Below are 54,394 nucleotides of genomic sequence, written 5' to 3' on the forward strand. Positions count from 1 at the left end.
CCCGGCCGAACGCGGTCACGCTGTGGTGCGACACGCCGCGGTGCCGGGGCCGGGGGTCCGCGTCGGAGATGCGGGGCGCGGCGACGGGCCGGCCGCCGAGCGCCGCGACGGCGTTGACGGCCTCACCGGCGGCGACCCCAGAGAAGCCCCACGACGTGCCGGTGCCCAGGTTGCCCGGGCCCTGCGTGACGATCGCCAGGTCGGCGCCGAGACCGTGGCGGGCGGCGAGCAGGCCGCTGTGCACGTTGGTCGACTCCAGGTCGCCGCCGAACGCCTGGCCGGTGGTGACCGTCCCGGCGAGCATGGGGCGCAACGCGTCGAGGGTGCGGGAGAACCAGGCGGGCAGCGCGCCGCCGTCGGTCATCACGTAGGCGACCCGGGCCGCCGGCCGGTCGGCGTGGACGCCGGCGAGGATGGCGGGCAGCGCCGAGTGCAGATCCGCCACCACGACCGGCATTCCCGAAATATCGGTTTCGCCGGCGAGCGCGCCCCGCAGCGGCGACGCCTCCTCGTCGGCGGCGAGGACGACCGCCTGCAACGGCGTGTACCGGGCCTTGACCACGTGGCCGGGAGCGTCGGCGTCGTCCGGCAGCCGGTCCGGGATGGCGACGACCAGCGCGTACCCACCGGTGCCCAGACCCAGCGCGAGGGCGTTGACGTTGAGCAGCACCCGGTCACCGACCCGGGGTGTGCCGACGAGCGCCGGATACGCCAGGGCCCGCACCTGCTCCGGATCGTCCGGCCGGCGCGCCTCCAGTGCGACCAGGACCTCGACGCTGCCGTGCCACGATGTACGGGGCGCGACGACCGTCCCCCAGCGCCAGCGGATCATCGGCACAACCTACAGTGCCCGCAGGCCGTGACCGCCGTGTGACCCAACGTTCCGTCACCGCGTGGGCGACGCCAATTCGCTGTTCGGGCTGGTAGGTTCGCTGGCGTGTCGCGGACCCGAACCGAGCGCCTGGTCAATCTGGTGATCTGCCTGCTCTCGACACGCCGCTTCCTGACCGCCGGTCAGATCGCCTCCATCGTGCCCGGCTATGAGCACGACCCCGAGGACGAGCGCGACCACGAGGCGTTCCAGCGCAAGTTCGAGCGGGACAAGGCCGAGCTGCGTGAGCTCGGCGTGCCCTTGGAGATCGGCACCCCGTCGGTGTGGGACAACGAGCCCGGCTACCGCATCGCCCGCCGGGACTACGCGCTGCCCGACATCCCGCTCGAGCCCGACGAGGCGGCCGCGGTCGGCATCGCCGCGCGGCTGTGGCAGCAGACCGGGCTCGCCGCCGCCGCGTCATCCGGCCTGGCGAAGCTGCGCGCCGGCGGCATCGACGTCGACCCGCACGCCACCCTCGGCGTCGAGGCGGTCGTCACCGTCGACGCGGCGTTCGAGCCGCTCACCGCCGCCGTCCGGGACCGGCAGGCGGTCACGTTCGACTACCACGTGCCCGAGCGCGACGCCGCCCGCACCCGCAAACTGCAGCCGTGGGGCGTCGTCTGCTGGCGCGGCCGGTGGTATGTCGTCGGCCACGACCTGGAGCGCGGCGCCGAGCGCTGCTTCCGGCTGTCCCGGATCGTCAGCGGCGTCCGCCGGGTGGGCCGGCGCGGGGCGTATGAGCCGCCGAAGGTCGACCTGATCGCCTATGTCGCGAAGACGAGCGGCCCGGTCGAGCGCACCAGCCGCGCGACCCTCCTCGTGCGGCCGGGACGCGCCGCGGGTGTGCGCCGCTGGGCCGAGACCTGCGTGCCCGGCCCCGACGGCGACCGGCTCACGCTGCGCTACGCCGACATCGACTTCTTCGCCGGCTGGCTCGTCGGTTATGGCGCCGACGTGGTGGTCCTGGACCCGCCGCCGCTGCGCGACGAGGTGGTGAAGCGGCTCAAGGAGATCGTCGCCGGCGCCGCGCCCGCCGAGCTTCCGGCCGACCGGGCGGAGGTGGCGGTGTGACCGGCCCGGAGCGCAGCGCAGTGGCCGGTCGCCGGTGTTGCGGTGACTGGTCGCACCGGCGCCGGAGCGAAGCGGAGGTGGCATTGTGACCGGCTCGGAGCGCAGCGCAGTGGCCGGTCGCCGGTGTTGCGGTGACTGGTCGCACCGGCGCCGGAGCGAAGCGGAGGTGGCATTGTGACCGGCTCGGAGCGCAGCGCAGTGGCCGGTCGCCGGTGTTGCGGTGACTGGTCGCACCGGCGCCGGAGCGAAGCGGAGGTGGCGGTGTGACGACGTCCGTGGACCGGCTCGGCCGGTTGCTCAACCTGGTGCCGTATCTGCAGGCCAGGCCCGGGATCACCCTCGCGGAGGCGGCGGCGGACCACGGCATCACCGAGCGCCAGCTGCGCGAGGACCTCGAGCTGCTGTGGCTGTGCGGCCTGCCGGGCTACGGCCCCGGCGACCTGATCGACATGGCGTTCGTCGGCGACGGGGTCACCGTCACGTATGACGCCGGCATCGACCGCCCGCTGCGCCTGACCCCCGACGAGGCCCTTGCCCTCATCGTCGCCCTGCGCACGCTCGCCGAGACCCCGGGCGTCGCCCAGCGCGACGGCGTCCACCGCGCCCTCGCCAAGATCGAGCACGCGGCGGGGGACCTCGCCGACGCGCCCGTCGCCGTGCGCATCCCCGGCAACGCCGACCGCCTCGAGGAGCTCCGCGGCGCCGTCGAGCGCCGCCACGCGCTGCGGATCACGTATTACACGGCGACCCGCGACGAGACCTCGGAACGCGTCGTGGACCCCATGCGGGTCCTCGTCGTCGGCCGCTGGGCCTACCTGGAGGCGTGGTGCCGCCGCGCGCAGGCGGTCCGGCTGTTCCGGGTCGACCGGATCGACGCCTCCACCGAGCTGGAGGAGCCGGCCCGCGTGCCCGTCCAGGCGGAGCCGACCGACACCCGCACCGGCACCCTCTTCCGCCCCACGCCCGACCTGCCGCTCATCACGCTGCGGGTCGGCCGGGGCGCGCGGTGGATCACCGAGCAGTATCCGTGCGAGGAGGTCGTGCGGGGGCCGGGGGAGCACTGGACGGTCTCGCTGCGCGCCTCCGACCTGGACTGGGCCCGCCGGATGGTGCTCGGCCTGGGCGCCGAGGTGTCGGTGGTCTCGCCGCCGGCCCTGGCGGAGTCGGTCGCCGCCGAGGCACGGTCCGCCCTGTCCGCCTACGACGCGCCAGTCCCCGCGCTGCCCTGACTCGCACCGTTCCCCGTTCGTCCCCGTTGCGCCGCGCTGCCGGGGCGTTCGTCGTGGACTAAGGTCGGTGCGTGCTCTGGTGGATCTCGGGCGGCATCGTCCTGCTCTCGCTCATCGTCCTGATCGCGGTCCTGATGTCGACGGCGGCCCGCGTGCGTCAGTTCGATAACACCGCGCAGTCGCTGCAGCGGCGGCTCCTCGACGGCGAGAAGCGTCTCCAGCCTCACCTGGCCCGCCTGCAGCAGACCGCGGAGGCCATGCAGCCCCGCCTGGAGGCCATGCAGGAGCAGGCACTCATCATCCAGGCGCGGCGCGGAGAGCTCGAAGACGCAGATCAGGGCCCTGCCGCCCGCTAACAGTTAAGAAACTTGCCGGATCAACCGGGCAAATAGCACTGTTGTCCGGACGGATGGTTGACGATCGGGCATCGGAGCGTCAACACTCGTCAGGACTTCAGCGGCCGGACCCCTTCCCGCAACCCGGCCTCTGCCCGTCACCCGATGTCACCAGTACGATGGGTCGGGCAATACAAGACTGTGAGGTGGCTTCACATGGGTGCACTCAAGCCGTGGCACATCATCGTGCTCGTGGTGGTGTTGATCCTGCTCTTCGGCGCCAAGCGCCTGCCTGACGCGGCGCGGTCGCTGGGCCGTTCGATGCGCATCATCAAGGCGGAGACCAAGGGTCTGGCCGAGGACGACGTCGACGCGAAGGCCGAAGCCCAGTCGGGTCGCGCGCCGCTGCAGGGCACGATCGACGACAACAAGCCGTCGCCCGCGCCGAGCGTCGACCCCGTCAACCGCGTTCCCGAGCGCTGAGGCCTTAGAGCGTCGTGAGCGTTCTTTCCAGACGGCGCCGTGACAAGGCGCCGTCGAACTTCCAACGGGCCGCAGACGGATCCATGACGCTCATGGATCACCTGCGGGAGCTCAGGTCACGACTGTTCAAGGCGTGCTTGGCGATTCTCGTTGGAATCATCATCGCGTGGTTCCTCGCTCAGCATGTGCTCACGATCATCCAAGAGCCCTACTGTGACCTGGCGCTGAAGCAGACGCTGAAGGCGAACAACAACGTGATGCCGACGGGCTATCGGTGCCCGTTCGTCAACCTCAAGGTGACCGACCCGCTGCTGCTGCAGTTGAAGATCTCGCTGTGGACCGGCTTGATCCTCGCCTGCCCGTTCTGGCTCTATCAGCTCTGGGCGTTCGTCGCGCCGGGCCTGCATCGCCACGAGCGCAAGTGGGCGTATGTGTTCGCGGGGCTTGCCGCGCCGTTGTTCGCGCTCGGTTCCGTGCTTGCGTTCTACGTCGTGAAGACCGGTCTCGAGGTGCTGCTGTCCTTCACCGGTCAGAACACGAGCAACATCCTTGAGGCGATGTCCTACGTAGACTTCGTCACCGGCATGATGCTGGTCTTCGGCGTGGCGTTCGAGTTCCCGCTGGGCGTCATGCTGGCCAACGTCGCGGGGATCGTCAGCGGCAAGCGCCTGCTGGGCTGGTGGCGGGTCGCCGTCTTCACGTTCTTCGTCTTCGCCGCGGTCGCCACGCCGACGGCCGACCCGTTCGGCATGACGTTCCTGGCGCTGTGCCTCTCCGCGCTCTACTTCGGGGCCGTCGCCTTCGCGATCGTCAACGACCGGCGCCGCAATCGCAATCGGCCGTCGTATGAAGCGCTCGACGACGACGAGGCGTCGTCGCTCGACGACTACCACGTCGAGCCGGTCGGTGCGGCGACGTCGGTGGCGGGATACGACCCGGTGGAGGCACCCACTCCGGTTGAGCGCCCGCAGGCCCTTGACCGGCGGTACGACGACATCACGTAACGGACGGCGGCGTAGTTGCCCACGGGCAACTACGCCGCCCTTTCCGATGTGGTGCGGCCGCAAATCGAGTTCTTGGTTCTACGGCCGTCGCCGATGGCGAGACGAACCGCCGGCGAATGTTATGCGCTGACGCCGAACTGCCAGCACAGGTTCAGCGTGTATGAACACGGCCGGATCCACACGACCGGCGCGTTGGACGTGGTGACCTGCGTCCATCCGCAGCCCGCGGCGGATCCATTTCCGTCCAGCACGTAGAACGTCTGGGAACTTCCCTGCAGCCGGTATTCCATCACGAAGTTGTTGCCGTCGGCCTCGGTGTCGCAGGCGTACACGGACGTGTGATTGTCGCGAGTGCCGCCGTAGCCGCACGCCTTCAGGCTGCTCCAGCCGCAGGCGAACGGTCCGGCCATGTTCTGGTTGTCATGGGCCGAGGCGGAGGAAGGAACGGCCACGAGCATGGCGGCCGCTGCCATCATCGTGCCGAGCGCGCGAATCATCCATTTTCGGTTCAATGCAAAGCCCCGTTTCTCGTTGAATCCGAAAGTTGCCCGGAAGGCTGATCAGCCAAATGTTGGCCGGCATGACGCGATCGCAAAGGAATGCTATGACGGGTGGGAATATTAAGTCAACAGCTTGAATGTTTGTAAGCGTTGCTTATGTTCTCGCGCACCATTGCTCAATAGGAATGGTGTTTCGTCGCACGCTACTGATGCTGCTGCGGCAAAGTGCGGGACTTAGCATCCGCGCGTGAACATCGCGTTACTCGCCAACCTGGCCGCGGGTAAAGAATGCAAGGCCGGACTGCGCTCTGAGGTCGTGGCGCGGCTCTGGGCGGGCGGTGTGCGGTCGACGTGGTCACCGACCGCGACAGCGCGGCGGAGGGCCGCCGGCGGGTCGCCGGCGGCCCTCCGTGTGTAAATGTGCTGGCGCGGCAACCGTCGCCGCTATGGTCCGCACGAGCCCAGAATGCGCTTCACATGGTCCGCATATCTGTCTGCCGAGGCCGCCAGCGTGTACGTCTCCGACCAGTTGTTGACCCGGAACAACTCCACGTCATGAATATGCCCGTTGTTGGGGTTGCCCTGATCGTAGTGGTTGTAGAAGATGATCTGGCTGTTCGTGTTGTTGTTGACCGAACGGGTCCTGTCGTTCCATCCGTACGATGTGAGGTCCTGCCAGCCGCAGGAGCTGAGCTTGCCCATCGAACCGGTCAGGTTCTGGCCGTCGTAGAAGCAGAACCAGCCCGACGGACAGCTCGCCGCCTGCACGGCCTGGATGGAGTTCGGCAGTGCGTAGGTCGCGATGAACTCGCCGTTGTTGTAGGACACCTCGTTCGCGCTGATCTGCTTGCCACCCGGGGCGAGCGTCAACTGGAGGTCGATCTTCCGCTGCAGCTGTGCCGCCGTGGTCGGCGGCTTGGCGAGCTCCGCGCGGATCTGGGCCTTGCTGAGTGGTGCGGCGTCGGCGGGTGTCGCGCCGACGGCGGTGGCCGCCAGCACGGCGATCGATGCGGCCGCGAGGTGTTTCAGTGCTTTCACGAGTTCCCCTCAACTCTTTCGGTGCGCTGTCGTTTCTTATCCTTACTGTGATGGCTATCGATCTACTACTCTTACGCTCTTCGATGTCTATGGGGCGGGCCGGCGGGATGGTGGCCGGGGTGGGGTGCGGGGCCCTAGCATCCGTGCGTGAACATCGCGCTGCTCGCCAACCCGACCGCCGGTAAAGGGCGGCGGGCCGCTCTGTTGCCCGAGGTGGTGGCGCGGCTGCGGGCCGGTGGGCATGACGTCGACGTGGTCACCGCGACCACCCGCGACGGCATGGTCGAGCAGGGCAGGGCGGCAGTGGCCGGCGGGAAGGCAGTGGTCGCCATGGGCGGCGACGGGACCGTGCACCTGGGGCTGCAGGCGGTGGCCGGGACCGGGGCGGCGTTCGGGATCGTGCCCGCGGGGACCGGCAACGACTTCGCGGTCCGGCTCGGGCTGCCCGGCGACACGCTCCAGGCCGCCGACGCGATCGCGCGCAGTACGGGGACACGGGACGTGGACCTGGCGCGGGTCGAGGGCGGCGACGGGACCACGGCGTGGTTCGGGGCGGTGATGGCGGCCGGGTTCGACGCGTTCGTCAACGAGCGGGCCAACCGGATGCGCTGGCCGCGCGGGCCGCAACGCTACAACCTGGCGATCGTCGGTGAGCTGCTGGCGTTGCGGGCCCGCAGGTACACGATGCGGATCGACGGGAACGGGAGCACCTTCGACTCGGTGCTGGTCGCGATCGGCAACACCGAGAGCTACGGCGGCGGGTTCCGGATCGTGCCCGGCGCCGACCCCGCCGACGGCCTGCTCGACGTGGTCGTCGCCGAGCCGCTGGGCAGGCTGACGCTGATGCGGCTGCGGCCGAAGGTGTTCAAGGGCACGCACGTGCGGGACCCGCGGGTGTCGACGTTCCGCGCGAAGAAGGTGGAGCTGGCCGCCGAGGGGGTCACCGCGTACGCCGACGGGGAGCGGATCTGCCCGCTCCCCGTGACGGTCGAATGCGTGCCCGGCGCCTTGAAGCTGCTCGGTTAGGCGGCGTTGTGGATGCGGACGGTCACGCCGTTCGCGGACGGGGTCGTGGAGACGTCCGACTCGGTGACGCCGTCGGGCAGCGAGAAGCTGCGGCTGAAGGAGCTGGAGCTCGACGAGCTCGACGAGAATGTCGCGCCGCCCTCCGAGCTGTGCGACGAGGTGCTGGTGCCGCCGCCGCCCTTGATGGTGAGGCGGCCACCGGACACCTGGACGTCGACGTTCGACGGGTCGACGCCGTCGACGGTGATGACGAGGTCGTCGCCCTCCGTCGTGGTGGACACGGAGGTCGAGTGGGTGTGCGAGGCGGCGTGGTCGACCTCGGACTCGATGCGGGCGAGGGCTTCTGACGGGTTCCAACGGCCTAACGGCATGGTGTCCTCCGGAAAATGTATCGGTATTCCCCTGCACTGTCGCTGCCTGGCGGGGAGCCGACAAGCACACAGGCGGTGTTGCGACACTGGTTTCCCAACCGCGGCGGAATTTAAAGCAGCCGCAGCACGGCGCTGAGGCCGTGGACCTTGCCCGGGTCACTCTCCGGGAGGACGAGGACGCTGCAGCCGGCCGCCGCGGCGCCCGCGTCGGCGGGGGAGTCGCCGACCATCAGGGTCCGCTCCGGGTCGGTCCGCAACGCCGCGCAGGCCTTCCAGAAGATCGCCGGGTCGGGTTTGCAGCGGCCCACCTCGTACGACAGGACGAACGCGTCGACGAGGTCGGCGAAACCCAGCTGACCAGCCAGATCGCGCAGGTCGAACCCGATGTTGGAGACCACGGCGACCGGCACGCCGCGCTCCCGCAGTGCCTGGAGGGTGGGGATGGTGTCCGCGTACAGCTGCCAGCCGTCGGCGACCAGCAGACGGTCGTAGAGGGCCTCGGCGAGGTCGGCGTCGACGGTCGCCGCCAGCCCTTCGTAGGCGGCCCGGTGCGCCTGCACGGACAGGTCACGGTCGGCCCACACCTCGGCGAGGTGCGCCGGCACCCGGTGCGGCTTCGGCCCGCCGGCCCGCCCGGCCGTCGTCAGCCGGTCGGCGAGGACCGTCGCCCGGCCCCGGTCCAGGGTGGTGCCGAGGCTCGAAGCGGCTGACGTCACCCACCTGACGGGGTCCTCCACCTGCGCGATCGTCCCGTGGAAATCCAGGAGCACGGCCTCGACGGGCCGCCATGGACTTGGTGGTTCAGCGCTTTCCGGCACGCCAGCACGATACCCATGAGCGGATCCGGGCATCTTTCGCCTAGCCTTGGGGTCATGAACACCCCCGCCGAGCGGTACGAAGCGGCGCAAAGGCGGGCTGAGCGTCCTGCCCTGACCGAGTTCGTCGAAGAGCTGGACTTCGCCCTCGACCCGTTCCAGGCCGACGCGTGCGACGCCCTCGAACGCGGCACGGGCGTCCTCGTCTGCGCGCCGACCGGTGCCGGCAAGACCGTCGTCGGGGAGTTCGCGGTCCACCTGGCGTTGCGGCAGGGACGCAAGTGCTTCTACACGACGCCGATCAAGGCCCTGTCGAACCAGAAGTACAACGACCTCGTGCAGCGCTACGGCGCCGAGCGGGTCGGCCTGCTCACCGGCGACAACGCGATCAACGGTGACGCACCCGTCGTCGTCATGACGACCGAGGTCCTGCGCAACATGCTGTATGCGGGCTCGGCGACCCTGGAGGGCCTCTCCTACGTCGTCATGGACGAGGTGCACTACCTCGCCGACCGGTTCCGCGGCGCGGTCTGGGAAGAGGTGATCATCCACCTGCCGGACTCGGTGACGCTCGTGTCGCTGTCGGCGACCGTGTCCAACGCGGAGGAGTTCGCCGACTGGCTCGTCACCGTCCGCGGCGAGACCACGGTCGTGGTCAGCGAGCACCGGCCGGTCCCGCTGTGGCAGCACATGCTCATCGACCGCCGGATGTTCGACCTGTTCCACGACGCCGAGGCCGCGCAGAAGCACGACGTGCACCCTGAGCTGCTGCGGTACCACCGCGAGATGCTCCGCCGCGCCGAGCTCGCGGGACCGCGGGGCGGCCGCCGCAAGGGCCCCTACCGGCCCGAGATCATCGAGCGGCTCGACCGCGAGGGACTGCTGCCCGCGATCGTGTTCATCTTCAGCCGGGCCGGCTGCGACGCCGCCGTCCAGCAGTGCCTCGCCGGCGGCCTGCGGCTCACCGCCCCCGACGAGCGGGTCGAGATCCGCACCATCGTCGAGTCGCGCACGAAGCACATCCCGAGCGAGGACCTGCAGGTGCTCGGGTACTGGGAATGGCTCGACGGCCTGGAGCGGGGCCTCGCCGCGCACCACGCCGGGATGCTGCCGGCGTTCAAGGAGGTCGTCGAGGAGCTGTTCGTCCGCGGCCTCGTCAAGGCCGTGTTCGCCACCGAGACCCTCGCGCTCGGCATCAACATGCCCGCCCGGTGCGTCGTCCTGGAGCGGCTCGTCAAGTACAACGGCGAGGCGCACGTCGACCTGACCCCGGGGGAGTACACGCAGCTGACCGGCCGCGCCGGGCGCCGCGGCATCGACGTGGAGGGCCACGCCGTCGTCGTCTGGGCGCCGGAGCTGGACCCGCGGCACGTGGCGGGTCTCGCCTCCACCCGCACCTACCCGCTCAAGTCGAGCTTCCGGCCGTCGTACAACATGGCGGTCAACCTCGTGGGCAGCGTCGGCGTCACCGCGGCCAGGGAGCTGCTCGAGAGCTCCTTCGCGCAGTTCCAGGCGGACCGTTCGGTGGTGGGGCTGGCGCGGCAGGTGCAGCGCAACATGGACACGATCACCACGTACGGCGCCGAGACCCGGTGCCACCTCGGCGACTTCGACGAGTACTTCGGCTTCCGGGTCGCGATCGCCGAGCGGGAGCGGGCCATCGCCCGGCAGGGCGCCCAGCAGCGCCGCGCGGCGGCCCTGGAGTCCCTCGAGCGGCTGCGCCCCGGCGACGTCATCCGGGTGCCCACCGGCCGCCGGGCCGGCATCGCGATCATCATCGACCCGGGGGTCGGCGGGCGCGGCTTCGGCGAGCCCCGGCCGCTGGTGCTCACCGAGGACCGGTGGGCCGGCCGGATCTCCGGCGCGGACTTCACCGCCGCCGTCGAGTCCCTCGGCCGGGTCAGGGTCCCGAAGCAGTTCAACTACCGCTCGGCCCAGGACCGGCGGGACCTCGCCGCGCAGCTGCGCCGCCTGTCGCTCGACCCGCCGCCGCGCGGGCGGGGCCGCAACCGGGACGTCGCGGACGACGCCGAGCTCGACCAGCTGCGCGCCGCCATGCGCCGGCACCCGTGCCACCAGTGCCCGGAGCGGGAGGAGCACGCCCGCTGGGCGGAGCGCCGCTGGCGCCTGGAGCGCGACACGGAGGCGCTGCGCGGGAAGGTCGCCAACCGCACCGGCTCCCTCGCCCGCACGTTCGACCGGGTCTGCGGGCTGCTCACCGACCGCGGCTACCTGTCCAAGGCCGGCACCGTCACCGACGCCGGCCGGATGCTCGCCCGGATCTGGTCCGAGACGGACCTGCTCGTCGCCGAATGCCTGCGCAAGGGCGTCTGGGACGGCCTGAGCGCGGCCGACCTCGCCGCCGCCGCGAGCGTCCTGGTGTACGAGGCCCGCCGCGAGTCCGACGACCGCGCCTCCATCCCGCGCGGCGACGTGTCCGAGGCGATCGACGCCACCCTCCAGCTGTGGTCCGAGCTGCGCGAGGACGAGGACTCCCGGGGCCTGCAGCTGACCAGGGAGCTCGACCTCGGTTTCGTCTGGCCGGTGTACCGGTGGGCCCGCGGCGAGTCCCTCACGAAGGTGCTCGGCAGCGTCCACGGCCTGGAGGGCGACATGCCGGCCGGTGACTTCGTGCGGTGGTCCCGCCAGGTCCTCGACCTGCTCGGGCAGCTCGCCGACGCCCCCGGCGCCTCCGACGCCGTGCGCCGCACCGCCCGTCAGGCGATGGGTGCGATGACCCGCGGCGTGCTGGCGTACAGCGTCATGACGTAGTCACACAGCGAGTTTTCATCCGTTCGGATTAGAAATATTCGTTCGGATCCGCAATGATGCTCTCGCCGGGGGGCCAGTCCCGGCGCGGAAGGAATCATCGTGGGAGAGCTGCACCATTTCACGTACGGGCCGATCACGCCGATCTTCGCGTACGCGATGTCGTTCCTGGGTTCCCTCCTCGGCCTGGTGAGCACGGCTCGGGCACGAGCGGCCACCGACACCCGGCGCCGCGCCTGGCTGCTGATCCTCGCGGCCTGGGCCATCGGCGGCACCGGCATCTGGGTCATGCACTTCATGGCGATGATCGGCTTCAGCGTCGTCGGCTCCCCGCTGCGCTACGACGTGCCCATCACCGTCGCGAGCTTCTTCATCGCCGTGGTCACGGTCGGCATCGGCCTGTTCATCGTCGGCCTCGGCAAACCGTCGCTGCTGAAGGTCCTCATCGGCGGCCCCATCACCGGCGTCTCCGTCGCCTTCATGCACTACACGGGCATGGCCGCGATGCAGATCAACGGCTCGTTCGACTACAAGAGCAACCTCTTCTACGCCTCCTACGCGATCGCCGTCGTCGCCGCGACCGTCGCCCTCTGGTTCACCGTCGTGGTCCGCGGCATCCCCGCGACGCTCGCCGCGGCGGCCGTCATGGGCGTCGCCGTCTGCGGCATGCACTACACCGGCATGGCCGCCATGCACGTCAACCTCACCACCGACAGCGTGGCCGCGGTCCCCGGCGTCGACGTCAACTGGTTCCTCGCCCCGATCGTCCTGTTCGTCCTGGTCGTGGTCATCGCCCTGGTCAGCGCCGTCATGGCCGTCCCGTCGGAGCGCGAGCAGGCCGAGGCCGCCGCCGTCATGGACAAGATCGCCGCCGGCGACGCCATCCGCACCGCCACCGCCGGCCCGGTCTTCGGCGGCGGCAGCAACGCCACCCCGTCCGCCCCCGGCACCGGCCAGGCATTCTCCGCCCGCGCCGCCAACGGCATCGCCGACGCCCGCCGCCAACGCGGCCGCTGACCGCCCAACCACTTCCCACCGCACCGCCGCCGGGCAGGGCACTCCACCCCACCCAGCGGCGGTGCTGTGTGTCTCAGGCCGGTCTCAGGACCACCTGCGCCCGTGTGGGTGACGGGTCACGGCCCGGCGGGCGGAGCCGGTGGCGACGGCCGGCACGGCGCAGTTGGGAGGCCTCGGCCGCGGCGGTGCGATGTCGGCGGCCGAGGCCGGGAAATCAGGACGGGCGGACCGGGGCGTCGATGCGTTCGACCGGCGGGCCGGGGACGTGCACAGCACAATGAACCGATGACCGAGCTGAACGTGGCGCATGCCCGGCGGGCGATCGTCGAACACACCAGGCGGCTGGCGGAGTCGGCGGCCGCGGCCGGGCCTGCGGCCGCTGTGCCGACCGCGCCGGAGTGGACCGTGGCGGACCTGGTCGAGCATGTGGGGCAGACCCAGCACTGGGTCGCGGAGATCATCGAGCGGCGCATCACCGACCCCGCGAGGCTGCCCACGGAGATGGCCGTGCTCCCTGCCGATCCGGGGGAGTGGCCGGCGTGGCTGGAGGAGGCCGCGCGGCGGGTCGTGGGTGCGGCCTCCGACGACGCGCTCGACGCGCCGGTGTTCAACCCGGCGGGGGACGAGCGGCCCGGGGCGCGGTTCTGGCTGTCCAGCGTGCTCAACGAGACGGTCGTGCACGGTTTCGACGCGGCCCGCGCGGCGGGCCGGGCGGATCAAACGGACGCGGGCGTCGCGGCCGCGCTCATCAGCAACCACTTCGCGATGCTCACCTCCCCCGCGTGGGAGACGCGGCGGACCGAATCGGCCCACGCCGTCCGGGGCACCGGGCAGACCCTGCAGTGGACGGCCACCGACGTCGAGGGCGACGCGGGTGCCTGGTTCGTCGAACGGCGGGCCGATGGAGCCACCTGGCGGCCCGGCACCGGGCAGGCCGACGTGACGGTGACCGGACCGGCCGGGTCGCTGCTGCTGACCCTGACCCGGCGGCTGCAGTTCACCGACCGCGAAGCCGCCGGCATCAGCGTCGACGGCGACGCCGGCCTCGCCCGGCACTGGCTCGACAACACCGCCCACGTGGCCGACTGACCGGCACCGAAAAAGACGAAAGACGAAACGCACGGGAGGGGGAGAGGAAGAGGAATCTGGGGAGACCGTCGCAGGGTGGTGAGCGCCTGGCGGATACTGGGCGGGTGACCGAGGCCCGGCCCCGACTCAGGCGCACTGTCGGCGACTCGCTCGAGGACTTCGAGCGGGACCTGATCTCCAACCTCTATTACCAGCGTGGCACGACGATCCAGTCGGCCAGCGGGCCCGACGGGTATCACACCCTGGCGGTGACCGTCAGGGACAGGCTGGTCGACAGGTATGCGCGGACGGCGGCGGCGCACTACGAGGCCAACCCGAGGTTCGTCTACTACCTGTCGGCGGAGTATCTGCTCGGGCGGCAGCTGCGGCAGAACCTCCTCTACACGGACACGGAGCGGTGGGTCCGGCCGATCGCCGAGGACCTGGGCGTGTCGCTGGAGGCGCTGGAGGTGTACGACGTCGAGCCCGGACTCGGCAACGGCGGGCTCGGGCGGCTGGCGGCGTGCCTGCTGGACTCGATGGCGACGCTGGACATCCCGGCGGTCGGGTATGGCATCCGCTACGAGTTCGGCATCTTCAAGCAGACGTTCCGCGACGGGCAGCAGGTCGAGCGGCCCGACGACTGGACGTTCTACGGCAACCCGTGGGAGTTCCCGGCGCCCGACGACCGGCAGCTGGTCGGCTTCTACGGCTCGACGGCACCCGACCCGACCGATGCCACCAACCTCAGGAAGGTGTGGACGCCGGGGGAGACGGTGCGGGGCGAGCCGAGCCACATGCTCGTGCCGGGGTACGGCACGGAGACGGTCAACATCGTCCGGCTGTGGCAGGCGCGGGCCAGCCGCGAGTCGTTCGACCTGGCCAGGTTCGGCGTCGGGCAGTACGTCGAGGCCGTCGACGACATCGTGAAGGCCGAGAACATCAGCAAGGTGCTCTACCCCGACGACAGCACCGAGCCGGGCCGGGAGCTGCGGCTGAAGCAGCAGTACTTCCTCGTCGCCTGCTCGCTGCGGGACATCATCCGCCGGTACCGGCTGCGCAACAGCGACTGGAACGGCTTCGCCGACAAGGTCGTCATCCAGCTCAACGACACGCACCCGGTCATGGCCGTCACCGAGCTGATGCGGCTGCTGGTCGACGAGCACGGGCTGGCCTGGGACGACGCGTGGGCGATCACCCGGCGCACGTTCAACTACACGTGCCACACGCTGCTGCCGGAGGCGTTGGAGACGTGGCCGGTCCGGCTCCTGGAGCGGCTCCTGCCCCGGCATCTGGAGATCATCTACACGATCAACCACTTCTTCCTGGAGGAGGTGCGGCGGGCGTACCCGGGCGACGACGACATCGTGCGGAGGATGTCCATCATCGGCGAGGGCGACGAGCGCCGGGTCCGGATGGCGCACCTCGCGGTCGTCGGCAGCACCGCCGTCAACGGCGTCGCCGAGCTGCACACCAAGCTGCTCGCGGAGACGACGCTGCACGACTTCGCGACGCTGTGGCCCGGGCGCTTCCACAACGTCACCAACGGGGTCACGCCGCGGCGGTTCCTGCGCATGGCCAACCCGGCGCTGTCGGAGCTGATCACCGACATGCTCGGTGACGAGGGGTGGCTGACCGACCTGGAGCGGCTGCACGGGCTCGGCCCGCACGCCGACGACCCGGCGTTCCGCGCCGCGTGGCGGGACGTGAAGCGGCACAACAAGGTCGAGCTCGGCACCGCCGTCGAACGTTCCACCGGCGTCCTCGTCGACCCCGACGCGCTGTGCGACGTGATGATCAAGCGGTTCCACGAGTACAAGCGGCAGCAGCTGAAGCTCCTGCACGTGATCACGATGGTGAACCGGATCCGTGCCGACCCCGGCGCCGCCTACGTGCCGCGCACCGTGCTCTTCGGCGGGAAGGCGGCACCCGGGTACCACGCGATGAAGCTGCTCATCCACCTCGTCAACGCGGTCGCCGAGGTCGTGAACACCGACCCGGTCCTCGCCCGGCACCTGCGGGTGGTGTTCCCGCCGGACTACAACGTGACGAAGGCGCAGTACGTCATCCCGGCCGCGGACCTGTCGGAGCAGATCTCCCTCGCCGGCAAGGAGGCGTCCGGCACGGGCAACATGAAGCTCGCCCTCAACGGCGCGCTCACCATCGGTACCCTCGACGGCGCGAACATCGAGATCCGTGACCGGGTGGGGGCGGACAACTTCTTCCTCTTCGGCATGGACACGCCGGCGGTGGCCGCGCTGCGCCGGTCCGGCTACTCGCCGCGCTCGTTCTACGAGGCGGACTTCGAGCTGCGCCTCGCCGTCGACACGATCGCCTCGGGCGCGTTCGCGAAGGGCGACCGCGGCGTGTTCGCCCCCGTCGTCGAGGCGATGCTGGGCCGCGACGAGTACATGGCCCTCGCCGACTACCGGTCCTATGTGGACTGTCAGGACGCGGTCGCGGAGGCGTGGACGGACCAGGAGCGGTGGACCCGGATGTCGATCCTGAACACGGCCCGGTGCGGCTTCTTCTCCTCCGACCGTACGGTCCGCGAGTACTGCGCCGACATCTGGAAGGTGGAGCCGGTCAGGGTCAGCCGGTAGCGTGCCGTTCCTGGGCCGCCAGGACGGCGTCGCCGTAGCGCTGCGCCCAGGCGCCCATGGCCCGCATCGGCTCGATGAGCGCCGCGCCGGCCTCGGTCAGCTCGTAGTCGACACGCGGCGGCGCCTCCGCGTACCGGTGCCGCCGCACGAGCCCGTTGGCCTCCAGCCGGCGCAGCGCGTCGTTGAGGACCTTCGGCCCGATCCCGCCGATCCGCTCGGCCAGCAGCCGCGGGCGGGCCGGTCCGAGCTCCGCGAGGGTGAAGACGACGACGCTGTCCCAGCGGTTGGCGAGCACCTCGAACGCGACCCTGGCGCGGCAGTCGGCGGTGTACGTGTCCGGCATCCCTCCATGGTGCCCGCGCCGACGCACACCGGATGGTGTCCATCGCCGTGCCTACCGTCTCCCCGCGAGGTACACCGGCGGAAGGAGACGGACGAATGCGGATCGGGATGCTCGGGACGGGGTCGATGGCCGCGGCCCTGGGCGGCGCGTGGGTGGGCGCCGGGCACGAGGTGGTGGTCGGCGGCCGGGATCCGGCGAAGGCGGCGGCCACCGCGGCCCGGATCGGCGCGGCCGGGCACGGCACCCTGGCCGGCGCGGCCCGGCACGGTGCCGCCGTGCTGCTGGCGGTGCCGGCCGGGGCGGCCGTCGCGGTGCTCGGGGCTGTGGCCGGGCACCTGGCGGGCACGACGGTCGTCGACTGCACCAATCCGGTCGAGCCGGCCGCGGGCGGGTTGGTGCTCACCGCCGCCATGGCCGGCCTGCTCGCGGATGCCGCTCCGGGCGCGCACGTGGTGAAGGCGTTCAACCTGTGCCACGAGAGCGTCTGGTCGCTGCGGCCGCCGGTGTACGAGGGTGCGCCGCTGACCGTCCCCTACTGCGCCGACGATCCGGGTGCCCGGGCGGTCGTGCGCGAACTGGTGACGTCGATCGGCTGCGCCCCGGCGGACTGCGGCGGGCTGGCCCGCGCCCCCTACCTGGAGGCGACGGCGGCCCTGGCGATCGGCATGTGGTTCGCCGGCGCCGAGCCGCGCCTGGCCTTCCCGGCCCCCGCCGGCCCCGCTGCCGGGAGCGGGCCGGCCTGACGCGGGGTCAGGCGGCGAGGGCGTCGACGATGCGTTTGGCGGCGCCCTCCAGGCCCCACCGTTCGGCGAGGGCGAGCAGCGCGTCCGGGTCGGCGGGGGAGGCCGGCAGCTTGGTGTCGACGTCGCCGAGGTCGATGGTGCGGGCGACCGCCACCACGTCGCGGGCCGCCGTCAGGTAGTCGCGGCCCGCGGCGATCTTCGCGCGCAGGCCCGGGGCGAAGCCGGACGCCGGGTCGTCGAGCGCGGCGAGGATGCCGTCGAGGTCACCATACCGGTCGACGAGACGTGCGGCCGTCTTCTCCCCGACGCCCGCGACGCCGGGCAGCCCGTCGGACGGGTCGCCGCGCAGCGCCGCGAAGTCGGCGTAGCCCGCGGCCGGGACGCCGTACTTCGCGTGCAGGGCCGTGTTGTCGAGGACCTCCAGCTTCGCCACGCCGCGTCCGCAGTACAGCACGGTGACCCCGCGGGCGTCGTCGATGAGCTGGAACAGGTCGCGGTCGCCGGTGGCCACCTCGACGGGGCCGGGCTCGCGGGTGGCGAGGGTGCCGATGACGTCGTCGGCCTCGAAGTCGTGGGCGCCGACGGCGGTGATGCCGAGCGCGGCCAGGAACTCCAGGATGATCGGCACCTGCACGGACAGCGCGTCGGGGACCTCCTCGCCGCCGGCCGGGGTCAGCCGGTGCGCCTTGTAGGACGGCAGCAGCGCGACCCGCCACGCCGGCCGCCAGCTCTCGTCGAGGCAGCAGACGAGCCGGTCGGGCTGCCGGCCGCGCACGAGGGTGGACAGCATGTCGAGGAAGCCGCGGACCGCGTTGACCGGGGTGCCGTCGGGGGCGACGGCCGCCTTCTCGGGCACGCCGAAGAACGCGCGGAAATACAGGCTGGCGGAGTCGACGAGCAGCAGAGGACGGGCCACCCGACCACCCTAGCGAAGCACGTGCACCCGCGTCGTGGTGCCGGTCTGGCTGGTGTGTCGCTGCACGAGGTCGGACAGGTAGTGCACCATGACGAGCCCGCGCCCGCCGCGCCAGCCGGCGGGCTGCAGCCGGCCGGCCATCACGTCGGTGAGGTGGCCGAAGTCGCGGACCTCGCACACCACCCGCTCCTCGTCGTGCCAGGTGCGCAGCGTCCCGGAGCCGCCGGCGTGCATGATGCTGTTGGTGGCGAGCTCGTTGACGGCGCTCTGCAGGTCGCCGATGCGGTCCGGCGGCAGGTCCGCCTCCAGCCCCTCCTCGGCGACGGCGCGCCGGACCTTGACCAGGTCGTCGACCTCGAAGCGCAGCGTGGTGGCGCCGAACGGCGGCTCGGACAGCGGCACGTTGTAGGCGTCGGTGATGCCATACGGGTCGTAGGCGTCGCTGGGCGACCGGCCGCCGGCGTCGATCATCACCGGATGGGTGGCGTAGGCGTCCTTCACCACGTGCGGCTGCAGGCGGCTGGTGTTGTACGGGCAGAGGATCGCCGCCTCGCGCTCCTGGAACGCCACGTTGATCATCGCCTCGTGCTGGACGCAGGCGGGATACTCGTCCTCGGAGCGGCTCGGCCAGATCGGCTCGCCGATGATGCGGACCCGCTGGCCGGCGTGCTCGTCCATGAACCCCGTCAGCACCCACGGGATGATCCGGCCCGGGTTGCGCCCGGCGGCGGTCATGTCGAGGAACATGACGACGTCGGCGAAGGCGCCGAGCCGCTCGCGGATCAGCTGCACGTTGGCCGGCGGGGTGGCGACGGCGATCGGCTCGCCGAGCGAGACGCCGTCATAGATGAACTTCATCGTGCCGTCGAGATAGCTCGCCTGGTCGTGATACAGCAAGGCCTCATGGACGAACGGCCCGGTGAGCCGGTCGCCGGTGATCGTGCCACCACCTGCGCTCATGAGATGCGCTGCTCATCTCGATTCGGAAACGGCCTGCCACTGGCCTTTACTCAAGCTCCGCTTGCAGACTACGCCACATGTGGCCGGTCGACACCTATCCGACGGTATCGACCTCGGCCTGTCGCCCTCGAACCCGAACGACCGTTAAGCTTGGACGCGTGTCCCAGAAGGAACAGCGACTCCGTGCCGCACAGCTCGCCGCCACCGCCGCCGGGCTCGACGCGTTGCTCATCCCGCCCAGCGCCGACCTGCAGTATCTCACGGGATACGACGCCCACGCGCTGGAGCGGCTCACCCTGCTCGTGCTGCCCGCCGACGGCGAGCCGACCCTGATCGTGCCCCGCCTGGAGCGGCCCGCCGCCGAGGCCGCCGACCCGCAGGGCGTGCGCATCGTCGACCACGTCGACGGGTCGGATCCCTATGACCTGGTGACCGCCGCGCTGGCCAAGGCGAAGCCCGACGCCGTCGGGCTCGGCAACCGGATGTGGGCCGAGCAGGTCCTCGCCCTGCGCGCCGCGCTGCCGTCGGCCGAGCAGCGCCTCGCCGGCGCCGTCCTCGCCGGACTGCGGCTGCGCAAGGCACCCGACGAGGTCGAGTCGCTGCGCCGCGCCGGGCAGGCGATCGACGCCGTCCACGCCCAGATGGGCCAGTGGCTGCGGGCCGGCCGCACCGAGAACGAGGTCGCCGCCGACATCGCCGCCGCGATCCGCGCCGCCGGGCACGCGACCGTCGAGTTCACCATCGTCGCGTCCGGGCCCAACGGCGCGAGCCCGCACCACGGCACGTCCGACCGCGTGATCGCCGAGGGCGAGCCCGTCGTCGTCGACATCGGCGGCCGCATGCCCGACGGCTACTGCTCCGACTCGACCCGCACCTACTGCGTCGGCGAGCCGCCCGCCGAGTTCGCCGCCTACTACCAGGTGCTCCTGGAGGCGCAGCGGGCCGCGGTCGCCGCCGTCCGGCCCGGGGTCACCGCCGCCTCCGTGGACGCCGCCGCCCGCGACCTCATCGCCGCCGCCGGCTTCGGCGACGCGTTCCTGCACCGCACCGGCCACGGCATCGGCCTGGACGGGCACGAGGACCCCTACATCGTCGCCGGCAACGACACCCCGCTCGAAGCGGGCATGGCGTTCTCGATCGAGCCCGGCATCTACCTCGCCGGCAGGCACGGCGCCCGCATCGAGGACATCGTCGTGTGCACCGGCACCGGCGTCGACCGGCTCAACACGCTGCCGACCGAGCTGGTGATCCTGTGACCGCCGTCGACCGGATCCTGCCGACGGAAGAAGCGGCCGACCTCCTCGGCCTCGTGCGGGAGATCGCCGACGGGGAGCTCGCCCCGCGCGTCGACGACTTCGAGGCCCGGGCCCAGTTCCCCCGCGAGCTGTTCCGCCTCCTCGGCCGGGCCGGGCTGCTCGGGCTGCCGTTCGACCCCGAGCACGGCGGCGGCGGCCAGCCCTACGAGGTGTATCTGCAGGTCCTCGAGGAGATCGCGGCCCGCTGGCTCGCCGTCGCCGAAGGCGTGTCCGTGCACAGCCTCGCCTGCTACCCGACGGCCGCCTTCGGCACCGAGACACAGCGCAAACGACACCTGCCCGACATGCTCGGCGGCGAGCTGCTCGGCGCCTACTGCCTGTCCGAGCCGCAGAGCGGGTCCGACGCGGCATCGCTCACCACCCGCGCGGAGCCCGACGGCGACGGGTATCGGATCAGCGGCACGAAGGCCTGGATCACCCACGGCGGCAAGGCGGACTTCTACAACGTCTTCTGCCGCACCCCCGAAGGCATCTCCTGCCTGCTGGTGGACGCCGGCACCGAAGGCCTGCTGCCGCAGGCACCCGAGCGGACCATGGGGCTGCGGTCCTCGACCGTCGCGCAGATCGTCCTCGACGGCGCGCACGTGCCCGCCGACCGGCTTCTCGGCGACGCCGGCGGCGGCTTCAAGATCGCACTGAGCGCCCTGGACGGCGGCCGGCTCGGCATCGCCGCCTGCGCCGTCGGGCTCGCCCAGGCCGCCCTCGACTACGCCGTCGGCTACGCCAAGGAGCGGGAGCAGTTCGGCCGGCCCGTCATGCAGTTCCAGGGCGTCGGGTTCATGCTCGCCGACATGGCCACCCAGGTCTCCGCCGCCCGGGCGCTGTATCTGTCCGCGGCCAGGCTCCGCGACGCCGGCCGCCCGCACGGCGCCGAAGCGGCCAAGGCGAAACTGTTCTGCACCGACACCGCGATGAAGGTCACCACCGACGCCGTGCAGGTCCTCGGCGGCGCCGGCTACGTGCAGGACCACCCCGTCGAGCGGTACATGCGCGAGGCCAAGGTGCTGCAGATCTTCGAAGGCACCAACCAGATCCAACGCCTGGTGATCGCCCGGTCGCTCTGAGGATCACGGCTGCGTCGAAGTTGCCGGTCAGGTTAGGGTTCGTGCCGTGGAAGAGACCGATCGCGCGATCGTCGCGGCCCTCGCGGCCGACGGCCGCCTGTCCTACACCGACCTCGCCGAGCGGGTCGGCCTGTCGGTGTCCGCCGTGCACCAGCGGGTCCGCCGCCTGGAGCAGCGCGGCGTCGTCAAGGGCTACACGGCACGGCTCGACCACGACGCGATCGGGCTGCCGCTGACGGCGTTCGTGGCGATCCGCCCCATCGACCCGTCCCAGCCCGACGACGCCCCCGACCGGCTCGCCAAGCTGCCCCAGATCGAGTCGTGCTACTCCGTCGCCGGCGAGGACTTCTATCTGCTGCTCGTCCGGGTCGAGAGCCCCCTCGCCCTGGAGCGGCTGCTGCAGGAGATCCGGACCGCGGCCAACGTCATCACCCGCACCACGGTCGTGCTGTCCACGCCGTATGAGAACCGGTCGCCGAGGATCTAGCGCCGCGCGCGGGTGATCGCGTCGCCGACGCCCGCGGTGTCGGACAGGTCCGGCAGCACCACGTGCGCGCCCGCCGCCGCCAGCTCACCGGCCGTGTAGCGGCCCGTCGCCACGGCCACCACACCCGCGCCCGTCGCCAGGGCCGCCTCGACGTCCAGGGGCGTGTCGCCGACGAGGACCGTCCGGCGGCCGGCGAAGTCGCGGTCGTACCGGTGCCGCGCCGCCGCCCTCGCGATGTCCACCAGGTTCGCCCGGACGGCGTGACTCCAGCCGTAGGCGCCCGCGTCGAGATCCAGGTGCTCGACGAGCCCGAACGGGCCGAGCTTCACCTCCGCGATCCGCCGCAGGTTGCCCGTCAGCACCGACTGCACCCCCGCGACGGACGTGACGGCCGCCAGCGCACCCGGCAACGCCCGGCCACGCACCGGCAACAGGTGCGCCAGCTCCTCGAACGCGGCCTCCGCGGCGACCCGCAACGCCTCCAGGTGCTCCTCGTCCGCCGGCGCGCCGTTGAGCCGCAGCACGTCGTGCGCGATCGCCCGGTCGGTGCGCCCCGCCATCGCCGGCTGGTGCGCGACCGGCCGCCCGTACCTCCGAAGAAACGCCAGATCGTAGGCCTCACGACCCAGTCCATCGACGTCGACGAGTGTATGGTCAACATCCCAGAGCACCAGAACCTCGTCCACGAGACGCACTGTAGCGAAGCGAGGCAGAATGAGGCGGATGGGCGACATCGTGGTGGTCCGGCACGGCCAGACCGAGTGGAGCGCCGGTGGGCGCCACACCTCCAGGACCGACATCGACCTCACCCACGAGGGTGAGCAGCGGGCCCGCGCGCTCAGCCGGGCCTTCGTGACGGCCGGCTTCGTCGCCGTCGTCAGCAGCCCCCGCCGCCGCGCGCTGCGCACCGCCGAGCTCGCCGGCCTCACCGTCACCGAGGTCGACGCCGACGTCGCCGAGTGGGACTACGGCACCTACGAGGGCCTCACCACGGCGGAGATCCGGGCCGAGCGGCCGGACTGGGACCTGTGGGCCGACGGCTGCCCGGACGGCGAGTCGCCGGAGCACGTCACGGACCGGCTCGACCGCTTCCTGGCCCGGGTCCGGCCGATGCTCGTCGTCGGCGACGTCGCCGTCGTCAGCCACGGCCACGCGTCCCGGGCCCTGGCGTCCCGGTGGATCGGCGAGCCGGTCACGTTCGGCGCGCGGCTCAGCCTCGACACCGCGACCCTGTCCGTCCTCGGCCACGAACACGACCGGCCGTCGATCCGCACCTGGAACGCGACCGTATGAATCCCGCCGATAAATAGGGTTGTCGCCGGCGCGGATGCGCCCTATTGTTTTCATCAACACCGGATGAAACGCGAATCGACAGGAGATAGGCCATGAAGCGGCACCCCTCGAATGCACCGCAGCGGCGCCTGCCGCTCGGCGGCGGGGAAGCCGTGCTCGAAGGCGGTCTCCTCGGTTATCGCGGATGTCGTCTGGAGCGACTTGAGCAGCACCTGGGCAGGTGGAGCGGCTAGCAGCCCGCTGGCAGAAGCACCCCACCGCCCTTCCCGCAGCCGGGACCGGGCGGTTTTTCTTTGCCCACTCCCCGGCCGATGAATGCCGTTCTTTGACAATTCAAAAGTGGATGGCGCACGTCTATATGCAAGTGCGAAACAAGCGCCCGTGAGGCTGAGGAAGGTAGACCACTGGACTCTCAATCCGGAAGACCGGGTTCAACCCCCGGACGGGCGACAACCCATCGTACACTTGTACGATGGGAGAGAAATCGCAGATATTCGACGATCGCGCTGCAGTGTTTGCCGCCGTCTCGCAGGCCAGGTCTCGCCGGCAGGCGCTGATCGTCTTGGGGATCACGCCTGGCCGGCGCATGCACCAGCGGCTCGCGGATGCCTGCGAACGCTACGGTCGGGAGCTGCCGGCGCCCATCGTGAGATGGGAGCCGGACTCGGCGACCAAGGTGTGCACGGGCTGCCGGGCCGAGCTGCCGGTTGAGCGCTTCGCGATGAAGTATCAGCGCACCGGCCGCCGTCAGGCGCGGTGCCGCCCCTGCATGGCGGAGCTCCGCCATGACCACTATGCCCGCAACCGGCAACGCCTGATGCCGATCCCCTCGTCCTGGAGTTCGACCATGTCTCCGACGGCAAGATGGCCAACATCTCGGAGATGGTCCACCTGGCCGACTGGTCACGGATCGCCGCCGAGATCGCCAAGTGTGTGGTGCGCGAACTGCCATCGTCGCAAGACGCTGGTGCAGGCTCGCCATCTGCGCGCGGTAGTCGTCCAACGGGTAGGACACCTGCCTTCCAAGCAGACCGTGACGGGGTTCGAGTCCCCGCTACCGCTCTCGTCCGGAGGTGTTGGCAGTTGCGGGGGAACTGTCAACATCCCGGACGCCCACCCGGCAACACCCTGACAGCACAGAGATCAGCACCATCAATGCGGTTGTAGCTCAGTGGTAGAGCGTCGCCTTGCCATGGCGAAGGTCCCGGGTTCGAGTCCCGGTTGCCGCTCCGTTCTCCGGCCCGGGCGGGCCATCACCCCGCCCGGGCACCTTGCAGGCTGGTGTAACCCGGCAACACATCCGGCTCTGAACCGGACATTGGGGGTTCGAATCCTCCGCCTGCAGCTCACGCCCTCGTGGTCCAACGGTAGAGGCACGGCGTTGAGGTCGTCGTAGGTGCGCGTTCGAATCGCGCCGAGGGCACGCAGTACAGGCAACACGGCAACACACACGTCTTCGTAGCTCAGTGGAGAGAGCACCAGGTTGCGGACCTGAAGGTCGCTGGTTCGAGTCCAGCCGAGGACACGCAGCACCGCGCGCCGCTAGCTCAATGGGTAGAGCGGCTGGCTCTTAACCAGCGTGTTCGGGGTTCGAGTCCCTGGCGGCGCACTGCGGGGTGGAGGAGTTCGGTCGTCCTCGCCGGTCTCATAAGCCGGAGCATCGTGGGTTCGAATCCCACCCCCGCATCTTTCGTGGCAAGACATGGCGCGGTGGACGAATTGGGAGAGTCGCCCGGCTTTCACCCGGGACACTGTGCGGGTTCGAGGCCCGTCCGCGCTACCGGTCCGGCGTCGCCCAATCGGCAGGGCAAACGGCTGTTAACCGTTCAGGTCCCGGTTCGAGTCCGGGCGCCGGAGCAACACCACCATCATGCGGGTGCGCCGACGTTTGGAGAGTCGGGCCTGGCTGTAAACCAGGTGCATCGCTCAGGGGGTTCGAATCCCTCCACCCGCACGCACGGCACGCCTTCGTAGCTCAGTGGAGAGAGCACCAGGTTCCGAACCTGACGGTCGCTGGTTCGAGTCCAGCCGAGGGCACGCACGACCATGACCGTATGCCCGAGGGGTGAGGGGGCCGCCTGCAAAGCGGTGTACGCCGGTTCGAGTCCGGCTTCGGTCTCGAGATTCGTCGGCAACCGGTACGTGGGACCATGTCGAAACCGCGGGTGCGGCTCCGTTTCCATGGTGACCGCTGTGCCGGACGGGCGCCGCGGCGGGGACGTGAGGGGCCTGAGATGCCGAAGTACCTGCTGATCGTGGACTACAACGGCGGCGACGTCGACACGCCGATGGAGCAGTGGGCGCCGGAGGAGATCGCGGCGCACATGGACTACTACGGTGCGCTGCGGCAGGAGCTGCTGGACAGCGGTGAACTGTTCGACCAGCACGCGCTGACCGGTCCGGAGCATGCGAAGGTCGTGACCTGGGACGGGACCGGCGCGCCGGTGGTCAGCGACGGGCCGTTCGCCGAGTCGAAGGAGATGCTCGCCGGGTTCCAGATCGTCGACGTCGTCGACGAGGCGCGGGCCGTCGAGATCGCTGCGAAGGTCTCGTGCGTGCCCGGACCGGGCGGGGTGCCGCAGCGGCAGCCGATCACGGTCCGGCGGGTGATGGACGCCGCCGACTTCGAGCTGCTGACCTCCGAGGTCTGAGCCGGTGCCCGACCGCCTCGAGGACCTGCTGCGCGAGCTGGCGCCGCAGGTCCTCGGCGCGCTCGTGCGCCGGTTCGGGGATTTCTGCGCGGCCGAGGACGCCACCCAGGAGGCGCTGCTGGCGGCCGCGACCCACTGGGACATCGTCCCGGACAACCCGCGGGGCTGGCTGATCCAGACCGGTGCGCGGAAGCTGCTCGACCAGCTGCGCGCCGACCGGGCCAGGCGGCGCCGCGAGGTGCTCTCGATCGAGCCGCCGCCGCAGGTGTACGACCGTGACGACACCCTGACCGTGCTGTTCCTGTGCTGTCATCCGCAGCTGAGCGAGGCGTCGGCGATCGCGTTGACGCTGCGTGCCGTCGGCGGGCTCACCACCGGCGAGATCGCCCGGGCGTTCCTGGTGCCGGAGGCGACGATGGGGCAGCGGATCAGCCGTGCGAAGCAGCGGATCCGTTCCCTCGGCGCGCCGTTGCGGATGCCGGAGGGGCCGGAGTGGGCGTCGCGGCTGCGGTCCGTGCTGCACGTGCTGTATCTGATCTTCAACGAGGGGTACGCCGCCGGCGGTGGCGAGCTCGTGCGCGCCGACCTGTCCGGTGAGGCGATCAGGCTGGCGCGGATGCTCCGCGAACTGCTGCCCGGCGACGGTGAGGTCGCCGGGCTACTGGCGTTGATGCTGCTCACCGACGCGCGGCGGCCGGCCCGCGTCGACGCCGCCGGTGATCTGGTGCCGCTCGCCGAGCAGGACCGCGGGCGGTGGCTGCGGCCGCTGATCGCGGAGGGCACGGCGGTGCTCGACGCGGCGTTCACCGCGGGCGCGGTCGGGCCGTTCCAGCTGCAGGCGGCGATCGCCGCCCTGCACGACCGGGCCGCGAGCACCGAGGGGACCGACTGGCCGCAGATCCTCGCGCTGTACGGGCTGCTCGAACGCATGACGGGCAGTCCCGTCGTCGCGTTGAACCGGGCGGTCGCGGCGGCGATGGTGCACGGGCCGGCCGAAGGGCTGCGGCTGCTGGAGGCGCTGGACGCGCGGCTGCCGGGCAGTCACCGGCTCGACGCGGTCCGCGGGCACCTGTGCGAGCTGGCGGGTGAGGTGGAGGCGGCGGTCGCGCACTACCGGGCGGCCGCGGCGGGCACCGCGAGCGCCCCGGAGCGGCGTTACCTGACCATGCGCGCGGCCCGGCTCGGTCACGCGGAAAGTTGTCGTACCCCCGTCGTACCGTGAGCGCATGACGGACGTGGAGGCATTTGTCGCAGGGGTGGCCGACGAGCGGCGGCGTGAGGAGGCCCGGCACCTCGTCGCGCTGATGGGTGCGGTCACCGGTCAGCCGGCGGTCATGTGGGGCAGCTCGATCATCGGTTTCGGCACCCGGCACTATCGCTACGAGTCGGGCCGGGAGGGCGACGTCGCACTGGTGGGCTTCTCGCCGCGCAAGGCCCAGACGGTGCTCTATCTGACTGGCGGTGTCGACGCCTATCAGGATCTGCTCGACCGGCTCGGTCCGTGTTCGACCGGCAAGGGCTGCCTGTATCTCAAGCGGGTGGCCGACGCCGACGACGCCGTCCTGCGCGAGATCGTGGCCCGGTCCTACAACATGATCTTGTAACGAGGGGTTCACCAGACATTCATACACTGATATATGTCGATGCGTGACGTCACCCGTCACGGATGGACCCACTCAGGGAGGGCCAGTGAGAACAAGCATCGCGGCGCTGATCGGCGCCGTGCTCGTCATCCCCGCGACGGCGACCGCCGCGTTCGCGGGACCCGCCGTCGAGGTGTCGGGCGGCTCCGCCGCCGACTCGGCCGGCGCGTCGGCCGCCACCCGCGCGCTGCGGCTGAACGCCGCCGACGCGAAGGTCGCGGGCGGGGACGCGTTCCAGGTCTACCGGACCCAGGTCGACGCCGGCGGCGCGGCCCACGTGCGCTACACCCGGACCTATCACGGCCTGCGCGTCTATGGCGGCGACGTCGTCGTGCACACCGACGCCAAGGGCGCCTACGCGGGCACGTCCAACAGCCTCGACGCGCCGCTGCGCCTGAGCGTCACCCCCGCCGTCGCCGGCGCCGCCGCGCAGGGCGCCGCGAAGACCGCGTTCGCCGGCCGGGTGACCGCGACCCGGGCGCCGCAGCTCATGATCGACGCGTCCAGCGGCACCGGGCGCCTCGCCTGGGAGAGCGTCGTGGAGGGCTGGGCACCCGACGGTCAGACCCCGTCGGTGCTGCACGTCGTCACCGACGCGACCAGCAACGAGGTCCTCGGCACCTGGGACGAGATCGAGACCGTCGCCGGCACCGGGCGGACCATCTACTCGGGCAACGTCAGCATCGACACCACGCTGAGCAGCGGCACGTATCGGATGAGCGACCCCTCGCACGGCAACAACACCGCCTGCGACATGAACAACACGACGTCCGGCACGTGCACCGTCTTCACCGACGCCGACAACACGTGGGGCACCAACGCCAACAGCAACCGGCAGTCCGCCGGCGCCGACGCCTACTTCGGCGCCGCGAAGACGTTCGACTACTTCAAGAACGTCCACGGCCGCAACGGCATCTTCGGCAACGGCGCGGGCGTGCCCTCCCGGGTGCACTACGGCAACGCGTATGTCAACGCGTTCTGGGACGGGTCGCGGATGACCTACGGTGACGGCTCCGGCAACGCGCGGCCGCTCGTCTCCCTCGACGTCGCCGGCCACGAGATGGCGCACGGCGTGACGGCCAACATCGTCTCCGGCGGCCTCACCTACTCCGGCGAGTCCGGCGGTCTCAACGAGGCCACCAGCGACATCTTCGGCTCGATGGTCGAGTTCTACGCCAACACCGCCAGCGACCCGGGCGACTACCAGATCGGCGAGAAGATCAACATCCGGGGCAACGGGACGCCGCTGCGCTACATGTACAACCCCTCGCTCGACGGCTCGTCGCACAGCTGCTGGTCGACCAGCACCAAGAACGTCGACGTGCACTACAGCTCCGGCCCGGCGAACCACTTCTTCTTCAACCTCGCCAACGGCACCGGCAGCACCGCCTACGGCACGTCCCCGGTCTGCGGCTCCGCGCCCGCCGTCACCGGCATCGGCCGGTCGAAGGCCGAGCTGATCTGGTTCCGCGCCGTGAACCTGTACTTCACGTCCAACACCTCGTACGTCAACAGCTCCAACCCGGGCAACACGGCCCGGGCGTACTCGCTGCGCGCCGCGGCGGACCTGTACGGCAACTGCTCCACCGAGTACAAGGCGGTCCGGGCCGCCTGGACCGCGGTGAACGTCGCCGGCAACGACGCCGCCTGCCCGTAGGCAACACCCCGGTGAGGCCCGGCCACCACTCTCGGCGGCCGGGCCTTGCCATGCCCCGGGTGAGGCCCTGCACCGCCCGGCGATCGGGCTCACCGCGCAGCGGACCTTGCCGCGAGGGGGACCTTGCCGCGCGGTCGAGGCCTGCCGCGGCTGGGCCTGCCGCGGTGGCGTCAGGGGATTGCTGCGGCGGGCTTGCCGCTCAACGGGGCTGTCGCGGCGGGCTTGCCACGCGGCGGGCCTGATGCAGTGGGTCGGTCGCGCTCAGGCGTGCGCGGTGGGGTCTGCCGCGTTGAAGGTTGCGTGGTGGGCGGGCCGTGGCGGGATTGTGGTGGGCGCCGCGGTCGGGTTCTGCTGCGATCAGGGCTGGGGCGATCAGGCTCGGGCGTCAAGGGCGGGCATCAGGGCGGGCATCAAGGCCGGTTCGTCAGGGAGTGAGATCGATCAGGGCGCGCAGGGCAGGGACCCAGTGCGGGCCGTAGCGGTCGCGGAGGTCGGCCAGCCGCCAGTCGCCGCCGGTCACGGTGCCGCGGCACAGCGCCGAGCCGCACCGGCACGGCATCGCGAAGTCCTCGGCCGCGGTGCTGGTCGCGTAGTCGTTGGTGAGCTCCTCCCCGGCGGCGAGGTCGCGCCGGGCGCTGAGGGTGTAGGCGTCGGTCCACCACAGGTTCGGGTCGCAGCTGTGGTTGCCCTTCCCGTTCGGCCGTCCGGGTGGCAGCACCAGGTGCAGGTCCTCGCCGACGGTGATGGTGTCGACGTACGCGCCGCCGGGCCGTGCCGCCGCGCTGAGCAGCTCACGCAGCTCCGGCCCGCCGACCAGCCGCCCGCCGAGCCGCGACACGGCCGTCCCCGCCGGGATCGGGGCCAGCGTGAAGAGCCCCTCCCCGGCGATCACCGACGCCCCGGCCACCACATCCGGGTGCAGCCAGCAGTCGTCGGCGGGGGTGGTCACGGGACCAGCCAGGCGCGCAGTGGCTGCAGCGCCGCGTCGGTGACGATCTGCACGTCGGACGCGTGGGGGGTGCCGGTGCCCTCCGAGCCGCCGAACATGAGGGCCGTCGTCACGGAGCCGATGCGGATGTACGTGTCGAACGTCGTGACCTCGCCGTCGACCTCGTCCGTCGCCGGGTTGAGCCGGGGACCGGTGGTCTCGATCCGGAACGCCTCGTCGCCGGTGCCCTGCAGCGGGACCAGCCGGTACGAGCGGCGGCCGTGCTGCACGGGTTCGCCCGGGCAGGCGGTGACGGCGGCGCGGAGCTGGCTCATGAACGCCTCGGCCTGGCCGGTCTTCCAGATGGTGACGTTCTGGTCGATGGTCTCCGCGGACGTCTTTCCCGGGTCGCCCACGTGGTGGAAGTGCGTCTGCCGGTTGCGTTGCGCGACGATCTGGGTCTTGGCCGGCAGCGCGCCCTTGCACGGGGCGGCGAACGTGATCGCGCCGCGGTCGGCGTCGGCGACGTCGGACCGGTTCGCGGCCGGCAGCCGCAGCATCGCGGTCGCCGGGATCGACGTCGGCGGCCTGGCCGTCGACACCGCCGTGGGCTGTGCCGATGCCGCGGGTGCCGTGGCCGACCCCGGCGGGGACTGCGACGGTTCGACGGTGACGACCGGGTCGGCGCCGCGGTGCCGCAGCACGCCCCAGGCCGTGCCGGCGACCCCGACCGACACGACGACGGCGGCGCACGCGATCAGGACCCGGGTGCGGGCCCGCCGGTCGGCCGTGCGGCGGATCGCCTGCGGCGGGCTGAGCGCGCCACCGGCCGCGTCGCGGGCCAGGGCGCCGTACAGGTGGCTGAGCTCAGGCATCGTGCACCCCCATGCTGCGGGCCGGGTCGAGGTCGCTGAGGATCTCCGCGAGCCGGGACCGCCCCCGCGACAGCCACGACTTGACGGTGTTCGGGGTGGCGCCGATCTCCTGGGCGATCTGGTCGACGGACAGGTCGGCCAGGTAGTGCAGGGCCAGGGCCTGCCGCTGCCGCACCGGCAGCCGCCGCAGGGCGTTGGTGAGCAGGACCGTGTCCTCGCTCGGCGGACCGGCCGTCGCGGGTGGCCCGGTCCGCGCGGCGACGCTCAGCCAGCCGCGCTGCCGCCGCCACCGGTCGGTCGCCAGCCGCGTCACGACCAGGCGGATCCACGCCTCCGGCGACGGGTGCGCCATCACCGTGTCCCACCGCCGCCACGCCCGCGCGTACGCCTCCTGCACGATGTCCTGCGCCTCCGCCCGGTCGGCGACCACCGCGTAGCCGAAGCGCAGCATCCGCGCCGCCGTGGTGCGGTAGAACTCGTCGAATGCCCTAGGGTCCCGCACGTCCCCGTTCGCCCTCCCCGTCCTGTGCCCGTCCTGCCCTGTTACTGGGTACGGACGAGCGGCCCCGTAGGTTGCAGGTCCGGCGGAGTGTAGACGCGGGTCAGAAGATGCGGAGCCTGCCGAGGGGGCCGACGAGCTCGCGCTCCTCGTACGCGAGGTGGGACAGCAGCGTCTCGCCGAGCTGGTCGACGGCCTTGCGCACCTCGCCGATCCCGTCGGGCCGCGACACCATCGCGACCAGCGCGGCGTCGACCCGCTCGAGCACGTCGGCGATCACGTGGTGCTCGGCCTCCAGGCGGTCCACGACGGGGGCGAGCCGCGGGTCGGCGGCCCGCAGCCGCGGGAACAGGTTCACGTCCTCGATGGTGTGGTGGGTGGTGACGACCCGGCAGTAGCTCTCGCAGTACGTGCCGAGCGTCCACGAGTTCTGCCGCATCGTCATCGTGTTGATCATCGACCGGGCCGCGCCGAGGTCCATGGCGCCGGCGGCGACCTGCTCGACGAGGTCCCGCAGCTGCTCCAGCTCCTGCCGGAGGTGGTTGTGCACGTCGACCAGATGCTGCCCGGACGCCCGTTCGGCGGCGGTCAGCGGCACCTCGTCGACGGGCCCGGTCGGGCGCTGCGCCTCGTCCCACACCGTGATTCCCGTCGATCCGCCCTCGGTCGTCGCCGCGGCGTCGGTACCGCCACCGCCGGCGCCGCCCGTGCCGCCTCTTCCGGCTTCGACGAGCGCGCGGACCTGCGGTACCACATCCTCGGCGAAACGGCGCAGGTCGGCGCCGCCACCGGCCTGGACCATGAGGATGAACGTGCTGATCCCCTCGTCCAGGGCGAGGCCGGCCAGCCGCGGCGCCCACTGCTTGACGGGCCCGTCCAGGGGCGCCTGCCCGGCGACGATGTTGTACAGCCGCCGCACGTCCTTCGGGTCCCGTCCGGCGGCGGTCGCGGCCTCGTCGATGCGCCGGTTGGCCTCGGTGAGCTGCGGCGGCGGCACGTACGGCGCGCTGGGCAGCCACCCGTCGGCGACCCGCCCGACGAGCCGCAGCATGCGGGGCTTGACGCCGCCGATCCAGATGCCGATGGGGTGCGCCGCGGGCGGTCCGGGGTGCGCGCCGCGCAGCCGGTAGTGGGTGCCGTCGACCCTGGCGCTGCGCTCGTCGCTCCACAGGGCGCGGATGACCCGCACCGCCTCCTCGAGGGCCTCGATCGACGCGCCCGGCGTGAGCACCTCCCCGCCCATCCCGGCGATCGCGTCCCAGAACGCGCCCGCGCCGAGCCCGAGCTCGACCCGGCCGCCGGTGAGCACGTCCAGCCCGGCCGCGGCCCGGGCGAGCACGGCGGGCGGCCGCAGCGGTAGGTTGGCGACGTTGGGGAACACGGTCAGCCTGCTGGTCCGCGCCGCGATGAAGGACAACAGCGTCCACGCGTCGAGGAACCGCGCCTGGTAGGGGTGATCCTGCACGCTGGCCAGATCCAGCCCGAGCTCCTCGGTGAGCACGGCGAGCCGCAACGTCTCCTCGGCGACGGCCGCCTCGGCCGGCAGAAACGTCCCGAACCGCAGCTCATGCCCATAGTCGGTCATGCAGATATTCTGCCACACAGACGATTGTCGTTGACGCTCCGCTCCCTGTGAGCATCCCCACCGGACCGCGGCCGCTGCCATGATGGGGGCGTGAACAGCATGGGGGCGGGCGACCGGTTCGGTGAGGTCGCCGAGGTGTACGACGATGCCCGGCCCGGCTACCCGCCGGAGGTCGCCGCGGCCATCCTGTCCTATGTGGAGCGTCCGCCGGCGACGGTCGCGGAGATCGGCGCCGGCACCGGCCACGGCACGGAGGTCCTGGCCGCGCTGGGCGCACCGGTCGTCTGCGTCGAGCCCGACGCGCGGATGGCCGCGATCCTCGCCGCCCGGCACCCCGCGGTGACGGTGGCGGTGACGCCGTTCGAGCGCTGGGTGCCGCCACCGGGCGGGGTGTCGCTGCTCGGCTGCGCGATGGCCTGGCACTGGCTGGACCCGCGGACCCGCGCGAGGAGGGCGTTCGACGCGATCACGCCCGGCGGGACGCTCGCCGTGTTCGGTCACCGGTACGCCTACGCCGACCCCGCCCACAGTGCCGCCCTCGACGTGGCGTTCCGATCGGTCGGCGGCGAAGAACCGCCGGCGCGGCCCGACACCTGGGCCCGCGACGACATCACCGCGGCGGGCCTGTTCGACGACGTGACGCTGGTACAGACGGCGCGGCCACTGCCGATGTCAACCTCCGCGTATCTGCGGCTGGTGCGCACCTTCGGACCGTTCCGGGCCAGGCCGCCGCACGAGCAGGAGGCGCTGCTGGCCGCGCTGACCAGGACGCTCACCGACCTCGGCGGCGGCACCGTCCTGGACCTGCGGACCAGCCTGGCGCTCGCTCGGCGGGCGGCGGTGGCGTGACCGGAGGAGAATCGGCGGCATGTATGTCATCAAGGAACGGTTCTTCGACATCGGCGACGACTTCGACATCACCGACGACTCGGGACAGGTGGTGCTGCACGTCGACGGCAAGGTGCTGAGCCTGCGTGACAAGCTCGTCATCGAGGACCCGCACGGCGCCGAGGTCGCGTCCGTGCACCGGCACCTGATCGCGTTGCGACCGACGTACACCATCGAAATCGGCGGCGAGAAGGCCGCTGAGGTGCGCAAGAAGCTCTTCACGCCGTTCCGCGAGAAGTTCACCATCGACCTGCCGGGCGACGACGACCTGACGATGACCGGGGACCTGTTCGACCACGAGTACACCGTGGAGCGCGACGGCCGCGAGGTCGCCTCGGTGTCCAAGCGCTGGCTCAGCATCCGCGACAGCTACGCGGTGCGCATCGGCGACGGCGAGAACCATGTCCTGATCCTCGCCGCCGTCCTCGCCCTCGAACTCGCGACGCAGCGCGAGAAGGACGAGGAGAAGAAAAAGAAGGAAGCGCTGCAGGACTGAGTCACAGCGTCCAGTAGCCGGCGTCGCCGTCGGCGAGCAGGTTCGTCAATGCCACCTTCGCGCCCTTCTCAGCGCCTTTCGCCGCGTCGAACACGACCGACCCCGACGACTTCTGCCCCGGCGCGAGGTCCTGGGCGCTGAGGTTGTTCACGCCGGTCATGAAGGTGGTGTTGTAGGCGGTGCCGTCGGCGGCGACCAGCTTGAACGACCCGGACGAGATCGAGAACTTGCCCTCGGTCACCACGACCGTCACGTCTGCGACGATGAACTGCCCCTTCTCCGGTTTGTCGAACTGGTTGGAGGGCTTCACGTTGGACCGCACGTTCGACAACGTGATGGATGCCTTGGTGCTGGAGCCGAACACGCTCTCGGTGAGGGTCAGCGCCTCCCCGGCCTTGACGGTCGCCGCCGGTGCCTTCGACCCCGTGCCGCCGCCGGCGGCGCCCGCGCTGGTCGAGCTGCCGGACGTGCCGGCGCCGCAGGCGATGAGCAGGGCGGCGATCGGGACGGCGGCGAGGATGGGCAGACGCATGCGACGACTCCAGACGGGGAAGGGAACGACCGTCCGGAAGTCTCACCGCGCCCTTGCCGGGTCCGCCAGACCCCGCCGGGAAGTCCATCCGCGCGGGTTCGGCGGCCCGGCGCCTCCGGGCGCCGACCGTCGTCACGGGTGGGGCCGGACGGCGGGCGGATCAGGACGGGCCGGCGTCCGCCTTCGTGTCGCAGCAGGCGTCGCAGCGCCGGTCGAGCCAGTCGACCCGCCACTCCCGCCCGGCCCGGTCCTGGACCCGGTGGTCGCCGCCGTCGGACGGGTCGTCGATGTCGTCGACCGGGAACACCTGACAGGCGCTCCCGGCGGGACGACATGCAGGCGGAAGTCCCCCCGCTCGCCGGCGACGATCAGCCCGAACCGGCCGATGTCCGTCACCGGGCCCGGACACCGTCCATGAGCAGGTCCAGTAGCCGGCCGGCCTGAGCGCGCTGCTCCGGGTCGCCGGTGGCCAGGCAGATGCCGTTGATCGCCGTGAGCAGGTCGACGGGGTCGACGTCGACACGCAGGACGCCGCCGGCGGCGGCGAGCAGGTCGCCCACCGCGGCGACGAGTCGCTCCCGGCTGTGCGCGAACGGCGTCCCGCCCGCGGCGATCACCATCTTCAACGCGCCGGCCAGCCCGCGCTTGGTGGCCATGTAGTCGACGAAGCGGTCCATCCACACGCGCAGCGCCCGGTCCGGCGGCTCCGCGGCGATCAGCTCCGGCACGGCGTCGCACAGCCGGGCGAGCTCGGTGCGATACACCTCCTCGATCAGCGCCTCCCGGGTCGGGAAGTGCCGGTAGAGCGTGCCGATGCCGACCCCGGCGTGCTTGGCGATCGCGTCGAGGGTGACCTCCGGGGCGTCGGCGAGGGCGACGACCGCGACGTCGAGGAGGCGGGCACGGTTGCGCTGCGCGTCGGCCCGCAACGGTCGCTGGGGCATCACACTCCCCGAGGGTTGGCAATCGGAGGCGACTCCGCTTATCGTGGGGAGCGGGTAGTGGAGGCTCCTCCGCTACTGATCCTACAGGGGGACACCATGGCACCCATCACCACGCCGTTCAGCCGCGAGTCGACCGCCCAGCAGGTCATCGAGGGCATCGACCTCACCGGCCGGCGGGCCGTCGTGACCGGCGGCGCCTCCGGCATCGGCGTCGAGACCGCCCGCGCCCTCGCCGGGGCCGGCGCGGAGGTCACCCTGGCCGTCCGCGACACGTCCGCCGGCGACCGCACCGCCGAGGACATCGTCGCGACCACCGGCAACAAGCAGGTCCACGTCGCCCGGCTCGACCTCGCCGACCAGGCGTCGGTGCGCGCGTTCACCGCCGCGTGGGACGGCCCGCTGCACATCCTGGTCAACAACGCTGGCGTGATGGCCTCACCGCTGATGCGCACCCCCGAGGGCTGGGAGATGCAGTTCGCGACCAACCACCTCGGCCACTTCGCGCTCGCGACCGGCCTGCACGCGGCCCTCGCCGCCGAGGGCGCCCGCGTCGTGAGCGTCAGCTCCAGCGCCCACCTGCGCTCCGACATCGTCTTCGACGACATCCACTTCGAGCACCGCGCATATGAGCCCTGGTCGGCCTATGGGCAGTCGAAGACGGCCAACGTGCTCTTCGCCGTCGAAGCCACCCGCCGCTGGTCCGCCGACGGCATCCTCGTCAACGCCGTCATGCCCGGCAGCATCCGCACCGCCCTGCAGCGCCACGTCACCGACGAGGAGCTCGACCGCCTCCGCGCCGCCGCCGGCGGCGGCACCTTCCAGTGGAAGACCACCGAGCAGGGCGCCGCCACATCGGTGCTGCTCGCCACGTCCCCACTCCTGGACGGCATCGGCGGCCGCTACTTCGAGGACTGCAACGAGGCCGGCCCGGTGCAGGAGGGCAACAGCCGGCGCGGGGTCGCGGCATATGCCCTGGACCCGGCGTCCGCCACCCGCCTGTGGACCGTCTCGGAGACCACCTTGGCCCGCTGACGACCGTCGACCCGCTCGGACCGGGCGGGGCTTTCGGGTCGCGCTCACGGCCACGTCTCGGTCCTGGCCATGCCTCGGTCCTGGCCACGGCTCGACCCTGGCCACGGCTGGACGCGCGATGGCCGACACTGCTCCGGATGGGCAGCGGCGGCGGCCACCACCGCCCACCTGGTGGGCTTGACCCGTTTGGCGGACGGGGTCGTTGTGGTGGTTCAGGCTGTCTGGGTTTCGTAGGCGGTTGGGCTGAGGTAGCCGAGGCTGGAGTGTCGTCGTCGGGTGTTGTACCAGCCCTCGATGTATTCGAAGGTGGCTTTGCGGGCGGTGATGCGGGTCGGCCATGCCGGACGGTGCAGCAGTTCGGTCTTCAGGGTGGCGAAGAACGACTCGGCGACCGCGTTGTCCCAGCACTGCCCGCGCCGGCCGACTGACAGCCGGACGCCGTGGTCGGCGGCGAGGCGGGCATGTTGGGTGCTGGTGTACTGGCAGCCGCGGTCGGAATGGAAGATCAGCCCTGACACGGGCCGTCGCCGGCGCAGCGCGTCGGTGAGGACGTCATCGACGAGGTTGGTGCGTAGGTGGTCGGCGGTGGCCCAGCCGACGACGCGGCGGGAGGCCAGGTCGATCACGGTGGCCAGGTAGAGCCACCCTTCCCAGGTGTTGATGTAGGTGATGTCGCCGCACCAACGGGTATCGATTGCGGCGGGGTCCGGCGCGAAGTCCCGCTGGATCAGGTCCGGGCGGTGCGCAGCGGCAGCGTCCGGGACCGTGGTGACCTGCCAGCGGCGCGGGATCTTGCCACGGCAGCCGGCGCCGCGCATGAGCCGGGCGACGCGTTTACGGCCGTGCCGGTGCCCGGCCTCGGTGAGTTCGGCGTGGATGCGCGGCGCGCCATACGTGCCGTTTGAGGTGTCGTGGATCGCGATGATCCGAGCGGTCAGGTCCTGGTCGGTGCGGGCCCGGTCGGACTGGTGGTTGCGCCGGTAGTAGGCGGACCGGGAGACCGACAGCAGCTCGCACGCGCGCTTCACGTTGCGCTGACCGATCTGCCCAGCCTGCCTGGCCTGCTCCGCCTCGATGAACGGATACACGTTCACCGGGTCTCCCTCGCGAAGAAAGCCGTCGCCCGCTTCAGGATGTCGACGTCCTCCCGCAGCTGGCGGTTCTCCCGCCGCAGCCGAGCCAAATCGGCGCACTCGTCCGACGTCACCTCACCAGCTGCTGTCGTGGCCAGCCCGTCAGTCGGGTCCGCACCGGCACAACTGTCGATCTCAGCTTGCTTGACCCAGTCCCGTACCGCGGTCTCGGTCAGATCGAAATCCCGCGACACCTGCCCGATCGAACGCTCCCCACGCTGGCACAACTCCACGATCTCGGCCTTGAACTCCGCCGTGAACGCACGACGAGGCCGAGGCCGCTTCTTCCCCATGCTCTCCATGATGCTGGACATCCTCCCGAAGCCCACAGGCTCCTGATCTCAGATGTCCGCCAAAACGGGGCAGGCCCAGGGCGACTGGGTCTGGCCCCGGTCGAGGGTTGGCGGCCCGCCGGCCGGAGCAGCCCCGAGGGTCGAGTGCGTCGCCGACGTCGCGGGGGCAGCGAGGAAGGCGGCGCGAGGAAACGGCGCGAGGAAGGCGGCGCGAGAAAGGCGGCGCGACGAGGGTCGCGAGGAACGGGCGCGAGGAGGCGGCGCGGGACGGCGAAGCGGCGGCGCGTATGGACGAGGCCGCCGTTCCGCGGGCAGCCTCCGGCGGGTGCCGTCGCATGTTCGCGTGGACGGGTGCCCCGGTCGTCGGCCGTGTGCGCACGGTCGGCCCGTCGACCCGCGTGCGCCGCTCGTCGTCGCCCTTCTCCGGACAGTGAGGCCACGACGACAGCAGTGCGGGGGGTCGCGTCCGTTGGCGTGATGGGACCGGGCCGTGGTGGGCGTCGTACAGCACGAGTCGCAACCCGGTCAGGCCGCGGGCGGTCAGAGGCGACCACGGAGCGCAGGAAAGCCAGCCAGCCGGCGCCGTCCTCGTCCGAGGTGACGTCCAGGCCGAGGATCTCCCGCCGCCCGTCAGCGTTCACGACGGTGGGCGATGAGAGTGCGCCCGCGATCCGGCTGTGGTCGCGGACCTTCACCACCAGAGTGTCCAACGCCAGAAGGTGTGGGGGCCGGTTGCGGAATGCTTCGATCCAGCGCGGGTGTCCCAGTCGAGGAGCCGGTAGCCGCTGGTTCGAGCGTTCCTCGCTGCGCAACGCAGCAGATCGGTTCCTCACGCAGACACCGGTGGAACGGCGAGCCGGGCACCGGACCAAGGGACGGCGCCGGCCGGCGGGCGTTGCCGGGTGCAACGCCCGCCGGATCGTGTGGCGTCGACGGGGTCGGGTCAGATGCGGACGGCGACGACCGTGTACGGGGTGGTCGGGGTCGGCGGTGTGGTGAAGCGGGCGTTCGGCAGGTAGAGGCGGTTGCCGAACTTGGCGACCGTGGTCGGCACGTCGAAGCGCGGGTCGGTGACCGACGCGATCAGGGTGCCGGTGCGGCCGTCCTTCGAGAGTTTCACGGACGTCAGCAGGTTGGCGCGGTTCTGCACCACGTACAGGGTGCGGCCGACGGTGAGCAGGCCGTCGCCGTTGACGAGGGTGAGGCCGGCGATGCGCGACGTGTGGCCGGTGGCGGGGTTGACCCGGAAGAGGAACCCGGTGCTGGACTGCACGGCGATGAGGGCGCGGCCGTCGGGGGTGAGGGTGATGCCGTTGAAGTTGAGGCCGTCGGGGTTGAGGACGAAGTCCCCGGTGAGGGGGAGGGTCTCGAACGTCGCGGGCAGCGAGCCGTGCCGGCCGAAGGTCAGCCTGTAGACGACCGCCTTGTTCGAGTCGGTGAAGTAGGCCGCCCGCGGGGTGAGCACCACGTCGTTGACGAAGGTGGGGGCGCTCGGGGCGAACTGGTAGGAGGCGAGGACCGCGCCCGTGCGGACGTCGATGACGCGGGCGTTGCCGGCGTTGCCGCCGGATACGAAGAGCCGGCCGCGCTGGTCGGTCTTCATGCCGAGGGACTGGGTGCCGACGGCGGGGCTGATGACGGCGCCGGTGCCGGTGATGAGGTTGGCGCGGTAGATGCGGCCGTCGGCGCGGGAGCCGAAGTAGGCGAAGGGACCCGGCCCGGTCGCGATGCCCTCGGGCTGGAATCCGTCCGGGAGGCTCAGGACGGCGGGCAGTGGGCTGGTCGAAGCGGCCGCCGGCACCGAAACCAGCACAGAGGCCAACGCGACGGTCAGGACGGCTGTGACGCGCAGGTATTTCGACATGTCGTGGTGTACCCCGGATTCAGCTGGTCGAGTTCATGTGCCGGCGGATCCGCTCGACGGCGTCCGCGGGCGGGGCGAGGAACTGCAGGCCGAGCTCGGTGTGCGGGCCGCGGGTGACGCAGTGCACGACCTGGCAGCTCAGGCGGGTCGCGGTGCCGTCGAGGGTGAGCTCGACGTCGAGGGTGTCGCCGGAGCGCAGGTCGACGGTGCCGTCGGCCTGGCAGCGCAGGCCGCCGTGGCTGAGGTCCTGCAGGTCGGCGGGCACGACGTGCCGGCCGCCGTCGAGGCCGAGGCGGACGGGGCCGGTGGCGGCAATGCGCTCGGCGTGCCGGCGTTCGAGCTTCTCGGCGAGGGCGGACATCTGCTGGATGCGGTCCATCGTGCCGTTGACCTGGCGGTCGAGGACGTCGACGACGCCGTGCTGGTCGACGGCGACGTGGCGCAGGACGCCGGTGGCCTCGCCGATGCCGCCGACGCCGGTCACCATCGCGGCGATGGTGCTGGTCATGTCGGCGGCGTTGCGTTCGAGGGTGGTGAGGGTGGCGGCGATCTGTTCGGTCGACTGGGCGGTGGTGCCGGCGAGGTCCTTGACCTCGTTGGCGACGACGGTGAAGCCGCGGCCCGCCTCGCCGGCGCGGGCGGCCTCGATGGTGGCGTTGAGGGCGAGGAGCCGGGTCTGCGCCGCGATGCCCGCGATCAGCTGGGTGGTGCCGTCGACCTGGCGGAGGCTCTCGCCGAGGGCGGTGACGACCTGCTCGGCGCGCCGCGCGCGGTCGACGACGGACGCGGTGGCGTGGTCGGCCTCGGTGACGCGGTCCTCGATGGTGCGGGCGGCGTCGCGGACCGCGTCGACCTGCGCACGGACGTCGCGCAGCTCGCGGGAGATCTCGCCGACGGACTCGTCCACGACGCTCTGCGCGCGTTCGCGCAGCTGCCGCTGGGCCTCGCGCTGCTGCTCGAACGACGCGTGCAGCTGCTCCTCGCGGACCTGCTGGGCGCGGCGCAGCTCGGCCTCCTGTTCGGCGAGGCGGCCGCGGGCCTTGCGCAGCGCGCGTCCGAGGTCGCCGAGCTCGTCGCGCCCGTCGGGCAGCTCCCGCTCGGCGAGGTCGCCGTCGGCGGTCGCGACGACGCCGTCGCAGGCGAGTTTGACGTCGTGGCGGGTGCGCCACCAGACGGCGGCGGCCAGCCACAGCGCGATGAGCAGGCCGGCGGTGGTGACGGTGAGGTTGATCGTGCGGTCGCGGCGCAGCCGGTCGAGGCGGGCGTCGAGGAGCCGGTTCAGGGCGCCGGTGACCGGTTCGACGGCGGCGGTGACGGCGTCGGCGCCGCCGAACGTCGCGGGCGCGGGCGCGGCGATCGTCCGGGTGAGGGTGGCGGCGAGCGTCTCCAGTGCCGCGGCGGCCGGGTCGAGGGTGGTGAGCCGGTCCGCGAGCGACGCGTCGGCGGTGCTGCCGGTGGCGGTCCGCACCGCCGTGCGGATCCCGGCGGCGGCGCTGTTGAGATCGCCGGCGAGCACCGCCTGGGCAGCGACCCGGTCGTCGAGCGGGCCGGTGGTGTCCGGGGCGGCCGCGCCGGCCGCGGCCAGCATCGCGGCGGGCAGTTCCACGACGAGCACGTCGACGATGGAGAACGAGTCGAGGTCCGGGTCGAGGATCAGCGTGGACGTGTGGCCGGCCTCGGTGATGAGGGCGGCGATCGCGGTGGCGACCGGCACCGTGCCCCGCGCGGCCGTGACGGCGTCCAGCTGCGCGGTGAGCGCCAGTTCGGGGTGGGCGGCGACGGCGGTGCGCAGCGGGCCCAGGTCGGGGGTGCGCCCGGCGGCGAGCCCGGCCATCGCGTCCAGCGCCGGATGGACCACCTCGGTCCCGTCGACCTGCGCGCGGGTGACGCCGATGCGGTCGTTGACGTTGCCGGTGTACGCCCAGGTCGCGCCGAGCCCCGGAATGAGCAGTACGACGCAGAGCACGGCGAGGCGGGTGCTGGTGCGGACCCGGTCCGCCAGCCACAGCGCCGGCGCGAGCAGGGCCGGCCGTCCAGAGGTCACATCGGTTGCATCGGCGGTGCGGGACGGGTGTTGAGCGTTTCGGATCCCGCCGGCCACGAGCACCGGCGGGATCCGAAAAGGTCCGGAAATCGGTCCGGAAATCGGTCCGGAACACGGTCCGGAACACGGTCCGGAACACGGTCCGGAACACGGTCCGGAACACGGTCCGGACGGCAGGGCGCCGCCTACAGGAAGCGGTACGCCGTCCCGCCGCGCACCGGTGCGACCCGCACGCCGGAGCTGGGGTTGGCGGCCTCGACGACCTTGCCGCCGCCGATGTAGATGGCGACGTGCCCCGACGTGTGGATGACGTCGCCGGGCATCCACTGCCCGGACGGCACGCGCCGGCCGCGGGCGGCGATCTGCTCGCTCTGGTGCGGCAGCTTGAGCCCGACCCGCGCGTACGCGGCCGACACCAGGCCGCTGCAGTCATACGTGTTCGGCCCGGAGGTGGCGTACACGTAGCGCTTGCCGACCTGCGCGAGGGCGAAGGACACCACGGTCCCGGCGGCGCCGGACGGCGGCTTCACGGTGGTGGTCGACGACCCGGAGGAGCCGGTGCTCTTCTTCGGCGCCGGCTTCGAGGCCGGCTTCGATGCCGGGGGAGCGGCGGTCGCCGGGCGGGTGTCGGCGTCGCGGGTGCTCGGCGCGCTGTGGGCCACGAGCCGCAGGGTCCGGTACGCCTTGTCGGCCCGCTCGTACGCCGCCAGCTGCGCCTCCTGCACGGCGAGCGGGTCGGCCGCCGGGGCGACGACGTCGAGCGGGGGTGGTGCCGGTTGGGCCGCTGCCGCGGAGGGTCCGAGCCAGACGGCGGTGAGGGCGAGGGCGGTGGTGCCGGCTGCGATGCGGTGCAGCGGCTGACGTGCGTTCAGGATGACTCCACGGTCGGCCCGGTGCTCTCGTGCGTGTCTCGGGGATGCCTGCCGCTGTGGAAGCCGGCCGGGCCCCGAAGTACCGGGCGTAATCGGACGATGTGGTTGCCGGCCGTCATGAGGGCCGTGGGCGACGCTAACCGCACCATCCGCCCCGCGTTGTCAGGCGTGAAATCACTCACAGACGTGATTGCCCGCCTGGATCCGTGAATCGCCGGAAATGTCCGGGCCGAACGGCCCACCGCGGTCGGCCCGGTCGACCGACCTCTCCCGGCGACCGCACCTTGCTGACCGGATCAACCGCATATGCTGCGATTCATGGGCATTCCGCGAGCGCTCCGCACCAGGGCACTGCGGATCGGTGTGCTGCTGGCCGTCGCGACGACCGTGACGGCCTGCGCCGGCGGGGGCACCGGCCCGTCCGCCGGGGCCAGCTGCGCGCCGTACTCCGGCTACGAGGGCCACCACGGCACGACCGTCACCGTCTCCTCGTCGATCCGCGACGTCGAGGCGGACAAGCTCGCCAAGGCCTGGGAAGGGTTCCAGGTCTGCACCGGCATCTCCATCGAGTACGACGGCACCGCCGGCTTCGAGACCGAGCTCCCCGAGCGGGTCAAGGCCGGCAACGCCCCCGACCTCGCGCTCTTCCCGCAGCCGGGCCTGCTGACCAGCATGGTCCGGGCCGGCGCGCTCAAACCGGCCGGCCCGCAGGTGGCCGCCAACGTCGACCGGTGGTTCTCCGCCGACTGGAAGCGCTACGGCAGCGTCGACGGCGTCCTGTACGGCGCACCCGTCGACGCCAACGTGAAGTCCTTCGTCTGGTACTCGCCGAAGTACTTCGCGGAGCACGGCTACACGGTGCCGAAGACCTGGGCGGAGATGCTCGACCTCAGCGACCGCATCGCCGCCGAGGGCGTGAAACCCTGGTGCGCGGGCATCGAGTCCGGCGCGGCGACCGGCTGGCCCGTCACCGACTGGCTCGAGGACACGCTGCTGCGCACCGCCGGGCCCGACGTCTACGACGCGTGGGTCGAGCACCGGATCCCGTTCGACGACCCCGCCGTCGTCGCCGCGCTGGACCGGGTCGGCGGCATCCTGCGCAACCCCGCCTACGTCAACGGCGGCTACGGCGGTGTCGACAGCGTCGCCACCACCGCGTTCCAGGAGGGCGGGCTGCCGATCCTGCAGCGCGACTGCGCGATGCACCGGCAGGCGTCGTTCTACAGCACGTGGTGGCCGTCGACGGCGAAGGTCGCCAAGGACGGCGACATCTACGCGTTCTACCTGCCGCCGGTCGACCCCGCCGCCGGCCGGCCCGTCCTGGGCGCGGGGGTGTTCGCGGGCGCGTTCACCGACCGGCCTGAGGTGCAGGCGCTCGCCGCGTACCTCGCCACGCCCGAGTTCGCGGGCCACCGGGCCGTCAACGGCGACATCGTCAGCGCCAACCAGGGCCTCGACCGTGACCTGCTCACCTCGCCGGTGTCGAAGCTGTCCGCGGAGCTGCTGGCCGACCCGGCGGTCACGTTCCGCTTCGACGGCTCGGACCTGATGCCCGCGTCCGTCGGCGCCGGCACGTTCTGGACCGAGATGACGGCGTGGGTGAAGGGTGCGGACACGGCAACCGCGTTGCACCGCGTCCAGGGCACCTGGCCGGGCCGGCCGTCTTAGCTTCAGCCGCCGCACGCCGATGTCAGCGGTGTGTACGAGCGGGTGCGGCGCTGGGCAGGCGACCGCCGGATCGCCACGAAGATCATCAGTGTGTCGCTCGTCGTCACCGCGATCTTCACCGCGTCCGGCGTGGTCGGGCTGCTCAACCTGCGCCGGCTCGTCGCCGAGCAGGACCACGAGTACAAGGTCAACGTCGTCGCCCTGGCGCGGATGACCGCCGTGCGCTCGGCCGTGGGCTCCCAGCAGGAGTCCGTGCTGTCCTACATCCTGTCCGAGCCCGGCTTCTACCGCGACAGCTACGCGGCGGTCATCACCGAGACCGACAAGGCCATCGACACCGACGTGGACGCGCTGACCCGCATCGGGCTGTCCGCCGCCGAGCACGAGAGCCTGCGCTCCTTCGCGGCCACGATCACCATGTGGCGCACCGCCCGCGACGCGGGCCTCGAGGCGGCCCGCTCCGGCGACCAGCGCAAGGCCGCGTCCGTGGTGCTCGTGCGCTCGGAGGCGATCGCGCGGGCCGTCAAGGACCGCGCCTCCAGCTTCCTGGCGCAGCTCGTCGACGCCGTCGACGACGGTGCCCGCCGTACCAGGGCCAACAGCGTGCGGACCGCCCAGCTGATGGGCCTGCTGCTCGGCATCGGCGCGATCACCGCGGTGCTGCTGTCGGCGCTCGCCGCCCGGACCATCTCCAGGCCGCTGCGGGAGGTCGTCGACGTCCTCGCCCGGGTCGCCCGCGGTGACCTCAGCCGCCGGGTCGAGCTCGACCGGGCCGACGAGGTCGGGCAGATGGGACGATCGCTCAACGAGACGCTCGGCGTGCTGCGCCACGCGTTCGAGGAGGTGCACCACCGTGCCTCGCACGACGGCCTGACCGGCCTGGCCAACCGGGCGCTGCTGCGCGAGCGGCTCGGCGCGGCCCGCGAGCACGCCCGGGAAGGGCTCGCCGTCGCGATGCTGCTGGTGGACCTCGACGGCTTCAAGCAGGTCAACGACGCGCACGGGCACGCCGCCGGCGACCACCTGCTCACCGTCGTGGCCGAACGGCTCCTGGCCGGGGTCCGCCCGTGCGACACCGTGGCCCGCCTCGGCGGCGACGAGTTCGCGGTGCTGCTCGACGGGATGAACGACCGCGACGACGTCCACGCCGTCGCCGCCCGGCTCCTCACCGACGTGCAGGTCCCCACCGTCCACAACGGCGCCACGCTCACCCCGCGGGCCAGCGTCGGCGTGTCACTGTGGGACGGCGAGACCCCGATCGACGACCTCATGCACGACGCCGACGTCGCCATGTACGCCGCGAAGACCGGCGGCAAGGGCCGCGTCGTCCACGGCACCCCGGCCTGATGGCGACGACCGCCCGCGGCGCGGAAGGCCGGCACCGGCACCCGGCCTGAGGGCGACGACCCGCGGCGCGGAAGGCCGGCAGCGGCACCCCGGCCTGAGGGCCACGGCCCGCGGCGCCCGGCGGTGGTCACCGGAAGGCGTCGGCGGGGTCCGCGTAGGCCATCATCAGCACGACCCGGCCGTCCTCGACGGTGAACACGTCCGCGACCGTCGCCTCGTGCCGGCCGCCGTCGCGCAGCACGCCCCACACATGGTGCACGACCACGATCTGGTCGCCGCGGCGGTGCGCGACCGGCTCCGAGTGCAGCTCCGCCCAGCCGTCGTAGGACGCCCGCAGGTACGCCGCGACCGCCGCCGGCCCGCGGTGGTGCCCGCCGCCCGGGAACTCGTCGGGCTCCACCCAGTCGACGTCCGGCGCGAGGTCGGCGACGGCGGCGTCGATGTCGCCCCGGGCGAACGCGGCGTAGGCGCGCAGGACCAGGGCGACGTCCAGGTCGAGCGCCTCCGCCGTCCAGGAGCCGCCGTCCGCGCTGTGCTCCGGCGCGGGCAGGTCCGGCACCCGGGAGTACACCCTGCCGCGACCCTGCAGGCCGGTCCGCGCCGTCACCGGCAGCGCCACCAGGTGCACCCCGTCCGGGACGGCGAGCCGGCCGGTGCCCCACCGCACCCACACCGCGACGCGTCCCGCCGCGGCCTCGGCGGCGAGCTTGTCCACGGTCCGCTTCCGGTCGCCATGGTCGACCTCCACCACGACCGGCGGTCCGTCCGGCCGCGCGCAGGCGACGTCCACGACGGAGTGCTGCCGCTCGTACGGCGGCGGCAACGGCACCACGCTCGCGGCCCGGCGGTAGGTGCGCCACCCGCGGCCCTCGGCCCACGCCGCGACCGCGTCGACGAGCAGGCCGGTGACGTCGTCGGCGCCGCGGTCGGCGAACGTGACGGCCTCCAGTTCCGCGGTGAGCGACGCGACGATGTCCATGGTGGAACGCTACAAGGCAGACGCTCCGGGACGCTCAAAGGTTGAAAGCACTGCAGATGGGATTTGTCATGTTGAATCGGTCATGGCGCGTGGTTAGCGTCCGAACCATGACGAACAAGCTCACCCGCCGCGCCGCCATCGCGCTCGGCGCCGGTGCCGCCGCCGTCCCCGTCGTCGGTGCGCCCGCCTCGGCCGCCCCCGCCACTGATCCCTCCGCTGGGACCGATCGCTCGCTGCCGCCCGCCGAGCGCATCCGCCGCGTGTACGAGCGGCAGAAGGCGCGCGCCGGCGGCACCTGGCACTCGCACATCGCCCTGGTCGACGCCGCCGGGGTGCCGCAGCCGGTGGTGCAGGACGACGCCGACCACGTCACCAAGGGCTACAGCGTGCAGAAGCTCGCCGTCGCCACCGCCGTCATGGACAAGATCGACCGCGGCGAGCTGCGCCTGGACCAGAAGCTGGACCTGCAGGCCGACATCATCCTCGGCGGCACCGGCATCTACTTCCTGCACACCGTGTGGGGCGACGACATCACGGTCGCGAACTTCCTCACCGCGATGCTGCTCGTGTCCGACAACACCGCGGTGCGCATGTGCGGCCGGGTCGTGCCCGCCCTGGAGATCAACGAGATCCTCGCCGCGAAAGGGTTCACGCACACCCGGGTCGAGCCGGTCGCCAACCCGAACCGGTTCTTCCTCGGCGACACCACCCCGCGCGAGATCCACGACCTGCTGTGGCGCCTGGCGACGAAGACGCTGCTGAAGCCGGCGTCGTGCGACTTCCTGCTCGGCGTCCTGCGCTGGATCAACGGCTACCACGACGGCATCCGCCGCAACATGTCCTCGGCCGAGCGCAGCCGGGTCGCGTCGAAGTACGGCCAGGACTTCAACACCCTCGGCGCTTCCCGGCACGAGGCCGGCATCATGTTCGGCGCGGACGGCGCCCCGGCCCTCGTCTACGGCCTGTTCGCCGAAGGGCTCGGCGACCTCGACAACTACGGCGCGACGCACCCCGCCGTCGAGGCGCACGCCGTCCTCGGCCGGGCCATGTTCGACGTCGTCGAGCGGACCACCGTCCCGGCGATCACCGCCAGGCAGCCGCTCAAGCCCTTCACGGCGGTGGACGGCGGCTGACCCGGTCCAGCACCGCCGCCAGGAGCGGGCCCGGCGCCTCGTCCGGGATCCAGTGACTGACGCCGGGCAGGGTCACGAAGCGGAAGTCTCCGGTCACGTACGCCGCGCACCGCCGGGCGGCGTGGCCGGAGATCGCCACGTCCCGGTCGCTCCAGACGAACGTGGTCGGCACCGTGATCTTGCCCAGCCCCTTGAGGTCGTGGCCGGAGATCGCCCGGTACCAGTTCAGCGCCCCCGTCAGGTGCTCCGGCGGGATCGTGCGGTGCCCGGCCGCGATCCGCCGCAGCAGCGCCCCGCCGCGCGCGGACAGCAGCTTCTCCGGCAGCCACGGCATCCGGAAGAACACCATGTACGCCGACCTGACCAGCTGCGCCGGATCCCGCTGTACCGACGTCGCGTACGCCACGGGGTGCGGCACCGACACGGCGGTCAGCGTGCGGACCCGGTCCGGGTGCCGGCCCGCGAGATGCCAGGCCACCGCGGCGCCCCAGTCGTGCCCGACCACGTGCGCGTCCGGCAGCCCGAGCGCGTCCATGACCGCGACGGCGTCGGCGACGATCTCGGCCATCCGGTAGGCGTCCCGGCCCTCGGGCCGCGCGCCGGGGGAGCAGCCGCGCTGGTCCAGCGCGACGGTGCGCAGGCCGGCGTCGTGCAGCCCGCCGGCGATGCCGTCCCACTCGCGGCTGTCCTGCGGGAAGCCGTGCAGCAGCAGGACCGGATCGCCTCCGTCCGGCCCGCCGGTGTGCACGTCGAAGGTCAACCCGCGAACGTCGATCCGCATCGGGTGACGGTACATTGAGGCGCATGGTCGATCGGTACCGGTCGCAATCCCCCTTCAGCGACCCGGGTCCGTATGCCGCGCTGCTCAACCACCTGCCGACGGACATTCCGGGCCTGGTGGGCGTGGTGCGCAACGTGATCGTGCACTACTACGCGCAGGGCCTGTCGTTCGTGGGCGAACGACTGTCCGAGGTGGACGCCCGGTGGGTGTCGCGGATCCTCGCCGCGGACCGGTCCCGGCACACGCGCCCGCTCGGCGCGCCCCGCGAGCCGAAGACCCGCGTCGTCGGCTGCGCCCGCGACTTCACCCTCCTCACCGTCGCCGCGCTGCGGCACCGCGGGGTCGCCGCCCGCAGCCGGATCGGGTTCGCCGGCTACTTCGGCGACGCGTTCCACTACGACCACGTCGTCGCCGAGTACTGGAACGGCGAGCGCTGGGTCCGCGTCGACGCCCAGCTCGACCCCGCCACGGCCGACATCGACACCTTCGACGTGCGGCACTTCATCACCGCCGCCGAGGCGTGGACCCGGCACCGTCGCGAGGAGATCGACGCGGACAACTTCGGCGCGGACCCGGTCGGCCCGTACCGCGGCCACCGGTTCCTGCTCGACCAGGTCCGGCACGAGCTCGCCCACCGCGAGCGCGACGAACTGCTGCTGTGGGACGAATGGGGGGCCGTCGACGAGGAGCTCGCCGACTGGGTCGCACAACGCCTCGTCGCCGCCGACGCGGGCGACGCGGACGCCGAGCGGGAGCTCACGGAGCGTTACGCCACCGATGCGGCCCTGCACCCCGGCGGCCGCGTGCACTGCGTCTCCCCAAGTGGCCTGGACGCGTGGATCAACCTGTGAAAACCGTCTGACAGGACCCCGACACGAGGTAAGAAACACATCGGTGGCGAAAGGCCAGCGGGCCCGGGTGGCGGTCCTGGACAATGACCGCGGCGTGATCACAGGTCGATCACGTTCACTGGGTGCCGCCAACCGCGCGGCGGGGGAAATGCGTCGGAGGTTGTGTGAGCCCAACTCTCGGCGGGGTGACGGGGCCCGCCCAGCGGGCGACCCTGCCCACGATCCCGCGTCAACGTGTCCGTGAAGGCGTCACCGGTACACCGGCGGCACCGCCGACCCGCAGGACCCGCGTCGCGACCGTCGGGGCCGTCCTCGCCGGCGTGGCGGTGCTCCTGCTCGGCTACCTGCGGATGGCCCGCGCCACCCCCACCAACAGCGACGCCGCCGCCAACGCCCTGCAGGCGTGGGACATGCTGCACGGCGACGTGCTGCTGCGCGGCTGGACGCTCAGCGACGTGTCCTTCTACTCGACGGAGCTCGTCCAGTACGCGCTGATCGAGGTCTTCTACGGTCTCGACCAGGACGTCGTCCACGTGGCGTCGGCGACCACCTACATCCTGCTGATCCTGTTCGCCGCGCTCGTCGCCAAGGGCACCGCGACCGGCCGCGCCGGGTGGGCGAGGGTGGCGGTCGTCGTGGCGACCCTGCTCGTCCCGCAGCCGCACGGCGGGTGGGCGATCGTGCTGTACGCCCCCGACCACACCGGCACGGCCGTGCCGCTGCTGCTCGCCTGGCTGCTCGTCGACCGCCGGGACGCGACCCCGCTGCTGCGCCGGTGGTGGCCCGTCGGGGTGCTCGTCGTGCTCGGCCTCGCGCAGGTCGCGGACCCCCTGGCGATGTTCGTCGGCGCGGTCCCGCTGATCCTGGTCAGCGCCGCCCGGCTGGTCCGGGACCGCACGTGGCGGGGCGCCGACGCGCACCTGCTGCTCGCCGGCGCCGGGTCGATCGCCCTGGCGCACGCGCTGCTGGCCCTGATCTGGTGGGGCGGCGGCTTCGCCGTCCACTCGCCGGTCGCGCGCTTCAGCCCCGTCGCCGAGCTCGGCGAGCACGTGGTCACCGCGGCGACCGCGACCGCGCACAACTACGGCGCCTACCTGCCGACCCTGGACGGGCCGGTCGACCTCGCCGCGGGCCTGGTCAACCTGGCGATGCTCCTGCTCGCCGTGGCCGCCGCCGGCACCGTGGTGGCCAGGTTCTTCCGCGCCGGGAGCGGCAGCGACCGGGTCGGCGAGGTGATGACCGCCGCGATCCTGGTCAACCTGGCCGCGTTCATCGCGTCGACGCAGGCCGGCGACATGGGCAGCGCCCGGCAGATCGTCACCGTCCTGCCGTTCGGCGCCGCCCTCGCCGGCCGGATCTGGGGCGAGCGGCTCCTCGCCGCCGGCCCGGCCGCGCGCCGGGTCATGGCCGCCGCGGCCGTCGTGCTCGCCGTGGCGTTCGCGACCCAGTCCGCCGCCGCGAAACCGGAGCCGCCGGAGGCGCACGAGGTCGCCGCGTACCTCGACGCGCACGACCTGCGCTACGGCCTGGGCAGCTACTGGGGCTCCAACAACATCACCGTCGCCACCGGCGGGCGGACCCGGGTCGCGCCGGTCATCGGACCCGACATCCGCTCGTTCCGCTGGGAGTCCGACGCCGACTGGTACGACGCGACGAAGCACGACGCGCGGTTCCTCGTCGTGGACCTCAAGCACGCCCGGTACGGCACCGTCGACGCCGCCGTCAGGCAGTTCGGCCCGCCGGTCGAGCGGCACGACTTCGGCCGGTGGGCGCTGCTGATCTACGACCACAACCTGCTCGTCGGCCTGCCCGCGCAGTGCGGCGGGCTCGCCGCCGCGACGCACACCCACTGCCCGCCGCTGGCGCCGAAGATCCCCGGCGCCGGCCTCCTGGAGAAGTAGCCGTCCGCCCCCGCGTCCCGCGGCCGGCCGGCCGTCGGGGTGCGGCAGCGACCCGGCCTGCTCCACGCCGAGCAGGCCGGCCGTCGCCGAGTCCAGGCGGTGCACCGTCAGCGGCGCCGCGCCCGGCGGCGGGCCGGGGTGCACCGCCCCGGCGCGGGCCCGGGACCGGTTCGTGCGGCGGGCTGTCCTGTCGCGGACAGGCATAGGCTGTCGTCATGGCGATCGAGTTCTCCGAGACGGTGCCCGTGGGCGCTCCGGCCGAGGTGGTCGGCCGAATCATGTGCGACGTGACCCGCTGGCCGGAGTGGACGGCGTCGGTGTCCACAGTGGAGCGCGCGGCGACCGGGCCGCTCACGCCCGGCGAGATCATCGTGGTCAAGCAGCCGAAGCTGGCGCCGTCGACGTGGACCGTGACGAAGGCCGGCCCGACCGGCTTCGAGTGGACGGCGCGGTCCGCCGGCATCCGCAACGTCGCCGGGCACTGGGCCACCGACGCCGGGGACGGCACCAGCGTCGCCGCGCTCACCCTGTCCTTCGCCGGCCCCCTCGCCCGGCCGGTGCTGCTGTTCTACTCGGGGCTCGTCCGGCGGTACATGGCGATGGAGGGCGCGGGGCTGCGCGCCACCGCGGAACGGCACGGCTGAGCGTCCGAAAGTTTCGAGGCTATTTCGAACCCGGGTCCGTAGGTGTACGGTCCCGGGCAGGCGCCGGGACCGGCAGCTGCTTTCGAAACGTTGCGAGAGGGCGGTGGCATGGCGACGAAACGCCCGACCATGGCGGAGATCGCGCGCGAGGCCAACGTGGCGATCTCGACCGTGTCGAAGGTCCTCAACGGGCACACCGACGTCTCCAGCACCACCCGCAAGCACATCGAGCAGCTCCTCGCCGACCGCGGCTACCAGCGCCCGCACGCGTCGCGCCGGCCGGGCCGCCGCAGCGACCTCGTCGACCTGGTCATCAACGAGCTCGACAGCGTCTGGGGGCTGTCGATCCTGACCGGCGTCGAGGAGGTCGTCGAGGCCGCCGGCCTGGGCCTGGTCGTCTCAGCGGTGCACAACCGGGAGAGCCTGACCAGGCGGTGGCTGGAGTCGCTGCTCGCCCGCGGGTCGCAGGGCGCGATCCTGGTGCTGTCCGAGCTCAGCGAGCACCAGCGGGCCGAGCTGTCCCGCCGGAGCATGCCGTTCGTCGTCGTCGACGGGGTCAGCCAGCCGCCGCCGGACGTGCCGTCGATCGGCGCGACCAACTTCGCCGGCGGCTACGCCGCGACCGAGCACCTGGCCGGGCTCGGGCACCGGCGGATCGCCGCGATCGGCGGTCCCGAGCAGCTGCAGTGCACCCGCGCCCGGATCGCCGGCTACCGGGCCGCCCTCGAGTCCGCCGGGATCGCCGCCGACCGGCAGCTGGTGCGGTACGGAAACTTTCATCACGACGGCGGTCTGCGGGCCATGGCGGGGTTCCTGGCGCTGCCCGACCCGCCGACCGCCGTGTTCGCCGGCAGCGACCAGCAGGCGACCGGGGTCTACGAGGCGCTGCGGCAGGCCGGGCTCGGCGTCCCGCACGACGTGAGCGTCGTCGGCTTCGACGATCTCAACTTCGCCGGGTGGACGGCGCCGCCGCTGACCACGGTCCGCCAGCCGCTGCACGAGATGGGGGTCGCCGCCGCCCGGACGCTGCTGCGGATCATCGCGGGGGAGCGCCTGGAGTCGACCCGGATCGAGCTCGCCACCCGCCTCGTGGTCCGGGAGAGCACGGCCGCGCCGGCGCTGGTGCCCTCCCTGTAACGGCCGTCATACCCGCCATGCGGGATCAGGGGTGCCGTGACCAGCGGTGCGGCGCGAGGATGAGGGCATGGGCAAGGTCTACGAACGCATCGAGGGTCGGCTGCGCACCTTCATCGAGACGCAGCACATCTTCTTCACCGCCACCGCGCCCCTGTCCGGCGACGGCACCATCAACCTGTCCCCGAAGGGGCTGACCGGATCGTTCGCCGTGCTCGACGAGCTGACCGTGGCCTACCTCGACTTCGCCGGCAGCAACGCCGAGACGGTCGCGCACCTGCGGGAGAACGGGCGGATCACGCTCATGTGGTGCGCGTTCGACGGGCCGCCCAACATCGTGCGGGTGCACGGCCGCGGGGAGCCGGTGTTCCGTGACGACCCGCGCTGGCCAGGGCTGGTGGCGCACTTTCCGGCCATCGACACCACCCTGCACGGGCTGCGCGCCATCATCGTCGTGCACGCGGAGCTGATCCGGGACACGTGCGGCTACGCGGTGCCCTTCATGACCTACGACGCCGACCGTGACCTGCACGGCAAGCGCTTCGCCCGGGAGGACGACGAGTCGCTCGGGAAGTACTTCGAGAGCAAGGAGCACGTCGCCGTCAGCCTCGACGGGCTGCCCGGCCTGCCGCTCCCGCTGCCGCCGACCCCCGCCGGGGTGACCTCGGGGGTACAGGACGGAACCTGACCGCATC

The 54,394-nt window shown here is 72.1% G+C and carries 53 protein-coding genes, 13 tRNA genes and 1 pseudogene (1 of these 67 cut by a window edge); 43 read left to right on the top strand and 24 right to left on the bottom strand.

The features are described from left to right. Positions 1-832, bottom strand: the 5' portion of a protein-coding gene (locus ACZ6TV_RS41040; protein WP_465304410.1) for a DUF3866 family protein. 251 nt of this gene lie to the left of the window's left edge; 832 of the gene's 1,083 nt are visible here — the first part of the coding sequence; its start codon is at positions 830-832; its stop codon lies off the left edge, out of view. 105 nt (positions 833-937) lie between these two features. Between ACZ6TV_RS41040 and ACZ6TV_RS41045 the strand changes: the two genes are divergently transcribed. The 5 genes from ACZ6TV_RS41045 (at position 938) to tatC (ending at position 4,996) form a co-directional block, all read left to right on the top strand. After that, positions 938-1,945 carry a helix-turn-helix transcriptional regulator gene (locus ACZ6TV_RS41045; RefSeq protein ID WP_465304412.1) on the top strand — a complete coding sequence of 336 codons (1,008 nt, stop codon included), beginning with the start codon at positions 938-940 and terminating at the stop codon, positions 1,943-1,945. A gap of 263 nt (positions 1,946-2,208) precedes the next feature. Beyond that, positions 2,209-3,174, top strand: coding sequence for a helix-turn-helix transcriptional regulator (locus ACZ6TV_RS41050; RefSeq protein WP_465304414.1), 966 nt, complete (start codon positions 2,209-2,211; stop codon positions 3,172-3,174). A gap of 71 nt (positions 3,175-3,245) precedes the next feature. Continuing rightward, positions 3,246-3,530 (top strand): hypothetical protein, encoded by a 285-nt coding sequence (locus ACZ6TV_RS41055; protein WP_465304416.1) that lies wholly within the window; start codon positions 3,246-3,248, stop codon positions 3,528-3,530. A 195-nt stretch (positions 3,531-3,725) separates the two neighbouring features. Continuing rightward, positions 3,726-3,992, top strand: coding sequence for a Sec-independent protein translocase subunit TatA (tatA, locus tag ACZ6TV_RS41060; RefSeq protein WP_465304418.1), 267 nt, complete (start codon positions 3,726-3,728; stop codon positions 3,990-3,992). 83 nt (positions 3,993-4,075) lie between these two features. After that, positions 4,076-4,996, top strand: a complete 921-nt coding sequence (gene tatC / locus ACZ6TV_RS41065) for a twin-arginine translocase subunit TatC (RefSeq protein WP_465304420.1) — start codon at positions 4,076-4,078, stop codon at positions 4,994-4,996. A gap of 119 nt (positions 4,997-5,115) precedes the next feature. Here the strand turns inward: tatC and ACZ6TV_RS41070 are convergent, their stop codons facing one another. Further along, positions 5,116-5,493, bottom strand: a complete 378-nt coding sequence (locus tag ACZ6TV_RS41070; protein WP_465304422.1) for a hypothetical protein — start codon at positions 5,491-5,493, stop codon at positions 5,116-5,118. 447 nt (positions 5,494-5,940) lie between these two features. Beyond that, the gene (locus ACZ6TV_RS41075; protein ID WP_465304424.1) at positions 5,941-6,534 is read right to left on the bottom strand and encodes a peptidase inhibitor family I36 protein; all 594 of its coding nucleotides are present in this window, start codon (positions 6,532-6,534) and stop codon (positions 5,941-5,943) included. Positions 6,535-6,681: 147 nt separating this feature from the next. Between ACZ6TV_RS41075 and ACZ6TV_RS41080 the strand changes: the two genes are divergently transcribed. Beyond that, positions 6,682-7,560: a YegS/Rv2252/BmrU family lipid kinase gene (locus tag ACZ6TV_RS41080; RefSeq protein ID WP_465304426.1), complete on the top strand. Its 879-nt coding sequence runs from the start codon at positions 6,682-6,684 to the stop codon at positions 7,558-7,560. Here ACZ6TV_RS41080 and ACZ6TV_RS41085 read toward each other — a convergent pair. Then, positions 7,557-7,931, bottom strand: coding sequence for an Hsp20 family protein (locus tag ACZ6TV_RS41085; RefSeq protein WP_465304428.1), 375 nt, complete (start codon positions 7,929-7,931; stop codon positions 7,557-7,559). The genes ACZ6TV_RS41080 and ACZ6TV_RS41085 overlap by 4 nt on opposite strands. 110 nt (positions 7,932-8,041) lie before the next feature. Further along, positions 8,042-8,782: an HAD family hydrolase gene (locus ACZ6TV_RS41090; RefSeq protein ID WP_465304430.1), complete on the bottom strand. Its 741-nt coding sequence runs from the start codon at positions 8,780-8,782 to the stop codon at positions 8,042-8,044. Positions 8,783-8,803: 21 nt separating this feature from the next. Between ACZ6TV_RS41090 and ACZ6TV_RS41095 the strand changes: the two genes are divergently transcribed. The 4 genes from ACZ6TV_RS41095 to ACZ6TV_RS41110 all read left to right on the top strand — a co-directional run bounded on the left by ACZ6TV_RS41095 (position 8,804) and on the right by ACZ6TV_RS41110 (position 16,203). Further along, the gene (locus ACZ6TV_RS41095) at positions 8,804-11,518 is read left to right on the top strand and encodes a DEAD/DEAH box helicase (protein ID WP_465304432.1); all 2,715 of its coding nucleotides are present in this window, start codon (positions 8,804-8,806) and stop codon (positions 11,516-11,518) included. Between the two features lie 99 nt (positions 11,519-11,617). After that, positions 11,618-12,532: an MHYT domain-containing protein gene (locus tag ACZ6TV_RS41100; RefSeq protein WP_465304434.1), complete on the top strand. Its 915-nt coding sequence runs from the start codon at positions 11,618-11,620 to the stop codon at positions 12,530-12,532. A 285-nt stretch (positions 12,533-12,817) separates the two neighbouring features. Then, positions 12,818-13,621: a maleylpyruvate isomerase family mycothiol-dependent enzyme gene (locus ACZ6TV_RS41105; RefSeq protein WP_465304436.1), complete on the top strand. Its 804-nt coding sequence runs from the start codon at positions 12,818-12,820 to the stop codon at positions 13,619-13,621. Between the two features lie 104 nt (positions 13,622-13,725). Continuing rightward, on the top strand, positions 13,726-16,203 hold the full coding sequence (locus ACZ6TV_RS41110; protein ID WP_465304438.1) for a glycogen/starch/alpha-glucan phosphorylase: 2,478 nt from the start codon (positions 13,726-13,728) through the stop codon (positions 16,201-16,203). Here ACZ6TV_RS41110 and ACZ6TV_RS41115 read toward each other — a convergent pair. Then, positions 16,193-16,546, bottom strand: a complete 354-nt coding sequence (locus tag ACZ6TV_RS41115; protein WP_465304440.1) for a winged helix-turn-helix transcriptional regulator — start codon at positions 16,544-16,546, stop codon at positions 16,193-16,195. The two genes, ACZ6TV_RS41110 and ACZ6TV_RS41115, sit on opposite strands and share 11 nt — an antisense overlap. 95 nt (positions 16,547-16,641) lie before the next feature. On the opposite strand from ACZ6TV_RS41115, the gene ACZ6TV_RS41120 reads away from it, so the two are divergent. Further along, the gene (locus tag ACZ6TV_RS41120) at positions 16,642-17,289 is read left to right on the top strand and encodes an NADPH-dependent F420 reductase (protein WP_465304442.1); all 648 of its coding nucleotides are present in this window, start codon (positions 16,642-16,644) and stop codon (positions 17,287-17,289) included. Between the two features lie 7 nt (positions 17,290-17,296). Here ACZ6TV_RS41120 and ACZ6TV_RS41125 read toward each other — a convergent pair whose 3' ends face one another. Further along, positions 17,297-18,205 carry a 5'-3' exonuclease gene (locus ACZ6TV_RS41125; protein ID WP_465304444.1) on the bottom strand — a complete coding sequence of 303 codons (909 nt, stop codon included), beginning with the start codon at positions 18,203-18,205 and terminating at the stop codon, positions 17,297-17,299. A gap of 9 nt (positions 18,206-18,214) precedes the next feature. Further along, positions 18,215-19,165 carry an anti-sigma factor RsbA family regulatory protein gene (locus ACZ6TV_RS41130; RefSeq protein ID WP_465304446.1) on the bottom strand — a complete coding sequence of 317 codons (951 nt, stop codon included), beginning with the start codon at positions 19,163-19,165 and terminating at the stop codon, positions 18,215-18,217. A 158-nt stretch (positions 19,166-19,323) separates the two neighbouring features. Here ACZ6TV_RS41130 and ACZ6TV_RS41135 point away from each other — a divergent pair, with 158 nt between their 5' ends. Genes ACZ6TV_RS41135 through ACZ6TV_RS41145 form a run of 3 tightly spaced genes read left to right on the top strand, consistent with a single transcriptional unit; the run spans position 19,324 to position 22,032 of the window. After that, a complete protein-coding gene (locus ACZ6TV_RS41135) occupies positions 19,324-20,421 on the top strand; it encodes a M24 family metallopeptidase (protein ID WP_465304448.1) in 1,098 nt (365 codons plus the stop codon). Beyond that, on the top strand, positions 20,418-21,545 hold the full coding sequence (locus ACZ6TV_RS41140) for an acyl-CoA dehydrogenase family protein (RefSeq protein ID WP_465304450.1): 1,128 nt from the start codon (positions 20,418-20,420) through the stop codon (positions 21,543-21,545). Before ACZ6TV_RS41135 ends, ACZ6TV_RS41140 begins: the two co-directional genes overlap by 4 nt. 46 nt (positions 21,546-21,591) lie before the next feature. Then, positions 21,592-22,032 (top strand): Lrp/AsnC family transcriptional regulator, encoded by a 441-nt coding sequence (locus ACZ6TV_RS41145; protein ID WP_465304452.1) that lies wholly within the window; start codon positions 21,592-21,594, stop codon positions 22,030-22,032. Here the strand turns inward: ACZ6TV_RS41145 and ACZ6TV_RS41150 are convergent. Further along, positions 22,029-22,832, bottom strand: a complete 804-nt coding sequence (locus ACZ6TV_RS41150; RefSeq protein WP_465304454.1) for an HAD family hydrolase — start codon at positions 22,830-22,832, stop codon at positions 22,029-22,031. The genes ACZ6TV_RS41145 and ACZ6TV_RS41150 overlap by 4 nt on opposite strands. Between ACZ6TV_RS41150 and ACZ6TV_RS41155 the strand changes: the two genes are divergently transcribed. The 18 genes from ACZ6TV_RS41155 (at position 22,756) to ACZ6TV_RS41240 (ending at position 29,276) form a co-directional block, all read left to right on the top strand. After that, a complete protein-coding gene (locus ACZ6TV_RS41155; protein ID WP_465304456.1) occupies positions 22,756-23,325 on the top strand; it encodes a histidine phosphatase family protein in 570 nt (189 codons plus the stop codon). The two genes, ACZ6TV_RS41150 and ACZ6TV_RS41155, sit on opposite strands and share 77 nt — an antisense overlap. A gap of 376 nt (positions 23,326-23,701) precedes the next feature. Next, a tRNA-Glu gene (locus ACZ6TV_RS41160) sits at positions 23,702-23,775 on the top strand. A 538-nt stretch (positions 23,776-24,313) separates the two neighbouring features. Then, a tRNA-Gly gene (locus ACZ6TV_RS41165) sits at positions 24,314-24,387 on the top strand. 95 nt (positions 24,388-24,482) lie between these two features. Next, positions 24,483-24,554, top strand: a tRNA-Gly gene (locus ACZ6TV_RS41170). A 43-nt stretch (positions 24,555-24,597) separates the two neighbouring features. Further along, positions 24,598-24,670 (top strand) — tRNA-Gln (locus tag ACZ6TV_RS41175). Positions 24,671-24,675: 5 nt separating this feature from the next. Further along, positions 24,676-24,748, top strand: a tRNA-Leu gene (locus tag ACZ6TV_RS41180). A gap of 29 nt (positions 24,749-24,777) precedes the next feature. Beyond that, positions 24,778-24,850: transfer RNA gene (locus tag ACZ6TV_RS41185), tRNA-Arg, on the top strand. A gap of 11 nt (positions 24,851-24,861) precedes the next feature. Further along, positions 24,862-24,934 (top strand) — tRNA-Lys (locus ACZ6TV_RS41190). A gap of 1 nt (position 24,935) precedes the next feature. Beyond that, a tRNA-Met gene (locus ACZ6TV_RS41195) sits at positions 24,936-25,012 on the top strand. Between the two features lie 17 nt (positions 25,013-25,029). After that, positions 25,030-25,105 (top strand) — tRNA-Glu (locus tag ACZ6TV_RS41200). A 4-nt stretch (positions 25,106-25,109) separates the two neighbouring features. Then, positions 25,110-25,182, top strand: a tRNA-Asn gene (locus ACZ6TV_RS41205). Between the two features lie 15 nt (positions 25,183-25,197). Beyond that, positions 25,198-25,279, top strand: a tRNA-Tyr gene (locus tag ACZ6TV_RS41210). A gap of 10 nt (positions 25,280-25,289) precedes the next feature. Continuing rightward, positions 25,290-25,362: transfer RNA gene (locus tag ACZ6TV_RS41215), tRNA-Arg, on the top strand. Positions 25,363-25,373: 11 nt separating this feature from the next. Further along, a tRNA-Cys gene (locus ACZ6TV_RS41220) sits at positions 25,374-25,444 on the top strand. 115 nt (positions 25,445-25,559) lie between these two features. Beyond that, the gene (locus tag ACZ6TV_RS41225; RefSeq protein ID WP_465304458.1) at positions 25,560-25,976 is read left to right on the top strand and encodes a YciI family protein; all 417 of its coding nucleotides are present in this window, start codon (positions 25,560-25,562) and stop codon (positions 25,974-25,976) included. 4 nt (positions 25,977-25,980) lie between these two features. After that, complete coding sequence (locus ACZ6TV_RS41230; RefSeq protein WP_465304460.1) at positions 25,981-27,198, top strand: RNA polymerase sigma factor; 1,218 nt, start codon at positions 25,981-25,983, stop codon at positions 27,196-27,198. Between the two features lie 4 nt (positions 27,199-27,202). After that, entirely contained in the window at positions 27,203-27,580 is a 378-nt protein-coding gene (locus ACZ6TV_RS41235) for a DUF1801 domain-containing protein (protein WP_465304462.1), read from the top strand. Between the two features lie 85 nt (positions 27,581-27,665). Continuing rightward, on the top strand, positions 27,666-29,276 hold the full coding sequence (locus ACZ6TV_RS41240; RefSeq protein ID WP_465304464.1) for a M4 family metallopeptidase: 1,611 nt from the start codon (positions 27,666-27,668) through the stop codon (positions 29,274-29,276). 424 nt (positions 29,277-29,700) lie between these two features. Here ACZ6TV_RS41240 and ACZ6TV_RS41245 read toward each other — a convergent pair whose 3' ends face one another. The 4 genes from ACZ6TV_RS41245 to ACZ6TV_RS41260 form a co-directional block, all read right to left on the bottom strand. Next, positions 29,701-30,225 (bottom strand): SET domain-containing protein, encoded by a 525-nt coding sequence (locus tag ACZ6TV_RS41245; protein ID WP_465304466.1) that lies wholly within the window; start codon positions 30,223-30,225, stop codon positions 29,701-29,703. Continuing rightward, a complete protein-coding gene (locus ACZ6TV_RS41250) occupies positions 30,222-31,079 on the bottom strand; it encodes a hypothetical protein (RefSeq protein ID WP_465304468.1) in 858 nt (285 codons plus the stop codon). The genes ACZ6TV_RS41245 and ACZ6TV_RS41250 overlap by 4 nt, the downstream gene beginning before the upstream one ends. Further along, the gene (locus tag ACZ6TV_RS41255) at positions 31,072-31,581 is read right to left on the bottom strand and encodes a SigE family RNA polymerase sigma factor (protein ID WP_465304470.1); all 510 of its coding nucleotides are present in this window, start codon (positions 31,579-31,581) and stop codon (positions 31,072-31,074) included. The genes ACZ6TV_RS41250 and ACZ6TV_RS41255 overlap by 8 nt, the downstream gene beginning before the upstream one ends. Before the next feature lie 100 nt (positions 31,582-31,681). Continuing rightward, complete coding sequence (locus ACZ6TV_RS41260) at positions 31,682-33,163, bottom strand: LLM class flavin-dependent oxidoreductase (RefSeq protein ID WP_465304472.1); 1,482 nt, start codon at positions 33,161-33,163, stop codon at positions 31,682-31,684. Positions 33,164-33,262: 99 nt separating this feature from the next. Between ACZ6TV_RS41260 and ACZ6TV_RS41265 the strand changes: the two genes are divergently transcribed. Together ACZ6TV_RS41265 and ACZ6TV_RS41270 are read left to right on the top strand one after the other, a co-directional pair. Next, on the top strand, positions 33,263-34,012 hold the full coding sequence (locus ACZ6TV_RS41265; protein ID WP_465304580.1) for a class I SAM-dependent methyltransferase: 750 nt from the start codon (positions 33,263-33,265) through the stop codon (positions 34,010-34,012). 19 nt (positions 34,013-34,031) lie between these two features. Then, positions 34,032-34,547 carry an LURP-one-related/scramblase family protein gene (locus tag ACZ6TV_RS41270; RefSeq protein ID WP_465304474.1) on the top strand — a complete coding sequence of 172 codons (516 nt, stop codon included), beginning with the start codon at positions 34,032-34,034 and terminating at the stop codon, positions 34,545-34,547. Between the two features lies 1 nt (position 34,548). Here ACZ6TV_RS41270 and ACZ6TV_RS41275 read toward each other — a convergent pair whose 3' ends face one another. From ACZ6TV_RS41275 to ACZ6TV_RS41285, 3 genes are all read right to left on the bottom strand, one after another. Next, complete coding sequence (locus ACZ6TV_RS41275) at positions 34,549-35,079, bottom strand: DUF4352 domain-containing protein (protein ID WP_465304476.1); 531 nt, start codon at positions 35,077-35,079, stop codon at positions 34,549-34,551. Positions 35,080-35,239: 160 nt separating this feature from the next. Further along, positions 35,240-35,386 (bottom strand): hypothetical protein, encoded by a 147-nt coding sequence (locus ACZ6TV_RS41280; RefSeq protein ID WP_465304478.1) that lies wholly within the window; start codon positions 35,384-35,386, stop codon positions 35,240-35,242. 85 nt (positions 35,387-35,471) lie between these two features. Continuing rightward, positions 35,472-36,023 carry a TetR/AcrR family transcriptional regulator gene (locus ACZ6TV_RS41285; RefSeq protein ID WP_465304480.1) on the bottom strand — a complete coding sequence of 184 codons (552 nt, stop codon included), beginning with the start codon at positions 36,021-36,023 and terminating at the stop codon, positions 35,472-35,474. Positions 36,024-36,119: 96 nt separating this feature from the next. Between ACZ6TV_RS41285 and ACZ6TV_RS41290 the strand changes: the two genes are divergently transcribed. After that, a complete protein-coding gene (locus ACZ6TV_RS41290) occupies positions 36,120-37,055 on the top strand; it encodes an SDR family NAD(P)-dependent oxidoreductase (protein WP_465304482.1) in 936 nt (311 codons plus the stop codon). Positions 37,056-37,267: 212 nt separating this feature from the next. Here the strand turns inward: ACZ6TV_RS41290 and ACZ6TV_RS41295 are convergent, their stop codons facing one another. From ACZ6TV_RS41295 to ACZ6TV_RS41320, 6 genes and pseudogenes are all read right to left on the bottom strand, one after another. After that, positions 37,268-38,149, bottom strand: coding sequence for an IS3 family transposase (locus ACZ6TV_RS41295; RefSeq protein ID WP_465304484.1), 882 nt, complete (start codon positions 38,147-38,149; stop codon positions 37,268-37,270). Continuing rightward, positions 38,146-38,502, bottom strand: coding sequence for a transposase (locus ACZ6TV_RS41300; RefSeq protein ID WP_465304486.1), 357 nt, complete (start codon positions 38,500-38,502; stop codon positions 38,146-38,148). Before ACZ6TV_RS41300 ends, ACZ6TV_RS41295 begins: the two co-directional genes overlap by 4 nt. A 590-nt stretch (positions 38,503-39,092) precedes the next feature. Continuing rightward, positions 39,093-39,314 (bottom strand): annotated as a pseudogene (locus ACZ6TV_RS41305) (hypothetical protein); the annotation flags it as partial. Between the two features lie 110 nt (positions 39,315-39,424). After that, on the bottom strand, positions 39,425-40,345 hold the full coding sequence (locus ACZ6TV_RS41310; protein WP_465304488.1) for an NHL repeat-containing protein: 921 nt from the start codon (positions 40,343-40,345) through the stop codon (positions 39,425-39,427). 19 nt (positions 40,346-40,364) lie between these two features. Beyond that, the gene (locus ACZ6TV_RS41315; RefSeq protein ID WP_465304490.1) at positions 40,365-42,389 is read right to left on the bottom strand and encodes a methyl-accepting chemotaxis protein; all 2,025 of its coding nucleotides are present in this window, start codon (positions 42,387-42,389) and stop codon (positions 40,365-40,367) included. Positions 42,390-42,574: 185 nt separating this feature from the next. Next, positions 42,575-43,114: a C40 family peptidase gene (locus ACZ6TV_RS41320; protein WP_465304492.1), complete on the bottom strand. Its 540-nt coding sequence runs from the start codon at positions 43,112-43,114 to the stop codon at positions 42,575-42,577. Positions 43,115-43,579: 465 nt separating this feature from the next. Here ACZ6TV_RS41320 and ACZ6TV_RS41325 point away from each other — a divergent pair, with 465 nt between their 5' ends. Both ACZ6TV_RS41325 and ACZ6TV_RS41330 read left to right on the top strand, forming a co-directional pair. After that, positions 43,580-44,929 (top strand): ABC transporter substrate-binding protein, encoded by a 1,350-nt coding sequence (locus tag ACZ6TV_RS41325; protein ID WP_465304494.1) that lies wholly within the window; start codon positions 43,580-43,582, stop codon positions 44,927-44,929. 42 nt (positions 44,930-44,971) lie between these two features. Beyond that, entirely contained in the window at positions 44,972-46,276 is a 1,305-nt protein-coding gene (locus ACZ6TV_RS41330; RefSeq protein ID WP_465304496.1) for a diguanylate cyclase domain-containing protein, read from the top strand. Positions 46,277-46,403: 127 nt separating this feature from the next. On the opposite strand, the gene ACZ6TV_RS41335 is transcribed toward ACZ6TV_RS41330, so the two are convergent. Further along, on the bottom strand, positions 46,404-47,255 hold the full coding sequence (locus tag ACZ6TV_RS41335; protein WP_465304498.1) for a nuclear transport factor 2 family protein: 852 nt from the start codon (positions 47,253-47,255) through the stop codon (positions 46,404-46,406). A 107-nt stretch (positions 47,256-47,362) separates the two neighbouring features. Here ACZ6TV_RS41335 and ACZ6TV_RS41340 point away from each other — a divergent pair, with 107 nt between their 5' ends. Beyond that, positions 47,363-48,388, top strand: coding sequence for a serine hydrolase (locus ACZ6TV_RS41340; RefSeq protein ID WP_465304500.1), 1,026 nt, complete (start codon positions 47,363-47,365; stop codon positions 48,386-48,388). On the opposite strand, the gene ACZ6TV_RS41345 is transcribed toward ACZ6TV_RS41340, so the two are convergent. Beyond that, positions 48,366-49,169 (bottom strand): alpha/beta fold hydrolase, encoded by an 804-nt coding sequence (locus tag ACZ6TV_RS41345; RefSeq protein ID WP_465304502.1) that lies wholly within the window; start codon positions 49,167-49,169, stop codon positions 48,366-48,368. The two genes, ACZ6TV_RS41340 and ACZ6TV_RS41345, sit on opposite strands and share 23 nt — an antisense overlap. Before the next feature lie 23 nt (positions 49,170-49,192). On the opposite strand from ACZ6TV_RS41345, the gene ACZ6TV_RS41350 reads away from it, so the two are divergent. From ACZ6TV_RS41350 to ACZ6TV_RS41370, 5 genes are all read left to right on the top strand, one after another. Next, positions 49,193-50,020 (top strand): transglutaminase domain-containing protein, encoded by an 828-nt coding sequence (locus tag ACZ6TV_RS41350; RefSeq protein ID WP_465304504.1) that lies wholly within the window; start codon positions 49,193-49,195, stop codon positions 50,018-50,020. Positions 50,021-50,184: 164 nt separating this feature from the next. Beyond that, the gene (locus ACZ6TV_RS41355; RefSeq protein WP_465304506.1) at positions 50,185-51,921 is read left to right on the top strand and encodes a hypothetical protein; all 1,737 of its coding nucleotides are present in this window, start codon (positions 50,185-50,187) and stop codon (positions 51,919-51,921) included. A gap of 215 nt (positions 51,922-52,136) precedes the next feature. Beyond that, positions 52,137-52,565: an SRPBCC family protein gene (locus ACZ6TV_RS41360; protein ID WP_465304508.1), complete on the top strand. Its 429-nt coding sequence runs from the start codon at positions 52,137-52,139 to the stop codon at positions 52,563-52,565. Positions 52,566-52,673: 108 nt separating this feature from the next. Further along, positions 52,674-53,702, top strand: a complete 1,029-nt coding sequence (locus ACZ6TV_RS41365; RefSeq protein WP_465304510.1) for a LacI family DNA-binding transcriptional regulator — start codon at positions 52,674-52,676, stop codon at positions 53,700-53,702. Positions 53,703-53,769: 67 nt separating this feature from the next. Next, positions 53,770-54,387 (top strand): pyridoxamine 5'-phosphate oxidase family protein, encoded by a 618-nt coding sequence (locus ACZ6TV_RS41370; protein ID WP_465304512.1) that lies wholly within the window; start codon positions 53,770-53,772, stop codon positions 54,385-54,387. The last annotated feature ends 7 nt before the right edge of the window (positions 54,388-54,394 follow it).

The organism is Dactylosporangium sp. NPDC051087, from assembly GCF_055586325.1.

Coding starts and splice junctions, on each gene's coding strand:
- ACZ6TV_RS41070 (WP_465304422.1), bottom strand. CDS start 5,493: ATGATTCGCGCGCTCGGCACGATGATGGCAGCGGCCGCCATGCTCGTG.
- ACZ6TV_RS41340 (WP_465304500.1), top strand. CDS start 47,363: ATGACGAACAAGCTCACCCGCCGCGCCGCCATCGCGCTCGGCGCCGGT.
- ACZ6TV_RS41235 (WP_465304462.1), top strand. CDS start 27,203: ATGACGGACGTGGAGGCATTTGTCGCAGGGGTGGCCGACGAGCGGCGG.
- ACZ6TV_RS41155 (WP_465304456.1), top strand. CDS start 22,756: ATGGGCGACATCGTGGTGGTCCGGCACGGCCAGACCGAGTGGAGCGCC.
- ACZ6TV_RS41120 (WP_465304442.1), top strand. CDS start 16,642: ATGCGGATCGGGATGCTCGGGACGGGGTCGATGGCCGCGGCCCTGGGC.
- ACZ6TV_RS41335 (WP_465304498.1), bottom strand. CDS start 47,255: ATGGACATCGTCGCGTCGCTCACCGCGGAACTGGAGGCCGTCACGTTC.
- ACZ6TV_RS41345 (WP_465304502.1), bottom strand. CDS start 49,169: ATGCGGATCGACGTTCGCGGGTTGACCTTCGACGTGCACACCGGCGGG.
- ACZ6TV_RS41225 (WP_465304458.1), top strand. CDS start 25,560: ATGCCGAAGTACCTGCTGATCGTGGACTACAACGGCGGCGACGTCGAC.
- ACZ6TV_RS41265 (WP_465304580.1), top strand. CDS start 33,263: ATGGGGGCGGGCGACCGGTTCGGTGAGGTCGCCGAGGTGTACGACGAT.
- ACZ6TV_RS41150 (WP_465304454.1), bottom strand. CDS start 22,832: ATGTCGGTCCTGGAGGTGTGGCGCCCACCGGCGCTCCACTCGGTCTGG.
- ACZ6TV_RS41285 (WP_465304480.1), bottom strand. CDS start 36,023: ATGCCCCAGCGACCGTTGCGGGCCGACGCGCAGCGCAACCGTGCCCGC.
- ACZ6TV_RS41090 (WP_465304430.1), bottom strand. CDS start 8,782: ATGCCCGGATCCGCTCATGGGTATCGTGCTGGCGTGCCGGAAAGCGCT.
- ACZ6TV_RS41130 (WP_465304446.1), bottom strand. CDS start 19,165: ATGAGCGCAGGTGGTGGCACGATCACCGGCGACCGGCTCACCGGGCCG.
- ACZ6TV_RS41370 (WP_465304512.1), top strand. CDS start 53,770: ATGGGCAAGGTCTACGAACGCATCGAGGGTCGGCTGCGCACCTTCATC.
- tatA (WP_465304418.1), top strand. CDS start 3,726: ATGGGTGCACTCAAGCCGTGGCACATCATCGTGCTCGTGGTGGTGTTG.
- ACZ6TV_RS41260 (WP_465304472.1), bottom strand. CDS start 33,163: ATGACCGACTATGGGCATGAGCTGCGGTTCGGGACGTTTCTGCCGGCC.
- ACZ6TV_RS41290 (WP_465304482.1), top strand. CDS start 36,120: ATGGCACCCATCACCACGCCGTTCAGCCGCGAGTCGACCGCCCAGCAG.
- ACZ6TV_RS41250 (WP_465304468.1), bottom strand. CDS start 31,079: ATGCCTGAGCTCAGCCACCTGTACGGCGCCCTGGCCCGCGACGCGGCC.
- ACZ6TV_RS41365 (WP_465304510.1), top strand. CDS start 52,674: ATGGCGACGAAACGCCCGACCATGGCGGAGATCGCGCGCGAGGCCAAC.
- ACZ6TV_RS41310 (WP_465304488.1), bottom strand. CDS start 40,345: ATGTCGAAATACCTGCGCGTCACAGCCGTCCTGACCGTCGCGTTGGCC.
- ACZ6TV_RS41085 (WP_465304428.1), bottom strand. CDS start 7,931: ATGCCGTTAGGCCGTTGGAACCCGTCAGAAGCCCTCGCCCGCATCGAG.
- ACZ6TV_RS41105 (WP_465304436.1), top strand. CDS start 12,818: ATGACCGAGCTGAACGTGGCGCATGCCCGGCGGGCGATCGTCGAACAC.
- ACZ6TV_RS41270 (WP_465304474.1), top strand. CDS start 34,032: ATGTATGTCATCAAGGAACGGTTCTTCGACATCGGCGACGACTTCGAC.
- tatC (WP_465304420.1), top strand. CDS start 4,076: ATGACGCTCATGGATCACCTGCGGGAGCTCAGGTCACGACTGTTCAAG.
- ACZ6TV_RS41325 (WP_465304494.1), top strand. CDS start 43,580: ATGGGCATTCCGCGAGCGCTCCGCACCAGGGCACTGCGGATCGGTGTG.
- ACZ6TV_RS41360 (WP_465304508.1), top strand. CDS start 52,137: ATGGCGATCGAGTTCTCCGAGACGGTGCCCGTGGGCGCTCCGGCCGAG.
- ACZ6TV_RS41350 (WP_465304504.1), top strand. CDS start 49,193: ATGGTCGATCGGTACCGGTCGCAATCCCCCTTCAGCGACCCGGGTCCG.
- ACZ6TV_RS41095 (WP_465304432.1), top strand. CDS start 8,804: ATGAACACCCCCGCCGAGCGGTACGAAGCGGCGCAAAGGCGGGCTGAG.
- ACZ6TV_RS41115 (WP_465304440.1), bottom strand. CDS start 16,546: ATGCCGGACACGTACACCGCCGACTGCCGCGCCAGGGTCGCGTTCGAG.
- ACZ6TV_RS41275 (WP_465304476.1), bottom strand. CDS start 35,079: ATGCGTCTGCCCATCCTCGCCGCCGTCCCGATCGCCGCCCTGCTCATC.
- ACZ6TV_RS41300 (WP_465304486.1), bottom strand. CDS start 38,502: ATGTCCAGCATCATGGAGAGCATGGGGAAGAAGCGGCCTCGGCCTCGT.